This is a genomic window from Streptomyces toxytricini (assembly GCF_014649915.1).
Taxonomy (GTDB): Bacteria; Actinomycetota; Actinomycetes; order Streptomycetales; family Streptomycetaceae; genus Streptomyces; species Streptomyces toxytricini.
The window spans coordinates 1-54,070 of the sequence record NZ_BMTY01000011.1; the positions used below are offsets into that span (position 1 = coordinate 1).

Sequence of the window (54,070 nt, forward strand, 5' to 3'; positions counted from 1 at the left end):
CAGGGCGGCCCGCACCGGAAGGACAATGGGCTGCCGGGACACCCCCCGCACCCACCGACACCGACCCACCGACTCCCTCCCACCCCACACCCCCCGCACCCACCGACCCCGATTCACCCGCTCCCGCCCACCCCGCTCCCCCGGCCCCCGCCCCCGCCCCCGCCCCCGCCCCCGTCCAGCCGGTACACCGCGAACGCCCGCCCGATCACCGGCATCGCGACGTTCCGGACGCGGACTCCGCCCTCCGTCATGCCGTGTTCCGTGCCGTGGTGGGCGTGGCCGTGGACCGCCAGGTTCGCGCCCACCTCGTCGATGGCCTCCGCCAGCAGGTGGCTTCCGAGGAACGGGTAGATCTCCAGCGGCTCCCCCGCCAGGGTGTCGGGGACGGGGGCGAAGTGGGTGAGGGCGACCCGTACGTCGCAGCCGTCGGCGGCGAGTTCCGTCAGGGCGCCGTGCAGGGCGTCGGCGGCCTGGTGCGCCGTGCGGACGAACGCCTTCATCTCCGGCTCGCCGAACTCGCCCGCGCAGCGGCCCGCGAAACCGCCGCAGAACCCTTTGGCCCCGGCCACGCCGACCTGGGTGCCGCCCGCGTCGATGCGTACGGAGTCGCCTTCCAGGACCGTCACGCCCGCCTCGCGGAGTACGTCCGCGACCTCGTCCTGCCGGTCGCTCTGGTAGTCGTGGTTGCCGAGCACCGCGACCACCGGAACGGGGAGGCCCTTCACCTCGCCGGCGACCACGGCCGCCTCCTCGGGGGTGCCGTGCCGGGTCAGGTCGCCGGCCAGGAGCAGCAGGTCGGCCCGTTCCCCGAGGGTGTCGAAGGCGGGCCGCAGCAGTCCTTCGGAGCCGGGCGCGAGATGGATGTCGCCGACCGCGGCGATGCGCGTCATGGAAGGTCCTCCAGGTCGCCTTCGGGGGGTGGGAGCACTCCTGCGAGGCGGATGTCGTGCCGCCACTGGAGGCCGTCCAGCTCCTCGGCGGCGATGCTCAGCACCTGCTCGCGGCACGCGGCGGTGGTGACCGTTCCGGTCAGGACGGCGACGGGGCCGTGCAGGTCGATCTGGACGCCGAGTTCTGCGAGGTCGTCGCGGGCCAGGCGCTCGCGCAGGTGCTCGGCCCGGTACGCGACGGCTTCGCCGTGCCGGCGTGCGGATCCGGTCATGGGCGCGGCTCCTTCCCGGACGCCTCCGCCCGCTCGCCGGCCCCCTCCCCGCCCCGTTCCCCGCCCCCGTCGCGCAGCCGCACCCGGGGCTCGATGACGTCGAGGCGTTCGAGGAGGTACAGGAAGGCGTCGGCGAGCGGGATGTCGCGGTACTCGCGGTCGAGCCGGGCCCAGTCGATCCGCTCGCGCAGGACGCGGGCGATGGGCAGCAGGTCCCCGAAGTCGCAGTAGTGCTCGGTGAGGGCGGCGAGCCTGCCGGCCATCAGGTCCGTCGGAGCGAGGACGGGCATGTACACGGACGCCACGGAGCGGACCTCGGCGCGGGCCAGCAGGTCGGCGCCCACGGGCCGCCGGGCGAGTTCGAAGATCAGGTCGATCTGCTCGCCGTCGGCGGAGCCCTTGACCAGCCAGTCCTCGGACGACTCGCGCATTTCGATGCCGCCCTTGCGGAGTGCGGCGACGACTTCCTCGGCGTCCTCGGGGCGCACGCAGAAGTCCGTGTCGTGCTGGAACCGGGCGGGTGCTCCGTGGGCGAACGCGGCTACGCTGCCGGCGAGCGCGAAGGGTCTGCCGGTGGCCTTGAGCAGCGACGCGACGCGTTTGGTGACTTCCAGAATTGCGCCGGTGTGGTCTTGCGGCAGCTCACCGGTCTCGGTGGTTGGCGCAGGAACGTGATGGCTCATGGGTCGGCTCCCCGGTCGGCCGGTGGTCGTCAGCGCATGCCCGCCGGCGACCGCGTCAAACCGGCGCGGCCGTCGGCGAGGGGCCGTGCATGGAGCGGTGGCGGCGGGGCAAGCGCTGGTCTCCGGCGCAGGCCCCGCAGGGTGCCGGCGCCGTGTCCGGCCGCCGTCGGGTGGTGCTGCGCCCGCCGGGCCGGACGGCAGGGCAAGGACACGAGAGAGGAGCACGGCCATGGGACACGGCGGAGACGTCGTTCACGAGCTGACCGCCGACCACGACGAGGTGCGGGGCTTCTTCGCGGACCTCGCGAACGCCACCCCCGCCGAGGAGCGCCGCACCCTGTTGGACCTGCTGACGATCGAGCTGGTGCGGCACTCCGTGGCGGAGGAGGAGTACCTGTACCCGGCGGTGCGCAAGCACGTACCGGGCGGCGACGCGATCGCGGACCGGGAGATCGAGGACCATGCCCGCGTCGAGGTGGTGCTGAAGGAGCTGGAGGCGGTCGACGCGGCGGGCCCGGAGTTCGACCGGATGGTCACCGATCTGCGGAACGAGGTGCTGGAGCACATCCGCGACGAGGAGACGAACCTGTTCCCCGCGCTGCGGCGCGCCTGTGACAAGGAGGCCCTCGACGAGCTGGGGGACCGGATCCGGCTGGCGAAGAAGCTGGCGCCGACGCGGCCGCACCCGGGGAAGCCGTCGGAGCCGCCGGCGAACAAGCTGCTCGCGCCGGGGCTGGGCCTCGTCGACCGGGCGCGTGACTTCGTCACCGGGCGCGGCCGCACCGGTTCCTGATCGCGGACGCCCTCCCCGCCCCCAAGGGGCCCGGTCCTGACCGGGCCCCTTTCCCCTACCCTTCCTGTCTCACCATTCAAAACGATCTGTCTCGCATACCGACCACGTGCCTACAGTTCCAGGTGTGGACACGCCAAGGATGACGCGCAGTTGGGCCATGCTCGCCCTCGGGACCTGCGGACAGACCGCCAGTACGACGGCCCTGTACGGCCTCGCGTACCTGATCCCGGCGTTCCAGCGGGATCTGGGGGTCTCGCTCGCCGGGGCCGGCCTGCTGGTCTCGTGCCCGATCGCCGGGATCCTCCTCGGCCTGGTCGGCTGGGGGGCGGTCGCCGACCGGTGCGGGGAGCGGCTGGCGCTGACCGCCGGGCTGTTCACCGCCGCCGTGGCGATGGCGGCGGCCGCTGCTGTCGCGGCCGGCGGGACGACCGTGCTGGGCCTGCTGCTGGTGGCGGCGGGCGCCGGCGGGTCGTCCGTCAATTCGGCGTCGGGTCGGCTGGTCATCGGCTGGTTCCCGCCGGGCCGGCGCGGGATGGCGATGGGCGTGCGGCAGGCGTCGCAGCCGGTGGGTACGGCGGTGGCCGCGGCGGCGCTGCCGCCGCTGGCCGGCGGCGCGGGTGTGGGCGCGGCGTTCGGTCTGTGCGCGGTGCTGTGCGGGGTGGCGGGCGCGGCCATCGCCGTGTTCGCGGTGGACCCGCCGCGCCCGGGGGCTCCGGGCATTGCGGGGCGCGAGGAGCCGCCTGGCGGGGCGGCCGCGGCCCGGCCGCCGTCGCCGTACCGCCGCGGCGCCGGCGGCGGGCACCTGTGGCGGCTGCATGCCGTCGCGGCGGCGCTGTGCGTGCCGCAGTTCGTGGTGACCGGTTTCGCGCTGCTGTTCCTGACGCAGGAGCGGGGCTGGTCCGCCGCCGCGGCCGGGACCGCCCTGGCCGCGGTGAACCTGGCCGGCGCCGGGGTGCGGCTGCTGGCGGGGTGGTGGTCGGACGCGGCGGGCAGCCGGATCCGGCCGATGCGGTGGCTGGCCGTGGCGACGGCCGCGGACCTGGCGCTGCTGACGGCGGGCGCGGTGTGGCCCTCGGCGGCGGGTACGGCGGCCCTGCTGGCGGCGTCGGCGCTGACCGTCAGCACGAACGGCCTGCACAACACCGCGGTCGCGGAGTACGCGGGCCCGGACTGGGCGGGCCGGGCCCTGGGCGTGCACGGGACGGGCCAGCACGTGGCGATCGTGCTCGTGCCGCCGCTGGCGGGTGCCCTGATCACCGGCTTCGGTTTCGCTCCGGCGTTCGCGCTGGCCGCCCTGGCGGCCGTGCTGGCGGTGGCCGTGCTCCCGAGGGCCGACGGGGCTGCCCGCTGGGCGGGCCCGGGCGCAGCAGCCCCCGGCACCGCCCCCGCCCCGCTCACCGGTGGCGCTTCTCCCGCAGGAACCGGTGCAGCCGGCCCCACGGCCAGGCGTTGACGACGTCGTCCTTCGTCAGCCAGCCGCGCTGCGCCGTACCCACCCCGTAGCGCAGGTAGGGCAGGTGGACGGTGGCGTGGGCGTCGGTGTTGACGGCGAACTTCACACCGTGGCGCTTCGCCCGCAGGATGTCCTCGTCGGAGAGGTCGAGGCGCTCGGGGTGCGCGTTGACCTCCAGAGCGGTCCCGGTGCGGGCGCAGGCGGCGAACACGGCGTCGAAGTCGGCGTCGACGCCGGGCCGGACGCCGATCCGGCGGGTGGTGGGGTGTCCGAGGACGGCGACGTACGGGTTCTCGCAGGCGCGGATGATGCGGCTGGTCATGGCCTCCCGGCTCTGCCCGAAGTGGGAGTGGACGGAGGCGATGCACAGGTCGAAGCCGGCGAGGAAGTCGTCCGGCCAGTCCAGGCCGCCGTCCGGGCCGATGTTGAGCTCGGTGCCGTGCAGCAGCCGCATGCCGCGGACCGTGCGGTCGAGGGCGCGCAGCCGCTCCCGCTGGGCGAGGGCCTTCTCCTTCGTCATGCGCTGCATGGCGAGGTCCGGGGCGTGGTCGGTGACGGCGTAGTAGGCGTATCCGCGGGCGGCGGCCGCGGCGGCCATGTCCTCCAGGGAGGCGAGGCCGTCGGTGAGGTCGGTGTGGGTGTGCAGGTCTCCGCGGATGTCGCGCTCGGTGAGCAGTTCGGGCAGTTCGCCGCGGAGGGCGGCGGCGATCTCCCCGCGGTCCTCGCGGAGCGCCGGCGGGATCCAGGGCAGGCCGAGCCGGGCGTAGACGTCCTCTTCCGTCTCGGAGGCGAGGTTCTCGCCGGTTTCGGCGTCGAAGAGGCCGTATTCGGAGAGTTTCAGGCCGTGGCGGACGGCGAGTTCGCGGGTGCGGATGTTGTGGGCCTTGGAGCCGGTGAAGTACTGCAGGCCGGCGCCCCAGGAGGCGGGCGGCAGGACGCGCAGGTCGACCTGCATCCCGGAGGCTGTGCGGACGGAGGTCTTCTTGGCGCCGTGCGCGATGACCTCGGCGGTGGCGGGGAGGGCGGTGAGCGCCGCCATGAACGGTTCGGAGGTGTCGGCGGCGACGAGGACGTCGAGGTCGCCGATGGTCTCGCGCATGCGGCGCAGGCTGCCCGCGTACGTGCAGCGGACGCAGCCGGGGATGCGGGAGAGCTCGGCGACGATCTCCTCGGCGAGTTCGGTGGCGGCGTCGAGGAGGATGCGGTCGCCGGCCTGCCTGAGCAGGCCGATGCCGTGCCGGATGCTCTCCTCCGTCCGCTCGCCGAAGCCCTTGAGGTCGCGGAGCTTCTCGCCGCGCAGGGCCTCCTCCAGTTCCTCCACGGACGAGATGCCCAGTTCGCGGTGGAGGACGAGGGCCTTGCGGGGGCCGAGGCCGGGGATGCGGGTGAGTTCCCGCACGCCGGCCGGGACGGCCTCCCGGGAGGCCTCCACCTCGGGGATGCGGCCGGTGCGCAGGTACTCCAGCACCTTGTCGGCGATGGACCGGCCGACGTGCGGGATGTCCATGAGGCCCTTGGCGTCGAGTTGCGCGACGTCGACCGGGTGGCCGCCGATGGCGCGGGCCGCCTTCTCGTAGGCGCGGGCCTTGAAGGCGTCCTGACCGCTGATGGCGATCAGCTCGGCGTACTCCCGCAGCAGCGCCTCCACCCTGTCGTTGGCCCGGCTCATACCTCCAGGGTGCCCCCGCGGGGCGGGACGGCGCCCGCCGGGAGCCCGGCGGGCGTGCGGGGGCCGGGGGGTGCGGCGCGGAAGGTCTGCCGGTAGGCCAGCGGGGCGACGCCGATGGTGCGGGACATGTGGCGGCGCAGGGAGGCGCCGGTGCCGAGCCCGGCCTCCTCGGCTATCCGGTCGACGGGCAGGTCGGTCGCCTCGAGCAGGCGCCGGGCGTGCTCGATGCGCTGCCGGGTCAGCCACTGGCCGGGGGTGGTGCCGACCTCCTCGCGGAAGCGGCGCGTGAAGGTGCGCACGCTCATCCCGGCGTGCGCGGCGAGTTCCGCGAGGGAGAGGGGCCGGCCGAGCCGGTCCAGGGCCCAGGCGCGGGTGGCGGAGGTGCCGGCGCGCTCCTCGTGCGGGACGGGCCGTTCGATGAACTGCGCCTGGCCGCCCTCCCGCCAGGGCGGTACGACGCAGAGCCGGGCGACGCGGTTGGCGACCGTGCTGCCGTGGTCGCGGCGCAGCAGGTGCAGGCACAGGTCGACGCCGGCGGCGACCCCGGCCGCGGTGAGGACGCGGCCGCCGTCGACGAACAGGACGTCCGCGTCCACCTCGACGGCGGGAAAGGCGCGTTGGAAGTGCTCGGCCTCGTTCCAGTGGGTGGTGGCGCGGCGGCCGTCGAGCAGGCCGGCCGTGGCGAGCACGTAGGAGGCCGTGCACATGGAGACGATGCGGGCGTGCTCCGGCAGCAGGCGCAGTGCCTCGGCGAGTTCGGCGGAGAGCCAGTCCCGGTCAGCCGCGTCCTCGCCGACACCGCAGGTGAACGGGGGGATGACGAGGGTGTCGGCGGTGGCGACGGCCTCGGCGCCGTGCTCCACGGTGACTCCGAAGTCGGCGCTGGTGCGGACGGGGCGCCCGTCGAGGCTGCAGGTGAGGACCTCGTACAGGGGCTCGCCCGCCCGGCCCTCGGCCGTGCCGAAGATGCGTACGGGGATGGTCATTTCGAAGGGGTAGACACCGTCGAGGGCGAGGACGACGACGCGGTGCGGGCGCTCGGCTGTCATGGCCGGATCTTTGCAGATCGTGGCAGTCCGGCCACTCGATCGGCGGGCCACGGCCCGGCAGTCTTGATCACATGACGACGACACGATCAGCGCAGAAGCGGACGATGCGGGCGATCACCCAGGACGGGTTCGGCGGCCCGGAGGTCCTCCGCCTGGCCGTCGCCGAGCGGCCGGAGCCCGGACCGGCGGAGGTGCTCGTCCGGATCCGGGCGGCCTCGGTCAACCCGACCGACGTGTGGCACCGGGCGGTCGGCGGGCTGGCCGGCACCGGTGTCCCGCCGGTGCCGCTCGGTTGGGACCTGTCGGGGACGGTGGAGGCGGTCGGCATCGGCGTCACCCTCTTCCGCCCCGGCGACGAGGTGTTCGGGATGCCGCGGCATCCCGCCCCGGCGGGCACGTACGCCGAGTACGCCGCCTCCCCCGCCCGCCACCTGGTCCGCAAGCCGGCCGCCCTGAGCCATGCCGAGGCGGCCGCGCTCCCCCTGGCCGGGCTGACCGCGTGGCAGGCGCTCGTGGACACCGCGGAGCTGCGGCCGGGACAGCGGGTGCTGGTGCATGCCGCGGCCGGCGGGGTGGGCCACCTGGCCGTGCAGATCGCGAAGGCGCGCGGCGCGTACGTGATCGGCACGGCGAGCGCCGCCAAGCACTCCTTCGTCCGCTCCCTCGGAGCGGACGAGGTGGTCGACTACCGCGGCACCGACTTCGCCGCGGCCGTCTCGGACGCCGACGTCGTCCTCGACACCATCGGCGGGGACTACGGGCCGCGCTCCCTGCGGACCCTGCGCCCCGGCGGCATCGTGGTGTCCCTCGCCTCCCCCGCCGAGGCGGCCCTCGCCGAGGAGGCCGAACGGCTCGGCGTGCGGGCGGTGTTCATGGCCGTGGAGGCCGACCAGGGCGGCATGCGGGCCATAGCCGGGCTCGCCGAGCGCGGCGAGTTGCGCCCGCACGTCTCGGCGGTCCTGCCGCTGGCCGAGGCGGCCAAGGCACACGAGCTGTCCCAGTCGGGGCGCACCACCGGCAAGATCGTGCTGGTGACGGGGGCTCCGGCGGCGCAGGAGGCTCTGCGGTGACGACGTACGTGCTCGTCCCGGGCGCCTGGCACGGCGCCTGGGTCTTCGAACCGCTGGCCCGAGGGCTGCGCCGGGCCGGCCACGAGGCCTACCCGCTGTCCCTGACGGGCGTCGGCAGCCGCCGCCACCTCCTGACGCCGTCCGTCAACCTGGACACGCACATAGACGACGTCGCCAACCTGCTGCTGGACGAGGACGTCCGCGACGCCGTCCTGGTCGGGCACAGCTACGGCGGCATGGTCGTCACCGGCGCCGCCGACAGGCTCCCGGACCGGGTGGAGGGCCTCGTGTACGTGGACGCGCCCGTCCCCGAGGACGGCCAGTCCCTGTGGTCGCTGGTGACGGAGAACGAACGCGCCTGGTACCTCGGCGGCACCTCGGCGAACGGCTACACCAGCGCCCCGCTGCCCTTCTTCGACCCCCGCGCCACCCCGCACCCGCTGGCCTCGCTGCTCCAGGCGGTGCGGCTGGAGGGCGGTCTGGAGCGCTTCCGGGCGAAGTCCTACGTGTACGCCGCAGGCTGGCCCACGCCGTCGCCGTTCACGGAGGTGTACGAGCGGCTGGCCGCCCTGCCGGAGTGGCGCACGTACTCCCTGGACAGCGGGCACAACGTCATGCGGGACGCCCCGGAGGAGCTGCTGGAGGTGCTGCTGAGCCACGGGGAGCCGGCCTAGCCAGGTCGTCTCTTTCGGATCCTGCCGGCCTGGGGGCACCTCCCAGCGGAGCTGGGGGAGCAAGATCCGAAAGAGACGACCTAGCCTGGAGTCATGGCCGGCGGTCCGGTCACCGTGGCGCTGTGCGGTGACGTCATGCTGGGGCGCGGCATCGACCAGATCCTGCCGCATCCGGGCGATCCGGCCCTGCGCGAGGGCGGGATGGCGGACGCCCGCGGGTACGTGGCCCTGGCGGAGGCGGCGCACGGCCCGCTGCCGGCCCTGCCGGTCGGGTTCGACTGGCCGTGGGGCGAGGCGCTCACCGTGCTGGACGCGGCGGCGCCTGCAGCGCGGATCGTCAACCTGGAGACGGGCGTGACCCGCAGCGGGGACTTCGCGCCGGGCAAGGCCGTCCACTACCGGATGCACCCGCGGAACCTGCCCTGCCTGGCGGCGGCCCGCCCGGACGTGTGCGTCCTGGCGAACAACCACGTCATGGACTTCGGCCGGCGCGGGCTGCGCGAGACGCTCCGCGTCCTGGCCGGGGCCGGGCTGCGGACGGCGGGTGCGGGGCGGGACGCCGGGTCGGCGGGGCGGGCGGCGGCGGTCCCCCTGGGCGGCGGGCGGCGCCTGACGGTCCTCGCGTTCGGGATGCCGTCCAGCGGCATCCCGCCCGAGTGGGCGGCGACTGCCCGCCGGGCGGGAGTGGCGTACGTGGACACACCGGGCGGTCCGGCCGCGCGCGCCCTCGCCGAACGGGTCCGGGCGGAGAAGCGGCCCGGGGACGTCGCGGTGGTGTCGGTGCACTGGGGGTCCAACTGGGGGTACGGGGTCCCCTCCGACCGTGCCGCGTTCGCCCGGGCCCTCGTCGACGCCGGCGCGGACGTCGTGCACGGCCACTCCTCCCACCATGCGCGGCCGCCGGAGCTGTACCGGGGGAAGCTGATCCTGCACGGCTGCGGCGACTTCGTCGACGACTACGAGGGCATCGGCGGCTACGAGCGCTACCGCGACGACCTGCGTCCGCTGTACCTGGCCGCCCTGGACCCGGACACCGGGCGGCTGGAGAGCCTGCGCATCACCGTGTTCCGGCCGCTGGCTCTGCGGCTGCGCCGGGCCCCCGCCGAGGACGCCGCCTGGCTGCGGGAGCTGCTGGAGCGCACCGGCCGGGGACTGCGCACGGCGGGCGCAGGCGGGGACGGGGGCGGGGATCCGGCGTCCTGGACCTTCGTACCGGCGTGAGCACGCCCAAGTCGATTCCGGCCGACATGACTTGGCGGGCGTACGGTCCTCGGCCAGTCGGCCCCCGGGGCGGGCGGGCCTGCTGTCGTCGGAGGTGGCGGGCGGGCACACTGATCGCGACCGGCAGCGAATCCGAGGAGTGGCCGTGCCCGTGCGCCCCGTACCGATCATCATCGACTGCGATCCGGGGCACGACGACGCCCTCGCGATCATGCTGGCTGCGGGTGATCCGGGCGTCGACCTGCTCGCCGTCACGACGGTCGCGGGGAACCAGACCCTCGCCAAGACCACCCTGAACGCGTTGCGGGTGTGCACGGTCGCCGGGATCACCGGGGTGCCGGTCGCCGCGGGCTGCGACCGGCCGCTGGTGCAGCCGCTGGCGGTCGCGGCCGACGTGCACGGCGTGTCCGGCCTCGACGGGCCGGGCTTCCCCGCGCCCTCGGTGGACACCGTGCCCGAGCACGCCGTGGACCTCATCCACCGGATCCTCGCCGAGCACCCCGAGCCGGTGGTGCTCGTCCCGACGGGGCCGCTCACGAACATCGCGCTGCTGCTGGCCCGCCACCCCGAAGACGCGGACCGGATCGCGGAGATCGTCCTCATGGGCGGTTCGGCGGGGCGCGGCAACCGCACGCCGTCCGCGGAGTTCAACGTGCTGACCGATCCGGAGGCCGCGGACATCGTCTTCCGCAGCGGGGTGCCGCTGACGATGTGCGGGCTGGACGTGACGCACCAGGCGCTGGCGACGCCCGAGGTGGTGTCCCGCTTCGCGGGGATGGGGACGCCGCTCGGCGACGTCTGCGCGGAGCTGCTGACGTTCTTCGCGGGCACCTACCGCGAGCTGTACGGGTTCCCGCACCCGCCGCTGCACGATCCGGTGGCGGTTGCCCGGGTGATCGACCCGGGCATCGTCGGGTGCGTGGACGCGAACGTCGTGGTGGAGCTGTCCGGTCGGTACACGCGGGGCGCCACGGTGGTGGACCTGCTCGGGCAGACCGGCCGGCCGGTGAACGCGCAGGTGGCGACGACCCTGGACGCCGACCGGTTCTGGGACCGGGTCGTCGCCGCCGTCAGCGCGCTCGGAACCGCCGCCTAGGCCAGCGAGATGCTGTCCCCGTCGACGCTGATCTTGGCCGGGGCCAGCGGGCGGGTGGCGGGGCCGCTGGTGACCGAGCCGTCGGAGACCTTGAACAGGCTCTGGTGGCAGGGGCAGACGATGTTGCCGTCGGCGACCGAGGCGACGGAGCAGCCCTGGTGGGTGCAGGTCGCGGAGAACGCCTTGAACTGGCCGGCCGTGGGCTGGGTGACGACGACCTTGCGGTCCTTGAACACCTTGCCGCCGCCGACCGGTATGTCCGAGGTCCGGGCGAGCGTACGGCCGCTGCCGGCGCCGGCGCCGCCGGCCGCGGGGTCCGCGGCGGGCGGTGCGCCCTGGGCGCCGGAGGCGTCCGGGGCCTGGGAGCCGCCGTCGCCGCCGCAGGCCGTCAGTGCGGCGCCGGCGAGCGTGGCGGCGCCCGCCGCGAGGACCGTCCGCCGGCGTGTCGTGTCGCCCATGACCGTTCTCCTTCTCGTCCTGTGAGCAGGCCGGGGCATCGTCTGCCTCCCCGGTCTCAGCAGGTACACGCCCGGCGGGCGCGGGCGGTTCACCGGACGACAGGGGAACTTGTGGTCGAACGGCCTGGCGGTGGTCAGCCCGCCTCCTCCGGGAGCGTGTCATGGACGGTGAACAGCTTCCCCGCTCCGGTGATCTCGAACAGCCGGGCCACCGCGGGCCGGAACCCGGCGAGCTCCAGCGTGCTGCCGGCGGCGAGCGCCTCGAGCCGTCCCTGGAGCAGGGTGTTGAGCCCGGTGGAATCGCAGAAGTCCAGGTCCGTGCAGTCCACCAGGATGCGTTCGGCGCCCCCGGCGAGCGCCTGCCCGATCGCGTCCCGCAGCGGCTGGGGCCCGTCGTGGTCCAATTCCCCGGACAGGGCCACGACTGCGATCGGGCCCCTCCGGCTCAGCTCCGCGGTGAACCCCGGCCCGCCGCCCCCGCCCGTTCCGTGCGCGTGTGCTGCCATGCGGCCCTCAGGCCTCCCTCCGGGGCCGAGCAGGAACCCCTCCGGGCCCGTTTCCGCGGGCGTCGGCCCCTGTGGGCGACCATACGCCGCCGCGCCGCCGTCCGCGGCGCCACCGCGCGCCGCGTTGCGCCGGTGTGCCCCGCCGGGCAGGGTCGAGGCCTGCCCGCCGAAGCCTGCCTGCCCAGGCCGACGACCCGAGGAGCCGACATTGCCGATCGCCACGGTGAACCCCGCGACGGGTGAGACGGTGCGCACCTTCGAGCCGATGGGGGCGGAGGCCGTGGAGCGGTGTCTGGACGACGCCGTGCGCGCCTTCGCCGCCTACCGCACGACCGGCTTCGCCGAGCGGGCGGAGCTGCTGCTGCGGGCCGCGGACCTGCTGGAAGCGGACAACGAGGACATCGCCCGGACGATGACGGAGGAGATGGGCAAGCCGCTGGCGGCCGCCCGCGCGGAGGCTGCCAAGTGCGTGAAGGCGATGCGCTGGTACGCGGCGAACGCCGAGTCCCTCCTGGCGGACGAGGTGCCGGACGCCTCGGACGTCCGCGACAGCGGGGCCGCCTCCGTGCGGGCCCGCTACCGGCCGCTGGGGGTGGTGCTCGCGGTGATGCCGTGGAACTTCCCGCTGTGGCAGGTGGTGCGGTTCGCGGCGCCCGCGCTGATGGCCGGAAACACCGGCCTTCTCAAGCACGCCTCGAACGTCCCCCAGACGGCCCTCTACCTGGACGGGCTCTTCGATCGGGCCGGGTACCCGCGGGGCTGCTTCCAGACCCTGCTGATCGGCTCGGGCGACGTGGAGGCGGTGCTGCGCGACCCCCGCGTCGCGGCGGCGACGCTGACGGGCAGCGAGCCGGCCGGGCGGGCGGTGGCTGCGGCGGCCGGGGACGAGGTGAAGAAGACGGTCCTGGAGCTGGGCGGCAGCGACCCGTTCGTCGTCATGCCGTCCGCCGACCTCGAACGGGCCGTCAAGACGGCCGTGACGGCGCGGGTGCAGAACAACGGGCAGTCCTGCATCGCCGCCAAGAGGTTCATCGTGCACGCGGACGTGTACGACGAGTTCGCGGAGCGGTTCCGCGCCGCCATGGCCGCGCTCAGCGTCGGCGACCCGATGCTGGAGGGCACCGACGTGGGCCCGCTCGCCACCGAGAGGGGCCGGGCCGACCTGGAGGAGCTCGTCGACGACGCGGTGGCCGCCGGGGCGGAGGTCCTGTGCGGCGGGCGGCGGCCGCCCGGGCTGGAGCGCGGCTGGTACTACGAGCCGACGGTCCTCGCCGGGATCACCCCGGGCATGCGCATCGACCAGGAGGAGACGTTCGGGCCGGTGGCCACCCTGTACCGGGTGGCGGACCTCGACGAGGCGGTGGAGCGGGCCAACCACACGCCGTTCGGCCTCAGCTCGAACGTGTGGACGCGCAGCGAGGAGGACGTCGACCGTTTCGTCCGCGACCTGGAGGCGGGCGGGATCTACGTCAACGGCATGACCGCCTCGCACCCCGCCCTGCCGTTCGGCGGCGTGAAGCGCTCCGGCTACGGGCGGGAGCTGTCCGGGCACGGCATCCGCGAGTTCTGCAACGTCACCACGGTGTGGCAGGCGGCCGACTGACCCCGGGGCCCGGGTCCGGCCCCGCCCCCCTGTTCTGCCGATGTGCTGAACCCTGCCGTCCGCAGGCGTCGCCGGCCCGCCGAGGGGGGACGCAGCACGGGTGAGCCCTCTCGAACTGCGCCTGCGCGCGGCCCCCGGCCGGCCCTCCGGGTCCCGGCGGGCCGTGCTCGCCGGCTGCGTCGGCAACCTCGTCGAGTGGTACGAGTTCGGCGTCTACGGCTGCCTGGTCACGGTCATCGCGGAGATCTTCTTCGCGCCTGCCGGGGCCGGTGCGGGCGGCGCCGCGGCCCTCGTCACGACGTATGCCTCGTTCGCCCTCGCCTTCTTCTTCCGGCCGGTCGGCGCCCTGCTGTTCGGGCGGCTCGGCGACCGGGTCGGGCGCAGGCAGGCACTCATCGCGGCCGTCGGCCTGATGACGGCCGCGACCACGGCGATCGGGCTGCTGCCCACGCGTGCCGCGATCGGCGCCGCCGCCCCGCTGCTGCTGACGTTCCTGCGGGTCCTGCAGGGCCTTTCCGCGGGGGGCGAGTTCGGCGGGGCGGTGTCGCTGATGACGGAGCACGCCCCGCCGGGGCGCCGCGGCCTGGGCGGCGCCTGGCAGTCCTTCACCGTCGCCCTCGGCCTGCTGGCGGGAGCCTGCACCGCCGCCGGACTGGCCTGGGTGCTGCCCGCCGACGACCTGCGGGCGTGGGGGTGGCGGATCCCGTTCCTGCTGGCGCTGCCGCTGGGGGCGGTGGCGCTGTGGCTGCGGGCCGGGCTGGAGGAGCCGCCCCCGGCCGGCCGGCCCGGGGCGTACGGGGTGCCGGGGGCCGCGGCGCCGGTGCGCCGGGGTGAGGTGGCCCGCGCGGTCGTCCTGGGCATCGGGCGGATCATGGGCTGGTCGGCCGCCGGGTACGCGTTCCTCGTCGTCCTCCCGTCCCACCTGCAGGCGGTGCTGGGCGCCTCGGCCCGTGACGCCCTCCTCGCCACCGCGCTCGCCAACTTCGGCTTCGCCGCGTCGATCCTGCCCGCCGGCGTGCTGAGCGACCGGGTCGGGCGCCGGCCGGTGATGCTGTGCGGGGCCGTCTCGGTGGTGGTGCTCGCCCTGCCGCTGCTGCGGCTCGTCCAGTCGCCCGGCGCACCCACCGCGGCGAAGGCCGGGGCCGTGCTCCTCGCGGGGGCGCTGGTGGGGCTCCTGGCGGGGCCGGGACCGGCCATGCTCGCCGAGATGTTCCCGCGCCGGGTCCGCTGCACCGGCCTGGGGGTGGCGTACGCCCTGGCCAATGCGGTCTTCTCCGGCTGCGCCGGGCTCGTCATCACGGCCGTCGCCGCGGGGACGGGCAGCACGGCCGTGCCCGCGTACTACGCGGCGGGCGCCTGCGCCCTGAGCGTGCCCGCCCTGCTGACGCTGCGCGGCGGCGCGCACCGGGAGCCGCTGCGGTGAGGGTGGTCGGGCTGATGTCGGGGACCTCGTACGACGCGGTGGACGCGGCGGCCGCCGACCTCTCACTGTCCGCGGACGGCGGCACGCTGCGGCTGACGCCGCTGGGCATGGTCAGCGCCCCCTACCCGGAGGAGGTGCGGGGTGCGCTGGCCGCGGCGCTGCCGCCCGCGGCCACCACGCTCGCGGAGGTCTGCCGGCTGGACACCCGCATCGGGGAGGCCTTCGCGGCCGCGGCGGCCCGCGCGGACCGGCAGCTGTGCGGGGGCCGGGCGGAGCTGGTCGCCTCGCACGGGCAGACGGTGTTCCACTGGGCGCAGGACGGGCGGGTGCACGGGACGCTGCAGCTGGGCGAGCCGGCGTGGATCGCGGAGCGCACGGGCTGCCCGGTGGTGTCGGGCTTCCGGCCGAGGGACGTCGCCGCGGGCGGCCAGGGCGCGCCGCTGGTCAGCCTGGTGGACGTGATGCTGCTGCGGGGGCGGCCGGGGGTGCCGGCCGCGCTGAACATCGGGGGCATCGCGAACGTGACCGTGGTGCGGCCGGGCGGCGGGGCGGTGGCGTTCGACACGGGGCCGGGGAACGCCCTGATCGACGCGGCGGTGCGGGAGCTGACCGGCGGGCGGCTCGGCTACGACCGGGACGGGCTGCTCGCCGCGGCGGGGCGGGTCGACGAGGAGCTGCTGGGGCGGCTCGCGGCGGACCCGTACTACCGGCTGGCGCCGCCGCGGACGACGGGGAAGGAGCTGTTCCATGCGGGCTACCTGCGGGAGCACCTCGCCGCGGGCGGGGGCCGGGGTGCTCCGGCGGCGGAGGACCTGGCCGCGACGCTGACCCTGCTGACGGCGCGGACGGTGGCGGAGGCGCTGCGGCCGCTGGGCGCGACCGAGGTGTTCGCGTCGGGCGGCGGCGTGCGCAATCCGACGCTGATGGGGATGCTGCGCGCCGAGCTCGGGCCGTCCGGGGCGGCGGTGCGCGGGTCGGAGGAGCTGGGGCTTCCGGCGGCGGCGAAGGAGGCGTACGCGTTCGCCGTGCTCGGCTGGCTGACGCTGCACGGGCTGCCGGGGAACGCGCCGGACTGCACGGGGGCGGGCGGCCCGCGGGTGCTGGGGTCGCTGACGCCGGGGCGGCGCCCGCTGCGGCTCCCGGAGCGGCCGGAGCGGGCGCCGTACGCGCTCGCCGTGTGCGGGTAGCGGTTCAGGCGGGGGCGGGGTCGAGGAGGTGGGGGCCGTTGTTGCGGACGCTGTTGACGGCGGTGGAGACGGGCCGGACCTCCAGGCGGCCGCCGGCGGGCGTGTGCAGGAGGGCGCGCAGGGCGTCGACGTCCTGGTGGGCGGGGTCGAGCCAGGCGTCGTAGTCGTCCGGGTCGAGGGCGAGCGGCATGCGCGGGTGGATGCGGCCGGCCGCGTCGGCCGCCTCGGTGGTGATGACGGTGGCGGTGGCGAGCCAGGCGGCGGGGTCGTCCTCGTCGGTGACGGACGGGTCGCGCCAGAACTCGTACAGGCCGGCCATGGCCATGACGGAAAAGTCCTCGGGGGCGATGAAGTAGGGCTGCTTGTAGGCCTTCGCGGTGGCGGTCGCGGGAACGGCCTGCCATTCGTAGAAGCCGTCCGCCGGCAGGAGGCAGCGGCGCCGGGCGAAGGCGCGGCGGAAGGCGGGCTTCTCGTGGACCGTCTCCATGCGGGCGTTGATCATGCGGGCGGCGCCGCCGGGGTCCTTGGACCAGGAGGGGACGAGGCCCCAGCGCAGGGTGCGCAGGCGGCGGCCCGGCCGGCCGGTGTCGCGGTCGGGCCGCTCCAGCACGGCCCAGACGGGGTCCGTGGGGGCGACGTTCCAGCTGGGGGCGAGCTCCTCCCGGGGCTCCAGGCGGGCCTGGAACAGGCCGGCGAGGTCCTCGGGCGCCCGTGACGAGGCGTACCGTCCGCACATGGCATCCACTGTGCCATCCCGCGGCCGGCGCCGCGGGCGCGGGGAACAAGGAGGGGTACGTGCCCGCAGCCGCCGGGGCGACCGCCCGGGCCGCTCACCGCAGGCGGCCGCCGCTTCCAGCGTAGGCCGCCGGGCCGGGTGCCGACACCGGGCGACCGGCCCGGACCGCCGGGACCGGCGGTCGGCGGGCGGTCGGCGGGCCGGGCCGGCAGGTCAGGACGCCAGGGCGGTGGAGACGACCGCGCGGGCCTCCTCCTGTACGCGGGCCAGGTGGTCGGGCCCGCGGAAGGACTCGGCGTAGATCTTGTAGACGTCCTCGGTGCCCGACGGGCGCGCCGCGAACCAGGCGTTCTCGGTGGCGACCTTGATGCCGCCGATGGCGGCGCCGTTGCCGGGGGCGTGCGTGAGGACCGCGGTGACGGGTTCGCCCGCGAGGGTGTCGGCGGTGACCTGCTCGGGCGAGAGCCGGGCCAGTACCGCCTTCTCCTCGCGGCCGGCCGGCGCGTCGATGCGCGCGTACGCGGGCTCGCCGAACCGTTCCGCCAGTTCGGCGTAGCGCTCGCTGGGGGTGCGGCCGGTCACGGCGAGGATCTCGGAGGCGAGGAGGGCGAGGATGATGCCGTCCTTGTCGGTGGTCCACACGGATCCGTCGCGCCTCAGGAAGGAGGCGCCGGCGGACTCCTCGCCACCGAAGCCGAGGGTGCCGGCGGACAGCCCGTCCACGAACCACTTGAAACCGACGGGCACTTCGACGAGCTCGCGGCCGAGGTCGGCGGCGACCCGGTCGATCATCCCGGAGGAGACGAGGGTCTTGCCGACGGCCGCCGTGCCCGGCCAGTCGGTGCGGTGGCGGTACAGGTAGTCGATGGCGGTGGCCAGGTAGTGGTTGGGGTTCATCAGGCCGCCGTCGGGCGTGACGATGCCGTGCCGGTCGGCGTCGGCGTCGTTGCCGGTGGCGATCGCGAACCGGTCGCGGCCCTCGATCAGCGAGGCCATCGCGTACGGGGACGAGCAGTCCATGCGGATCTTCCCGTCCCAGTCGAGCGTCATGAACCGCCAGGCGGGATCGGTGTGGGGGTTGACGACGGTGAGGTCGAGGCGGTGCTCCTCGGCGATGCGCTGCCAGTACGCCACGGAGGCGCCGCCGAGGGGGTCGGCGCCGATGCGCACGCCCGCGGAGCGGATCGCGTCGAGGTCGAGGACGGAGGGCAGGTCGCGGACGTACGTGCCGAGGTAGTCGTACGTCGCGGTGGTGGAGGCGGCCCGGGCGCGGGTGTGGGGCATCCGCAGGACGTCCTTCATGCCGCCGGCGATGAGCTCGTTGGCGCGTTCCTGGATCCAGCCTGTGGCGTCGGAGCCGGCCGGCCCGCCGTGCGGCGGGTTGTACTTGAAGCCGCCGTCGGCGGGCGGGTTGTGGGAGGGGGTGACGACGACGCCGTCGGCGAGGCCGGAGGTCCGGCCGCGGTTGTGGGTGAGGACGGCGTGCGAGACGGCGGGCGTGGGGGTGTAGCCGTCGGCGGGGTCGACGAGGACGGTGACGCCGTTCGCGGCGAAGACCTCCAGGGCCGTCACCCGGGCGGGTTCGGAGAGGGCGTGGGTGTCGGCGCCGAGGAAAAGCGGCCCGTCGGTGCCCTGGCCGGCCCGGTACTCGCAGATCGCCTGGCTGGTGGCGGCGATGTGGTCCTCGTTGAAGGCGGTCGCCAGGGAGGACCCGCGGTGCCCGGAGGTGCCGAAGGCGACGCGCTGGGCGGGGTCCGCCGGGTCGGGGTGCAGGGTGTAGTAGGCGGTGACGAGCCGGGCGACGTCGATCAGGTCGTCCGGGCCCGCCATCTGCCCTGCTCGTTCGTTCGGCATGCGCCGGCTCCTCCGTACTGGTCCAACGGGAACAACACGGGCCATTGTCGCGTCGGCCGCACGCGCCCGCACAGGCGCCCCCCGGCCTTCCTGGGCTACATGGGACCGCGTTCGGCCGCGAGGGCGATGGAGCGGACCCAGGGGAGGTCGGCGAGCGCCTCGATGCCGTGCCGGGAGAGGGTCGCGGTGACGTCGGTGCGGTCGCCGCCGCCCTCGATGTCGAAGGCGAGGAGCCGTTCGCGCTGGTCGGGTGTGGGCGGCGCGCCGAGGTGGACGAGGACGTCGAGGTCGCGGGCGTGCGCGTCGCGGTCCTCCTCGTCGACCGCCCGGGCGAGTGCCGCGTCGAGTTTGCCGTAGTCCACGTCGTCCGCCTCCGCCGTCCTCGCAGGTGCCGCGCATTGCCGGGCGGCCCCCGGCCGGGGCCGGGGGCCGCCTCCAGGGTCGTCCCCTCCCGGGCGGCCCGCACGCGGGGCGGGCCGTACGGGCGGGCGGGGCGGTTGCTCCGCCTACTCGATGACGAGCTCGACGGGGATGTTGCCGCGGGTGGCCTTGGAGTAGGGGCAGACCTCGTGGGCCTGCTTGACCAGGAGGGCGCCGGTCTCGCCGGCCAGCGACTCGGGCAGCTCGATGCGCAGGGTGACGGCCAGGCCGAAGCCGGTGGCGTCCTTGCCGATGGAGGTCTCGGCCGTGACGGACACCTCGCCCGTGTCGACCTTGGCCTGGCGGCCGACGAGGCCGAGCGCGCTGGCGAAGCAGGCCGCGTAGCCCGCGGCGAAGAGCTGCTCGGGGTTGGTGCCCTCGCCGTTGCCGCCGAGCGCCGGGGGCATGGCGAGCGCGAGGTCGATCCGGCCGTCCGAGCTGACGGTGCGGCCCTCGCGGCCGTTGGCGGTGGCAACGGCGGTGTACAGCGCGTCCATCGGGGGGTTCCTCTCGCGTGGTGGTCCTGGCGGCCGGTGCGCCGCCTGACGACCACAACTAGAGCACACAATTAAGTTGTGCACAACTCAATCGCTCGCCGTCGACTCCGCAGCTACACTGGACGGCATGAGCGAGCAGCCCACCGACACCCCTCGCAACGAGGACTTCCTCCGCCTCGACCACCAGATCTGCTTCGCACTGAACGCGGCGAGCCGCGCCTTCGGGGGCGTCTACCGGGTCGCCCTGAAGGACCTCGGCCTGACCTACCCGCAGTACCTGGTGATGCTCGTGCTGTGGGAGGACGGCACCACGCCCGTCAAGCAGCTCGGCACCCGCCTCCGGCTGGACTCGGGCACCCTCTCCCCGCTCCTGAAGCGCCTGGAGGCCGCCGGGCTGATCCGCCGCGAGCGCAGCACGGAGGACGAGCGCTCCGTACACGCCGTCCTCACCGAGGCGGGCACCGCGCTGCGCGCCCGGGCAGCGGAGGTCCCGAGGCGGATCGCCGCCGCCACCGGCTGCGACCTCGCCGAGATCCGCGACCTCCAGACCCGCCTTCACCGCCTGACCGCCGCCCTCGACACCGCCGCCGCGCAGGTCTGACGGAGCTCCGGCGCGCCGCGGCGCCGGCGGCGTAGATTCGGCGGCATGGTGCACGTACTGGGCAGCAGGGTCCTGTTGACCCCCACGGATCCGGAGCGCTCGCGCGCCTTCTACGGCGGCGTGCTGGGGTTGGCGGTCTACCGCGAGTTCGGCACGGGGCCCGACCGGGGCACCGTCTACTTCCTCGGCGGCGGCTTCCTGGAGGTCTCCGGCCGGTCGGCCGCGCCTCAGGCTCCCGGCCTGCGGCTGTGGCTGCAGGTCGCCGACGCGCAGGCCGCGTACGAGGAGTTGCGGGAGCGGGGCGCCGAGGTGCTGCGGCCGCCCGTGCGGGAGCCGTGGGGGCTCGTCGAGATGTGGATCGCCGACCCGGACGGGGTCCGGATCGCGGTCGTCGAGGTCCCGGAGGACCATCCGCTGCGCCACCGCCCCTAGGGCCTCGCCGCACGAGCGCGGGAGGCCCCGTACGGCGGACGGTGCGGGCGCCCGCGGAGGCGCCGCGCGCCCCGCCGCAGGAGTGAACCCGGCCCCCACCCACAGGAAGGACATCCGGCCCGGCCGGTAGACGGCGCGTCAAGCTCGGGGGCCCGTGCGACCGCCGCAGTACGGGCCCGAGGGGCCCCGCATAGCAGCTCCACAGGACCCGAGAACTCTTTTTGTAAAGATCCACGCAGTGTGCTGCATTGATCACCGACAGTGCACCCCGGCTGCGCGGAAGGGTCTGCGATGCGCACGGTTCGCGAATCAGTTCTGGACGTTCTACGAGCGCGTGGCATCACCACCGTCTTCGGCAACCCCGGCTCGACGGAGCTGCCGATGCTGAAGCGCTTCCCGGACGACTTCCGCTACGTGCTGGGACTGCAGGAGGCCGTGGTCGTCGGCATGGCCGACGGCTTCGCCCTCGCCTCCGGCACCACGGCCCTGGTCAACCTGCACACCGGGCCCGGCACCGGCAACGCGATGGGCGCCGTCCTCAACGCCCGCGCCAACCGCACGCCCATGGTCGTCACCGCCGGGCAGCAGGTCCGCGCCATGCTCACCATGGAGGCCCTCCTCTCCAACCCGCAGGCGACGCTCCTCCCCCAGCCCGCCGTCAAGTGGGCGTACGAGCCGCCCCGGCCCGCCGACGTGGCGCCGGCGCTGGCGCGCGCCGTCCAGCTCGCCGAAACCCCGCCGCACGGCCCGGTGTTCCTGTCCCTGCCGATGGACGACTTCGACGCCGAGCTGTCCGAGGCCGAGGACCGGGCGGCCCAGACGGCCGCGGCCCGCCGCATCAGCCACGCCGCCGCCCCCGCCCCGGCCGCCGTGGGCGCCCTCGCCGACCGGATCGCCCGCGCCCGCTCCGCCGTCCTCGTCGTCGGGGACGACGTGGACGCCGCCGGCGCCTGGGACGACACCCTCGCCCTCGCCGAGCGCACCGCGCTGCCCGTGTGGGCGGCGCCCGTCTCCGCGCGGGTCTCCTTCCCCCGCAGCCACCCGCAGTTCCGCGGCGAACTCACCCCGGCCCTCGGCCCGCTGGCCCGAGAGCTCGCCGGGCACGACCTGGTCGTCGTCATCGGCGCCGCCGTGTTCCGCTACTACCCCTACATCCCCGGCCCGGTCCTGCCCGAGGGCACCGAGCTCGTCCTGCTCACCCGGGACGCGGAGGAGGCGGCCCGCGCGCCCGTCGGCGACGCCGTCGTCGCCGACCTCGCCCTCGCCGTACGGGCGCTCGCCGACCGGCTGCCGGCCGCGCCCGGCGCCGCGCCCGCCGCGCCGCACGCGCAGGTCCGCCGCCCCGAGGCCGGCGACGGCGTCCTCACCCCCCTCGCCGCGCTGCACGCGGTGGCGCAGGGCGCCCCCGACGACACCCTCTGGGTCAACGAATCGCCGTCCAACGTCCCGCAGTTCCACGAGGCGACCCGCATCTCCCGACCCCGCTCCTACCTGTTCTCCGCCGGCGGCGGCCTCGGCTTCGGCGCGGCCGCCGCCGTCGGCGCACAGCTCGGCGCCCCCGACCGGCCCGTGGTGTGCGTCATCGGCGACGGCTCGATCCACTACGCCGTCCAGGCGCTGTGGACCGCCGCCGCCCACCGGGTCCCCGTGACCTTCGTCGTCCTCAGCAACGCCCGCTACGCGATCCTCCAGTGGTTCGCACGGCTGGAGCACGCGCAGGGCGCCCCCGGGCTCGACATCCCCGGCCTCGACGTCACGGCCGTCGCCACGGGCTACGGCGTCCGCGCGCACCGCGCCCACAGCGCCGGCGAACTCACCAAGCTCGTCAGGGAGTCCGCGGCGCAGCAGGACGGCCCGGTCCTCATCGACGTGCCCGTCACCACGGAGCTCCCCTCCCTCTGAACCGCTCCACCGGCCACCCGCCCCGACCACCGGAAGGCCCCATGTCCCCCGAGACACCCCTCCTCTCACGCCTGCGCACCGTCCTGCCCGACCACGCCGACGTCCTGCACACCGACCCGGAGACGCTCGCCGCGCACTCCCGCGACGCCGCCCCGTTCTCCGAGGCCGGCACGCCCGCCGCCGTCGCCTTCCCGCGCACCGCCGAGCACGTCCAGCAGATCATGCGGACCGCGTACGAGCTGGGCGTCCCCGTCGTCCCGCAGGGCGCCCGCACCGGGCTCGCGGGCGCGGCGAACGCCGTCGACGGGTGCGTCGTGCTCAACACCGTCCGCATGGACCGCATCCTGGAGATCGACCCGGCCAACCGGCTGGTGCGGTGCGAGCCGGGCGTCGTCACGAAGGACCTCAACGACGCGGTCGCCGAGCACGGGCTGAGCTACCCGCCGGACCCGGCCTCGTGGGAGACGTGCACGATCGGCGGGAACATCGCGACCGGCGCGGGCGGCATCTGCTGCGTGAAGTACGGGGTGACCGCCGACTACGTCCTGGGCCTCGACGTGGTCCTCCCGGACGGCCGCAGGATGCGCACGGGCCGCGACACGGTCAAGGGCGTCGCCGGGTTCGACCTGACCCGGCTCCTGATCGGCTCCGAGGGCACCCTCGCCGTGACGGTCGGCGCCACGCTCGGGCTGCGGCCGGTCCGCCCGCCCGCCCTGTCGCTGCTGGCCCAGTTCCCCACGCTGGTCCAGGCCGGGGAGGCCGTCGCCGCGATCACCGCGGCCGGGCACGTCCCCTCCGCCCTCGAACTCCTCGACGGTGCCACCTCCCAGGCCGTCGCCGACCACGGCCACCCGCTGCTGGAGCCCGGGGCCGCCGCCACGCTGATCGTCGAGAGCGACAGCGCCGAACCGCACCGCGACCTGGCCGCCATGACCCTGCTCTGCAAGGGCGCCGGCGCGCAGCACGTGGTGACCGCGGCCACCGCCGAGGAGTCCCGGCGGATCATCGAGGCCCGCCGCCTGGTCACCCCGGCGCTCGGGGCGTTCGCGGCGACGCTCGGCGGGAAGCCGACCGCGTTCATCGAGGACGTGGCGGTGCCGCGCTCCGAACTGGCCAAGTTCATCGGCACGATCGAGGACATCGCCCGGCGGCACCGGCTGCGGATCTTCACGCTCGGGCACGCCGGCGACGGCAACCTCCACCCGACCGTCGTGTTCGACGAGTCCGACGCCGACGAGTTCCGCCGGGCGCAGCTCGCGTACGACGACATCATGGCGGCGGGGCTGGCGCTGGGCGGCACCACGACCGGCGAGCACGGCATCGGCACCCTCAAGCGCGAGTGGCTCGCCCGCGAGCTCGATCCGGTCAGCCTGGACCTCCAGCGCGGGATCAAGCGCCTGTTCGACCCGGAGAACCTGCTCAACCCCGGGAAGGTCGTGGAGGCATGACCGAGGACCCGAAGCCCGCGACCGCCGCCGGACCCGCCGGGTCCGCCGCCGCCTCGTCCGCCGCCGTCGCCCGGCCCGCGGCCGTCCCCGCGCCGGGCCGCCCGAAGGGCGGCGGTCCGGCAGGCGGTCCGCAGCAGCCGCGCCCCGCGCGCGCCGGGCGCGCCGAGACCGTCCGCTTCGCCGCCACCCACACCCTGCCCGCCTTCCTCCGGGGCGCCTTCCACGTCCGGCCCAAGGTCGTCGCCGCGTACGCGGCCCTCGGCCAGCAGGGCTGGTCGGCGGCCACCCTGCGGGCCATGCGGGCCCGGCACGGCGGGGCGCCGGTCGAGGTGCGCGGCCTGTCGGGGAACCTGCTGGTGCTGCTGGACCACGCCGACGTCCGGCAGTTCTACGAGCTCCCCGTGCGCACCCTCGCCCTCGACGCCCCCGACAAGTTCAGGGGGCTGTCGCTGCTGGAGCCGACCGGGGTGATCTGCTCGCACGGCGACACCCGCGAGGAGCGCCGCCGCATCAACGACGACGTCCTCGCCGCGGACCGGCCCGCGCACCCTTCGTGCGGGGAGTTCCGGGCCATCGTCGACGAGGAGGCCGCGGCCCTGGCCGGCCGCCCCGAGCTGGACTTCCCGCGGCTGCGCCGCGCCGTGGCCCGGATCGGCCGCCGCATGGTGCTGGGGGACGCGGCCCGCGGCGACGAGGAGCTCGCCCGCTGGCTCCTCGCGATCCGCGAGGAGGCCAACTGGATGCGGATCCGCAAGGGGCGGGCCGCGGCCGCCGAGGCGCTGTACGCGAAGGCCGCCGCCCGGGTCGAGGAGTACGCCGCCCGGGCCGAACCGCACACCCTCGCCGCCCTGGCCCGCCGCCACGGGGACGCCGAGGGGCCCGACGGGACCGCGCTGGACCCGGTCGGGCAGGCCCACCACTGGCTGCTGGCCCTGGACACGGTCGGCCCGACGGTGGCCCGGACCCTGCTGCTGCTCGCCGCGCACCCCGCCGAGCAGGAGGCGGTACGGGCCGAGGTGGACGGCGGCGGCGCGGAACTGCCGAGGCTGCGGGCCTGCGTGGAAGAGACGCTGCGGCTCTTCCCGCTCGTGCCGGACCTGGTGCGGGTCACCCGCGCCGAAACCGTGTGGCGGGGGGTGGCGTACCCGGCGGGGACCGCCGTGCTGGTGCCGGCCCTGTTCCACCAGCGGGATCCCGAGCACGTGCCGGCCGCGAACCAGTTCGTCCCGGCGCGCTGGCTGCGGCCCGACGCCGCGCAGGACATTCGGATGGCACCGTTCAGCCACGGCGGCGGCCGCTGCCCCGGCGAACACCTCGGGGTGCTGACCTCGGCCGCGCTGATCGCATCGGTGCTGCGGGAGCACCGGGTGGGCGGCGGGCGGCCCGCCCTGGAGCCGTCGCAGCCGCTGCCCGGCCTCCTCGGCGCGGCGGGCATCCGCGTCGCCCTGACCCGCCGCTGACCGGCCCCCGGCACTTCTCCCCCCTCGCCTGCGACCGCGCCAAGGAGCACCATGACCGACACCGCCTCCACCGGGCAGCCCGGTACGCCCGCACCGCCCTCCCCCGACGCCGTCCCCCGGCAGGCGCCGCCCGCGTCCGCACCGCCGGCCGCCGGCGGGTACGGCCCGCCCGGCCTCCTCGAACGCCTGGGCTCGGCCGCCTTCGGCCTGCTGAACGCGCACCGGGAGTGGCACGAGCTGCCGCTGCCGCTCGCCCTGCTGAACCTGCGGGTGCTCCGCGACGACCTGCGCCGCGAGAACCTCCACGACACGTACGGCGCCGGCGGCGAGCGGCCCCGCCGTCCCACCGCCGAGCTGCTGCCCCACCGCTCGTACGACGGGTCGGGCTACGACCCGTACGACGAGGACATGGGCCGCGTCGGCACCCGCCTCGACCGCAACGCCCCGCTCTCCCTGGCTTTCCCCGGCTCCGACGAGGAGCTGATGACTCCGAGCCCGCGCGAGATCAGCCGGCAGCTGCTGGCCCGCCGCTCGTTCGTGCCGGCGACGTCGCTGAACCTCCTGGCGGCGGCGTGGATCCAGTTCGAGAACCACGGCTGGGCCAATCACGGCGACAACGAGGAGGCCGAGCCGTTCACGGTGCCGCTCGCCGCCGACGACGACTGGGAGGCGCTCGGCGGGACCTGCCCCATGCGGATCAACCGCACCCGCCCCGACCCCGTCGCCCACACCTCCCCCGGGACCCCGCCCACGTACGAGAACACCGTCACCCACTGGTGGGACGGCTCCCAGGTCTACGGCTCGGACGAGGCCCGCTGCCGTTCCCTGCGCACCGGCGAGCACGGCAGGCTCACCGTCGAGGACGGCCGGCTGCCCGCGGACCCGCGCCCCGGCCGGGACTGCCTGGACCTGACGGGCATGAACAGCGACTACTGGGCGGGGCTGTCGCTGCTGCACACGCTCTTCGCAAAGGAGCACAACGCGATCTGCGACTTCCTGCGCGCCCACTACCCGACGTGGGGCGACGAGCGGCTCTTCCACACCGCGCGGCTGGTGAACACCGCGCTGATGGCGAAGATCCACACGGTGGAGTGGACGCCGGGCGTCCTCGACACCCCGGTCCTCAAGCGGGCCATGGACGCCAACTGGTACGGGGTCCTGCCGCGCTGGGTCGGCAGGACGTTCGGGCGGGTCGGCAGCGGGGAGATGCTGAGCGGGATCCCCGGCTCGCCGACCGACCACCACGCGGCCCCGTACTCGATGACGGAGGAGTTCGTCTCCGCGTACCGGCTGCACCCGCTGATCCCGGACGAGCTGGTGCTGCGCGACCACCGCGGCGGCGGCCCGCGCGAGACGATCGGCTTCGACGACATGCAGGGCGCCGCCACCCGCAAGTCCGTCGAGGCGTACGGGATGAGCGACCTGTTCTACTCCTTCGGCACGGCCCACCCGGGGGCCCTCGTCCTGCACAACCACCCGGACGCCCTGCGCAACCTGGTCCGGCTGTCCGGGGAGCACGTCGACCTCGGCACGGTGGACATCCTGCGCGACCGCGAGCGCGGGATCCCCCGGTACAACGACTACCGGCGGATGCTGCGCAAGCGGCCCGTACGGTCCTTCGAGGAGCTGACGGGCGGGCACCCGTCGGACACCCCGCTGCTGCGGGACGTCTACGAGGGGCGGCTCGACCGGGTCGACACCCTGGTGGGGAACCTCGCCGAGCCGCGGCCCGCCGGGTTCGGGTTCAGCGACTCCCTGTTCCGGATCTTCATCCTGATGGCGAGCCGGCGCCTGAAGAGCGACCGGTTCTTCACCACCGACTACCGGCCGGAGGTCTACACGGCGGAGGGCCTGGAGTGGGTGGACCGCAACAGCATGGTGACCGTGCTGCTGCGCCACCACCCGGAGCTGGGAGCGGCGCTGGAGGGCGTCACGAACGCGTTCGCGCCGTGGCGGACGCTGTAGGCGGGGCCGTGTTGGTGGCGTCGACGGCGTGGCGCAGGCCCCGCGCGAGGACGGCCGCGTCGTCCACGCCCCAGAAGTGGGTGTAGAAGAGGCGGGGCTCGTCCATCAGGCCGTGGTTGTGCAGCTCGATGACGGACAGGCCGCCGCGGCGCAGGGCCGGGAGGACGTGGTGGACTTCCTCGGCGGTCATGACGAAGTCGCCGTTCACGGCGGCCCGCCCGCCGCCGAGGGGCTGGAAGGCGAGGACGGTGGCCATGCCGGTCGCGGCGGGCACGATGCGGTGCTCGTCGGTGACGGTCTCGCGGCGGCCGAAGGTGTACTTGTAGATGCCGCCGTCGTTGGTGCCCACGGCGCCGAGGGCGGCGTCCATGGCGGCGGTGTCCAGGTCGAGGGGCGGTGCGGGGGCGGGCGGGGCCGCGGGCGGGGTGCCGGTGGCGGCGAGGACCGCCCGCAGTCCGCGGGCCGCCTCGACGGCGTCGTGCCCCATCGCGTGGAAGTGGGTCCACCACACGTCGGGTTCGTGGGCGAGCAGGTGCTTGTGGATCGCGGTCTGGCCGAATCCGTTCGCGTGCAGGGCGTCGGTGGCACGCTGGAGCTCGGCCTCGACGACGACGAGGTCGCCGCGCACCACGGTCATGCCGTCGGCGTACGGGGTGAAGGCGGCGTACGAGCTGAGGGCCAGCCCGGGGTGGATGGTGACGCCCTGGGAGACGACGGTGAGGTCGCGGCGCGGGAAGGCCACCCGGTAGACGAGGCCGGACATGAGGCGTCCGGGGCGTCCCAGGGCGGCTGCGACGCCCTGCCAGTCGGCGTCCGTGGTGGGCACCGGCTCGATCGGCGTCCGGGCGGCGGTCCGGGTGCCGGGCCCGGCGGCGGCTGCGGCGCCGGTGGCCGTCACGGCGCCGGTGAGTACGGGTGCGAGCGCCGCGGCGGTCAGCAGCCGGCGCCTGGATGTGCCGGCGGGGGCGTCCCCGCCGGGCCGTCGGTCTCGGGTCATGGTCAACGCCTCCGTCCGGTCCGTCGACAGGCGATGCAACCACGGCACACGGGCCGTCGGGCGCAGACCGGCGCCCGCTGCGGGCCGGACGGGGGAAAGGCTCACCCGTGCGGGGCGGGCGCGGGCCGGGACACTGACGGAAACCTGCGGGACTCGGGCGGGGCGGGGTGCGGGCGGTGCCGGCACGTCAGGAGAGAGCGGACACCTTGAAGACCGCGTGCGCCGTCTCGCTGTCGATCAGGCGGGAGAGGCGCCGCATCGGCGCCACGCCCTCGGCCAGGGTGCCGCGGGCGACGCTCGTGTCGATGTCCTGGCCGACCCGGTGCCACAGCGGGGGGTTCGCCGTGAGGACCCGCGGGTCGAGCTCGACGCGGTTGCCGTCGGTGTCGGTCAGGACGAGCCGCTGCGCCAGCCCGTCGTGCCAGACCACGGAGGCCAGCCGGTCGGTGCGGACCCGGCGCCGGCGGACAAGCCCGCGGGTGGTCAGCCGTCCGGGGGCGGCGCTGACCCGGGTGGGCCACAGGACGACGAACAGGACGGCGCCGAGCCCCGTCCAGACCGCCGTCCGCGGCCAGTCGGTGAAGCCGGCTGCGGCGTCGACCCCTAACAGGAGCGAGGTCAGCACGACGGCAGTGCCCGCCGAGGCTCTCGCGTCCGGGGCCCAGCCGCTGTCCTGGACAGCCTTCGGTTCGGCCACGGGAAACCCTCCCCACATCAACACATCCACGAAGATCAAGGTGTACAACGCATTCAACTACCCAGGGACACGGCGGGCAGTCCCTCCGGGGGCCCTGCGGCGGCAGGTTGGCGCATTCGGGGCGTTCGATGACGCTTTGGCGCACCCCCCGCGGCGCATGCGGGACCCGGCCGGGTGCGGGGCGCTGCGTACCCTTGCGGCATGACGATGCACAAGACCGGCCGTGTGAGTGTCGAAGCGATGCTCGAAGACCTCAGGACCCTCGTCGAAGTCGAGTCCCCGTCACGGGACGTGGAGGCGCTGGCCGCGTCGGCGAAGGCGGTTGCGGGGGTCTTGGAGGGCCGGCTCGGCGGGCAGGCCCTCCTGGTCGACAGCGAGGCCGGTCCGCACGTCCACTGGTCGGGCGGCGGGGAGCCGCGCGTGCTGGTCCTCGGCCACCACGACACGGTGTTCCCGCTGGGCACGCTGGAGCGCCGGCCGTTCGCCGTCGAGGGCGGGCGGGTGACGGGGCCGGGCGTGTTCGACATGCTCGGCGGGCTCGTCCAGGCCGTGCACGGCATCGCGGGCCTCGGCGACCCGTCGGGCGTGGAGATCCTGGTGACCGCCGACGAGGAGGTCGGCTCGCACACGTCGCGGGCGCTGATCGAGGAGCGGGCGCTGGCCTGCGGCGCCGTGCTCGTCGTGGAGGGCGCCGCCGACGGCGGGGCGCTGAAGACCGGCCGGAAGGGCTGCGGGTCCTTCCACGTCTCCATCACCGGCCGCGCCTCTCACGCCGGGCTCGAACCGGCCGCCGGGGTCAACGCCCTCGTGGAGGCGGCGCACCAGGTGCTGGACATCGCCGCGCTCGGCCGTCCGGAGGCCGGCACCACCGTCACCCCGACCGTCGCGTCCGCGGGCACGCTGGACAACGTCGTCCCGGCGGAGGCGGACATCGTGGTGGACGTCCGGGTGGAGACGGAGGGCGAGAAGGAGCGCATCGAGTCCGCATTCGCGTCCCTCGCCCCGCACCTGGCCGAGGCGCAGATCACGGTGAGCGGCGCCGTCGGCCGGCCCCCGATGCCCGAGTCGGCGTCGGCCGAGCTGTTCGCCCTGGCGAAGGAGCTGCTGCCGTCACTGGAGGGCAGGGCCGTGGGCGGCGGCAGCGACGGCAACTTCACCGCCGCGCTCGGCGTGCCCACCCTCGACGGGCTCGGCGCGGTCGGCGGCGGCGCCCACGCCGACCACGAGTACGTGCTGGTCGACACCATGGCCGAGCGCGCGGAGCTGGTCGCGGGCCTCGTACGGGCGATCCGCGAGCGCCCGCGGTCTGCGGACCGCTAGGAGCGGGGCCTGCGGCGGCTCATACGAGGGCTTCGTGGACGAAGCACCAGCGCCAGTCCTCGCCGCGCTCGAAGGAGCGGACCACGGCGTGTCCCGTGTCCGTCGCGTGCGCGCGGGCGTGCCGCATCGGCGAGGAGTCGCAGCAGCCCACGCGGCCGCAGACCAGGCACAGCCGCAGGTGCACCCAGGGGGAGCCGAGGCTCAGGCAGTCCTCGCACCCCTCGGGGGTTCGGGGCGTGACGGGGCGGACCATGGCGAGGTGCGGGTCCGGATGCGTGCTCATCGCCGCCTCCCTGGTGTCGCGGTCGGTCGGATGCGGGGCCGGCGTGGCCGGCGGGGCGGCAGCCGGTGGCGGCCCCTCTCCAGCATGCGCCCGGCGGCCCGCGGGGGCTGCCGGGCGCGGGACCGGGCCGCAGCGGCAGGGGGGCGGCCGATCGCGTAGGCTCGGCGGATGGCGAAGTACTTCGACGTCCACCCCGACAACCCGCAGCAGCGCACGATCAGCGGCGTCGCGGACGGCATCCGCTCCGGGGCCCTGGTGGCGTACCCCACCGACTCCTGCTACGCGCTGGGCTGCCAGCTGGGCAACCGGGAGGGCCTGGCCCGGATCCGGTCCATCCGCCGCCTGGACGACCGGCACCACTTCACGCTGGTGTGCCGGGACTTCGCGCAGCTGGGGCAGCTCGTCAACATCGGCAACGACGTCTTCCGCGCCATCAAGGCGGCGACGCCCGGCAGTTACACCTTCATCCTGCCGGCGACGCGGGAGGTGCCGCGGCAGCTCCTGCACCCGAAGAAGAAGACCGTCGGCGTGCGCATCCCCGACCACACCGTCACCCAGGCGCTCCTCGCCGAGCTGGGTGAGCCTCTGCTGTCCAGCACCCTGCTGCTGCCCGACGAGAGCGAACCGCTCACCATCGGGTGGGAGATCAAGGAGCGGCTGGAGCACTCCGTGGACATCGTCGTCGACTCGGGCGACTGCGGGACGGAGCCGACGACGGTCGTCGACTTCTCCGGCGGCGCCCCCGAGGTCGTCCGCCGCGGCGCCGGGGACCCGTCCCGGTTCGAGTGAGGCGGCCTGCGTCTTCGGGCCGGATCCGGCAAGCGCACGGCCTGCCGGGTCCGGTGCCGGCCGGGGCGGGGCGGCCGCGGGCGGCCACCCGCGGCGCCGGCCGTCCCTGCGCCCCCACCCGTCGTGATCGACGCGTCGGCCGGGGTGCGATGCGGCTCCGGCGGCGGGCGCGCATCATGGGAGGGAGACGCTCGGTTCGCTCGGCGGAGGAGGGCGCGGATGAGTTCCCAGCGCTTCGAGCTGGTGTTTTCCGAGGATCCTGACGGCCGCGAGGACGTCGTGGTCGTCACCGAGACCGGCGTGTCGGGCCCCGGCGGGCACCCTGTGTACGAGGACCCGACCGGCATCGTGCGCGCCGAGATCAGCGACCGCGGGGAGGTCCGCGTCCTGGCGTCGGGCGGCGGGCAGAGCCCGGCCCGCGTGGTCCGCGCCCGACCGGTGGAGTGACCGCCGGTCCCCCGTGACGCCCTGCCGGGCCGCGGCCGGGCCCGCGACTCCCGGTCCGCGGTGTCCCGTTCGGCTGCCCTTCAGGCCAACGATCCTTGCCAGTAAGGCACTTGACAGGCGGATGTGCGGGGTACGATCTCCGCCGTGACGGGGTCGGGGGTATTCGGACGTCCGGGCGGGCTGCGCGCCCGCGGCTGCGCGACGGCGGCCGCGGCCCTGCTGGCCCTGGCCGGGTGCGCCGCGGACGGGACACCGGACGCGAGGGGCGGTCCGGAGGAGTCCCCGCGTCCGTCGGCGGCTTCGGGCGGAGCCACCGCCGGGGCGCCGGCCCCGTCCGGCGACCCGGGCGGCGGGGCACCCGCCCCGTCCGCGGTCCCCGCGTTCGACCCGGCCAAGCAGCCCGCCGACGCCGCAGCGGCCCGTGCCCTGCTCGACCGGGTCCTAATCGACCAGGAGGCGTTCGGCCCGGACGTGCGGCGCAGCTCCCCCTTCGAGAGCCGGTCCGGCCACTGGCCGGTCCTCGACGCGGACTGCGTGTGGCAGACCGCCGGCCTGCCGCCCGGCGTGCTCGCCACCAGGACCCGCTACTTCCACGTTCCGGCCGGCGACGGCCGCGGCCGGGTGCGGATCAGCGCCACGGTCACCGTCCACCGCGACCCGTCCGGATCCGGCTGGGAGACGGCGCAGGCCATGGAGGAGGTGCTGCGCTGCCCGCAGCAGGTGCTGGGCGCCGGCGAGCGGCTGCAGAACCTGTGGGGCGCCTCGCTCTATCTGGGCGAGCAGCTGAACGGCTGGACGGAGGACGCCTTCAGCGAGTCCGGCGAGTACGTCGGCGAGAAGGACGGCGGGCCGCACCCCTACGTGTGGTCGCAGGGGCAGTTCGGCCCGGTCACGATGGCGGTCGCCGGCCGGGGAGCGGCGGGGGTCACCGCGCAGGCCGTCCGGGCGCTGGTCGTGCAGGGGACCAGCCGGATGATGCTCCAGGCGCACGGCGCGCTCGCGAAGGAGGGCTGATGGAGCGGCTCCATCCTGCGGACCCCTCCCGGATCGGCGGGCACCGCCTGCTGGGGCGGCTCGGCGCGGGAGGCATGGGCGTCGTCTACCTCGGCCGCACCGACGACGGGGCGCTCGCCGCGGTCAAGGTGATCCGCGCCGAATACGCGGACGAGGACGACTTCCGCGCCCGGTTCCGGCGTGAGGCGGCCATCGCGGCCCGCGTGGACAGCCCGTGGGCGGTGCGCGTCACCGGCGCCGACCCGGACGCGGCCGAGCCGTGGCTGGCCACCGCGTTCGTTCCCGGGCCCTCGCTGGCGGAGGCCGTCGCCGCGCACGGCCCGCTGCCGCTGCGCGCCGTACGGCTCCTGGGGAAGGCGCTGGCCGGGGCGCTCGGGGTGATGCACGGGCAGGGCCTGGTCCACCGGGACGTGAAGCCGGCGAACGTGCTGCTCGGCATGGACGGCCCGCGGCTGATCGACTTCGGGATCGCGCGCGGCGGCGAGCACACCGCCCTGACCTCCACGGACGTCGTCATCGGCACTCCCGGGTTCCTCTCCCCCGAGCAGGCCCGGGGACTGCCCGCCGAGCCCGCCGGGGACGTGTTCTCGCTGGGCTGCCTGCTCGCGTACGCGGCCACGGGGCGGCTGCCGTTCGGGACGGGCGCGGCGGAGGCGGTGCTGTACCGCACCGTCCACGACGAGCCGGAGTTCGGGCCGGAGGTCCTCGCCGACCCGGAGCTGGCCGCGCTGCTGCGCAGGGCCCTCGCCAAGCACCCCGGGGAGCGGCCCACGGCCCGCGAGGTGGACGGGGCGCTGACCGAGGACGCTCCGGGGCCGGGCACCGGGTGGCTGCCCGACCCGGTCGTGGCGGTGATCGCCGAGCGGGCGGCCGCGCTGCTGGCGCTGCCGGGGATCGAGGAGACCGTCGCCGATGCGGCTGCCGGCGGCTCGGAGGCCGGCACCGCGGCGGCCGGCGGGCGCGGTCCGACGCGGCGGCGGCTGCTGGCCCTCGGCGCGGCGGGCGCCCTGGCCGCGGCCGGCGGCGGGGCCGCCGCCTGGCTGTCGCTGCGGGGCGGCACAGGCGCCGGCTCCTCCGGTGCGGCGGGCGGGCGGCGGTGGCTCCTCGGGGTGCACGCGGACCTGTCGGGGCCGTACAGGGCGGCCGGGCTGGCCCAGGAGCGCGGGGTGCGGCTGGCCGTCGCCGACTTCAACTCCCGCGCCCGGCGGCCGTTCACGCTGGGGGTGGTCACCGCCGACGACGGCGGCGCCGCCGACCGGAGCGCCGCCGCCGCGGCCGGGCTGGTCGGCAACCGGGACGTCCTCGCGGTGGTCGGCCCGACCGCCAACGCCTCCGTGATGCCCTGCCTGGAGCCCTACGGGGAGGCCGCGCTGCCCCTGCTGACCGTGTCGGCGCTCGGCACGGTGTTCGGCGTGGCGGACCGGCGGAGCTTCTTCCAGAACTCCGCGCGGTCCCTCGGCCAGGGCTCCGCCGTCGGCCTGCAGCTCGTACGGGGGCAGGGGGCGCGGCGCCTGGGACTGCTGTGCGACCGCGACGGCGACTCCGAGGGGTGGCAGGCCGTGCTGCTGCTCAGCCGGACCCTGGGCTCCGCCGACCCGGCGGCGACGGCGTACGCCCGGGTGGTGCCGCGCGGGGCGCAGGCGCTTCCGCAGGTCGTCGCCGACATGCTCGCGCACGGCGTCGACGGGTTCTTCTACACGGGCACCCCGGCCGGGGCGGCGAAGACGGCCGGGCTGCTGGCCGAGGCCGGGTTCCGCGGGCCGCGCGCCGCCGACTACGGGACCGCCGGCCCGGAGTTCCTGGCGCAGGCGGGGGCGGCCGCCGAGGGCTGGCAGTTCCTCACCCCGTACACCGGCCCGGAGGCGCCGCGGGCCGCGCAGCTCGCCAAGGCGCACCGGGACGCGTACGGGGAGGCGCCGGGCATTTGGACGGTCGAGGCGTACGACACGGCAGCCCAGGTCATCGACCGGTTGGCCGCGGCCGCGCGGGACGGTGCCCGCCCGACCCGGGCGGAGCTGCTGGCGGCCCTGCCCGTGGGCACCTACCAGGGCCTTGCGAAGGAGTACGCGTACGACGCGCAGCGGCAGGTGAAGGGGAACATCCACTTCCTGCACCGGGTGGAGGGCGGCCGGATCCGGTTCGTGGGGCCCGCCGTCGGCGAGTCGGCCGGGTAGCGGGTGCGCCCGCTCCTGCCCGCCGATCCGGCGTCGGTCGGCGGGCACCGGCTCCTCGGACGGCTCGGTTCGGGCGGCATGGGCACCGTGTACCTGGGCCGGTCCCCGGCGGGCGTCCTGCTCGCGGTGAAGGTGATCCGGGCCGACCATGCCGCGGATCCGGCGTTCCGGGCCCGGTTCCGGCGGGAGGCGCAGGCCGCGGCGGGGCTGTCCGGGCGGTGGGTGGTGCCGGTGGTCGCCGCCGATCCGGAGGCCCGCGAGCCGTGGCTGGCCACGCCGTTCGTCCCCGGGCCGTCGCTGTCCGAGGCGGTGGGCGGGTACGGCCCCCTGCCGGCGGGGAGCGTGCGGACGCTGGGGGTGCGGCTGGCCGAGGCCCTCCAGCAGGTGCACGCGGCGGGGCTGGTGCACCGTGACGTGAAGCCGGGGAACATCCTGCTCGCGCCGGACGGGCCGAGGCTGATCGACTTCGGGATCGCTCGGGCGGTCGGGGCGACGACGCTGACGGCGGCCGACGCGGTCGTCGGGACGCCGGGCGACCTGCCGCCGGAACAGGCGCGGGCGGGCGCGCGGTCCCCGGGGCCGGCGGGGGACGTGTTCTCCCTCGGCTGCGTGCTGGTGTTCGCGGCGACCGGGCGGGGGCCGTTCGGCGGCGGTCACGCCGCCGCCGTCGTCTTCCGCACGGTGCACGACGAACCGGTGCTGGACGGACTCCCCGCGGAGCTGCGGGAGGCCGTCGGGGCGTGCCTGGCGAAGGACCCGGCCGGGCGGCCGCTCCCGCAGCGGCTGCGAGAAGTCCTCGGCGGCGGGGAGCCGGCCGACGGGGACGGCGGGGACGGCGGCGGGGACTGGCTGCCGCCGCCGCTGCCGCGGCTGATCGCCGAGCGCTCCACCCGCGCCCTGGAGCTGCCCGCCCCGGAGCCCACCCGCCTCGACGCACCGCGGACGCCGCCCGGGGCGCCGGGGCCGGGCGGCGGCCGGCTGACCCGGCGGCGCCTCCTCGCGGTCGGCGGTGCGGTGGCCGCGGCGGCGGTTCCGCCCGCCTGGCTGGCCTCGCGCGACCGTGTACGAGGCGGGGCCGGCGGCCCGCGCGGGACGGCGGCCGGGCCGGTGTTCACCGTCGCCCTCCAGGCCGACCTGTCGGGGCCGGGCAGGGCCGAGGGGCAGGCGCACGAGAGGGGCCTGCGGCTGGCCGCGGAGCAGCACAACGCGCGCGGCGGGGTGCCGTTCCGGCTGGCCGTCCGCGCTGCGGACGACGGCGGCGACCCCGCGCGGGCCGCGCAGGTGATCGCGCAGCTGGTGGCGGACCCGTCGGTGGTCGCGGTCGTCGGCCCCACCGCGCAGGCCGCCGTACCCGCCCTGGCCGAGGCCTGCCTGGCCGCCGACCTGCTCCTGCTGCCGGTGTCCGTCCACAGCGGGGCGGCGGCGCAGTCCCACTGGCGGACGGTGTGCGACACGCGCGGCAAGCCGGAGGAGATCTCCCTGCCGGTGCTGCACTACCTGTCTCGGGTGCGTCCCGTCTCGCACACCGCGGTCGTGGAGCAGGAGGGCGCGGCGGAGACGGACCGGGAGCTCACCCGCATGCTCCGGCACACGCCACCGTCGCAGGGCACCGTGAGCGTCCACCGGATCCCGGCCGCGGCGGGCGGCGCCGACCTGGCCTCGGTCGTGGACGGGATCCTGCGGGCGGGGGCGCAGGCCGCGGTCTTCGCGGGGACGTCCGCGGCGGTCGCCGGCCGGTTCGCGCGTGCGCTGGACGGCGCCGGGTTCGCGGGCCCGCGGATGGCGACGGGCCGGGTGATGGCCCCCACCTTCCTGGAGGCGGCGGGCGGGGCGGCGGAGGACTGGCTGTTCGGCGCGTTCTTCACGGAGCCGTCGGCGGTACCCGCCGCGGCCGGCTTCACCGCCGCGCACCGGGCCGCGTACGGGGAGCCGCCGGCCCGGTGGGCCGCCGAGGCCCACGACGCACTCGGCTTGGCCGCGGCCGCCCTGGCCGCGCTCGGCGAGGAGGGCCGCGACCGGCCGGGGCTGTCGCGGCGGGTCTTCCGCACGTCCTACGAGGGGCTGGCCAAGCCGCTGGCCTTCGACGCCACCACGCGGACGCTGGCCGGGCTGCGCGTCGCGCACCTGTACCGGGTCCGGTCGGGCGCCTTCGCGTACCTCGGCCCGTACGCGGACGTGACGGCCGCGACGTGACGGCCGCGACGTGACGGCCGCGACGTGACGGCCGCGACGTGACGGCGCCGGCCCTCGCGGCCGGGGCGGCCGGTCCGGTGCCGGGCGCCTGCTCCGTGCGGGTGTTCTTCGGCTCCCGTTCGGCCGCACCCCCCGAGCGCATGATCATCCTTTCGGCCCGCGGTCGTCTTTGATGCTGCCATCCGGCCATGGGCGATCTGGGAGGGCCGCATCCCGATGTCTCCGACACACCGCGCACCGCACGCACCACGGGAACCACTGGCTGCGCAACCGCAGCAGGATGCACCCGAACGGCGGTCGCCCCGCCCCTCCCGGTCCCGGCGGAGCCGGGCCTGGAGCGTCGCTGCCGCCGTGACGGGGGCCGCGCTGCTCGTCGCCGCCGCGCCGGGCAGCGCACCGCCGCAGCCCGCGGACGGCTCCGCCCCCGTGTCGGCCGGCGTGGTGCTGCTGGTGGGCAGGGCCCTGGCGGAGGGCGGCGTATCCGCGGCGGGCTGCGCCGCCGAGGGGTTCCGGGAAGGGCTGTGCACGGGCTGGCGGCAGCAGCGGGTCCGGGCCACCGCCGACGGCGCGGGCGCGGTGCTGCGCGAGCCGCGCGGGCGCGGCGCCGTGCGCGGCGCGGCGCGCACGGTGGTGCTGCCGACGGATCCGGGGGGCCCGCTGGAGATCGGGCTGGCCGGCCCCGGGCTGCTGACCGACGTCACCGTGCAGGACGCGCACGGCCGGCACGTCGGCGGCGTCCTCTCCCCGAAGGGCCGGCACTGGAACAACACCGAGCCTCTGCGGGCCGGCGAGCTGTACACGGTGCACGTGGGGGCGCAGGACGCGGCCGGCACCCCGGTCGGGGCGACCATGGCGTTCCGGACGGCGCCGGCCCCGAAGGGCGGCCGGGTCACGGCCGGTTTCGGGCCGCGGCCGGGGACGTACGGGGCGGGGCAGATCGTGACGGCCTCGCTGAGCCGGCCGGTCCCGGCGGCCGACCGGGAGGCACGGGCGCGGGTCGAGCGGTCCCTGGAGGTCACGTCGGAGCCGGCGGTGCAGGGGGCGTGGCACTGGGTGGACGCCTCGACGCTGCACTACCGGCCGCGCACGTACTGGCCCGCCCGCGCGGTGGTGCGGGTGCGCAGCGGGTTGGACGGGGTGGACCTGGGCGAGCACGGCCACGGCGGGCCGTCGGATCCGGTGGAGTTCACCGTCGGGGACCGGATCGAGGCGCTGACGGACTCCGCCGCGCACGTGATGACGGTGCGGCGCAACGGCCGGGTGCTGCGGACGATCCCGGTGACCACCGGCAAGGAGGGCTTCCGCACCCGCAGCGGCATCAAGGTGGTGCTGGGGCAGGAGGCGAGGGTCCGCATGCGCGGGGACACGGTCGGCATCCAGCGCGGAACCAGCGAGTTCTACGACTTGTCGGTGCGGTACGCGACGCGGGTGACGTGGAGCGGGGAGTACGTGCACGCGGCGCCCTGGTCGGTGGACGCGCAGGGGCGGGAGAACGTCAGCCACGGCTGCACGGGGATGAGCACGGCGGACGCGGCCTGGTTCTTCGACACGGTGCGGATCGGGGACATCGTGGAGGTGGTCAACAGCGGCGGTGAGCCGATGGAGCCGTTCGCGAACGGCTTCGGCGACTGGAACCTGGACTGGAAGGCCTGGCTGGCGGGCAGTGCGCTCGCCCCGGAGGCCGCGGAGGCGGCCCCTGCGGCGGCGGTGTCCGCGGCGGCGCCGCGCACGCCGGCGCGCCTGCTGCCGCTCGTCTGACGCGGACGCGGGTGGGCGCTGCACCCGCGGCGTCGCGCGGGTGCAGCGCCCGTTACCGCGCCGGGCGGGCCGTCTACCGGGGGGCGGGGCAGGCCTGCCAGGCGAGGTGGTACAGGGTGCTGACACTGGCGTCGGTGGAGTCCATCGCCATGAAGCTGGTCGCCGCTTGCGGGTTGGAGGTGCCCGCATTCACCCGCAGTTCGGTGTTGATGTTGAAATTGCGCTTTTCACCGCAGGGCGCCCAGACGAGGTCCGCGTATTCGGTCCGGTCGGTCGCCTGCCAGTTGTCGTTGAAGGGTCCGTTGAACTGGTGGGTGCGCTGCGTCGTCTGCGGCATTCCCTGGAAGTAGTAGTTCGCCCGTTCCTGGCCCCATGCGCCGGGCTGGAGGAATGCGAATCCGCGGTAGTCGGCCTGGACGATCGCGTAGGTGAATCCGGAGGGAACGTGCACCCGCAGGTTCAGCTGGCAGTTCTTGCGGAACGCGGTCGGCGGCGCGCCGGGGCCGACCTGCGCGAGGTAGTCACTGTAGGTGACGGTGAAGGCGGTGTTGTCGGGGGCCACGGCCACCTCGGCGGTGCCCTCGCGGCATCCGGATCCGTTGACCGTGGCGAGCTCGATCACGATCTTGTCGGGGGGCGCGGTGATCTGCGGGGTGTGGCCGGCGGCGCCTGCCGGGGTGGTCGCCGTGGCGGCGAGGACGGCGGCCGCGGCGCCGGTGAGCAGGGTGCGGGACAGGGAAGGGGACATCGTCGTCGCTCCTGACCGTGATTCGGGTGGGCCGGTGCTCACGCCGGGTCAGGACCCGGGACAGGTCTTCCAGGCGAAGTGGTAGACCGTGCTGACGCTGCCGTCGGTGGAGTCCATGCTCATGAAGCTCAGGGACTGCGGGTTCGAGGTGCCGGGGTAGACGCGCAGCTCGCTGTTGACGTTGAGGTTGCGCTCCTCGCCGCACGGTGCCCAGACCAGGTCGGCGTAGTCGGTCTGGTCGGTGGCCTGCCAGTTGTCGGAGTACGGGCCTTGGAACTGGTGGAGGGTGCGGGCGGTCTGCGCCATGCCCTGGAAGTAGTAGTTGGCGCGCTCCTGCCCGTAGGCGCCGCGCTGGAGGTGGGCGAAGCCGCGGTAGTCGGCGCGGGCGATGGCGTAGGTGAAGCCGTGCGGGACGTGGATGCGCAGGGCGAGCTGGCAGTTCTTGCGGAAGTCGGTGCCGCCGGAGCCGGCTCCGGTCTGGGCGAGGTAGTCGCTGTACGTGACCGTGAAGGAGGTGTTGTCGGGGGCGGCGGCGACGGAGGCGGTGCCCTGGGGGCATCCGGATCCGTTGACGCCGACGACGTCGACGGTGATTCTCCCGGGAGGCGGCGTTTCGGTGGCGGCGTGGGCCGGTGCAGCCAGGGCGGTCAGCGCCGCCAGTGCCGCGGCGGCGGTCAATCTGCGGATCACCATCTGGTTTTCCCCATTCCTCCGGAGCCGGTTTTCCGGATTTCGGCATGGACATGCCACCACGGCTTTACCGGCCCGGAAAGGTGCCGATACGGCCAACCGCCTCCGGCCACTCCCGCTGGCCGAATTCCGCGCCCGCCCCCGCCGCCCCGCACCCCGCCCATCAGCCCCGCTCCCCCGGCCGCCGCCGTCCGGGCCGCGGGCGCCGCCCGCGCACTCTGACCGGAACCCCGCGGACCCGCCCGGCCGGGCCGGGCCGTACTCCGCCCGCCCGTCCGCACGGCGCACACCGCGCCGTGCCGCGTTAGGCTCGGACGGGGTGCAGGAGAGGGATGATGCGCATGTGTCGATGGTTGGCCTATTCCGGCTCGCCGCTGCTGTTGGACGCGGTTCTCTACCAGCCGGAACACTCACTGATCAACCAGAGCCTGCATGCTCGGATGGGAGTGGAGACGACCAACGGCGACGGCTTCGGGATCGGCTGGTACAGCACCGACGCGGCCGCGAACGGCACCCCCGCGGTGTTCCGCGACATCGGGCCGGCCTGGAGCAACCGCAACCTGCGGGAGCTCGCCGCCCACATCCGCTCCCCGCTGTTCTTCGCCCACGTACGGGCTTCGACGGGCTCCGCCATCCAGCAGACGAACTGCCACCCGTTCCGGCACGGCCGCTGGCTGTGGATGCACAACGGGGCCATCACCGACTTCCAGCGCCTCCAGCGCGACCTGTGCATGGCCGTCGACCCGGCCCTCTTCCCCTGCATCGAGGGGTCGACGGACTCCGAGGTGATGTTCTACCTGGCCGTCACCTTCGGCCTCGACCAGGACGTGCCCGGGGCGGTCGCCCGCATGGCGGGGCTGGTCGAGCGGGTGGGCAAGGAGCACGGCGTCGCCGACCCGCTCCAGATGACGGTCGCCGTCAGCGACGGGGACCGCGTGTGGGCGTTCCGCTACTCCAGCTCCGGCAGGTCGCGCTCGCTGTTCTTCAGCAGCCGGGCCGACACCGTCCGGGAGCTGTACCCGGAGCTGCCCTACCTGCGCGAGGTCTCCGACGACACCCGGCTGGTGGTCTCGGAGCCGCTGGGAGACCTGCCGGGGCTGTGGAACGAGCTGCCCGAGGCGAGCTACGTGGTGGTGCCGGCGGAGGGCCACGAGGACTGCCTGCCGTTCATCCCCGAACTCCCCTGACGGCGGGCCCGCCGCGGCCGGCCGCCGGCCTGCCGCGCCCCGGGAAGGGCCGCGGCGGGCCGGCGCGGCCGTCAGCAGATCCGGGGCAGCTGCTCCCCCAGTGGCAGGTCCAGTACGCGCGTCCCGCCCAGCCCGGTCCGCGCCACGACCATGCCGGGGTGCTCATCCACGGCCCGGCCCACGATCGCCGCGCGCCGGCCCAGCGGGTGGGCGCGCATCGCGTCCAGGACGGCCTCCGCGTGCCCGGGCGGCACGAACGCCACCAGCTTGCCCTCGTTGGCGACGTAGAAGGGGTCCAGTCCGAGGACCGCGCAGGCGTTGCGGACGGGCTCGGGCACCGGCACCCGCCCCTCGTCGACGACGATGCCCGTGCCCGATGCGGCGGCGATCTCCCCGAGCGCGGCCGCCAGCCCGCCGCGCGTGGGGTCCCGCAGCACGTGCAGGTCGGGCGTCACGGCGAGCATCGCCTCGACGAGCCCGACGAGCGGGGCGCAGTCGCTGACGGTCTCCACGTCGAAGCCGAGGCCCTCGCGGCAGCTCATGACGGCCACCCCGTGCGCGCCGATCTCGCCGCTGACGATGACCGCGTCTCCGGGCCGCACGCGCTGCGGGCGCAGGTCCACGCCGTCGGGGACGAGTCCGATGCCGGCCGTGGTGATGTAGATGCCGTCGCCGTGGCCGGCCTCGACGACCTTGGTGTCGCCGGTGGCGACCTCGACGCCCGCGGCCCGGGCGGCGGCGCCGAGGGCCTCGGCGACCCGGGCCACCGTGGCGGTCTCGACGCCCTCCTCCAGGATGAAGGCGCAGGACAGGTAGGCGGCGCGGGCGCCGCTCATCGCGAGGTCGTTGACGGTGCCGTTGACCGCGAGGTCGCCGATGCTGCCGCCGGGGAAGAACAGCGGCCGCACCACGTAGGAGTCGGTGGAGAACGCGAGCCGGGCACCGCCCAGCGTGACGGCTGCGCTGTCGCCCATCCCGGCCAGCACCTCGCCGCCGTACGCGGGGGCGAAGACGTGCCGGACCAGCTCGGCGGAGAGCGCGCCCCCGCCGCCGTGGCCCATGACGACGCGGGGGTGGTCGCGCAGGGGTGCCGGGCAGGTCCACCCGGTGACGTCGAGGACGGTGTCAGACAACGGGGCTCGCCTCCAGCGGGGGCTGCGGTGCGGGCTGCGGGGTGCGGGCTGCCGGGGCCGTGCCCAGGCGCCGGTAGAGGTAGTACGCGGCGCAGGCGCCCTCGCTGGAGACCATCGTGGCGCCGAGCGGGGTGCGCGGGGTGCAGGCGGTGCCGAACGCCTCGCACTGGTGCGGCTTGAGCAGCCCCTGGAGCACCTCGCCGCTGCGGCAGGCCGCGGGCTCGCGGGTGGTGATGCCGGACACCGGGAAGCGGTGCTCGGCGTCGTACTCGCGGTAGCGCTCCGAGAGCCGCCAGCCGCTGTCGGGGATGGTGCCGATGCCGCGCCAGGCCCGGTCGGTGACCTCGAAGACGTCTTCGATCATCGCGAGGGCGGCCGGGTTGCCCTCGGGGCGCACCGCCCGCGGGTAGGCGTTCTCGACGGTGTGCTCGCCGCGCTCCAACTGGCGCACGGCCCGGCGGACGCCTTCGAGGATGTCGAGGGGTTCGAAGCCGGTGACGACGACGGGCACCCGGTGGCGGTCGGCCAGCTCGGGGTACTCGGCGGTGCCCATGACGCTGCACACGTGCCCGGCGGCCAGGAAGCCCTGTACGCGGCAGCTCGGCGACCGCATGATCGCCTCGATCGCCGGGGGGACCCGGACGTGGGAGACGAGCAGGCTGAAATTGCGGATGCCGAGCCTGCGCGCCTGGTACACCGTCATGGCGTTGGGCGGGGCGGTGGTCTCGAAGCCGATGCCGAAGAACACGACCTGCCGGTCGGGGTTCTCGCGGGCGATGCGCAGGGCGTCGAGCGGGGAGTAGACCACGCGGACGTCGCCGCCCTCGCTGCGGACCCGGAAGAGGTCCTTGCCGGTCCCGGGGACGCGGAGCATGTCGCCGAAGGAGCAGAAGACCACCTCGGGGCGTGCGGCGATGGCGAGGGCCTTGTCGATGACCTCCAGCGGCGTCACGCACACCGGGCAGCCGGGGCCGTGGATCAGCTCGACGGCCTCCGGCAGGAGCTGGTCGATGCCGTGCCGGATGATCGTGTGGGTCTGGCCGCCACAGACCTCCATCAGCGCCCACGGCCGCGTCACGGAGGCCCGGATGTCGTCCAGGAGCCGGCGGGCCAGCCCGGGGTCCTGGAACTCGTCGATGTACTTCACCGCTGCCGCGCCTCCCGCGCCGTCCCCTCGGCCTCCGGCCGTGCGCCGGAGGTGCCTTCCTCTGCGCCCGCCTCGGCCGCCGCCCGCTCCCACGGGTCGCCGAACTCCTCCTGGAGCATGCCGAGCTCCTCGAAGAGCTCCAGGGTGCGCCGGGCGGACTCCTCGTCGAGCCGCTGGAGCGCGAACCCGACGTGGACGACGGCGTACTCGCCCACCCGCAGGTCGGGCAGGTACTCCAGGCACACCTCCTTGACGACGCCGCCGAAGTCGACGCTCGCCATGCGGGTGCCGTCCCGCTCCGCGATCTCAAGCACTCTGCCGGGTACCGCCAGGCACATGGCCTCCTCCTTGCTGTGGGTGGTGCCGGTTTCCGGCCGCCGCGACCATCAGCTGGCCGAGGGCCAGCCCGCCGTCGTTCGGCGGGACGCGGTGGTGGCGCAGGACGGTGAAGCCGCGGCCGCGCAGCAGGCGGGCGCAGGCGGAGGAGAGCACGGTGTTGGCGAACACCCCGCCGGTCAGGGCGGCGGTGTCGAGGCCGTGCCGGTCACGGGCCAGGACGGCGAGATCGGCGACGAGTTCGGCGACCGCGGTGTGGAAGCGGGCCGCGATCAGCGGCGGCGGCGTTGCGGCGCGCAGGTCCGCGACCACGGCGGCCAGCAGGGGTGCCGGGTCGGCGGTGACCGGCGTGTCCGCGGCCGCCGCGGCACGGAGCGCGAACGCGTATCCGGCGGCGGAGCCCGGAGGGGCGGGGGCCGCGAGGGCGGCGGCCTCCAGCTCGACCGCCGCCTGTGCCTCGTACCCGGCGTGGTGGCAGACCCCGGCGAGCGAGGAGACGGCGTCGAAGAGCCGGCCCATGCTGGAGGTGGGGACGCAGTGCAGGCCGCGCTCCAACTGGCGCTCCAGGACGCGTAGTTCCTCGGTGGGGCAGGCGCCGGTGCAGGGGAGGTCCGGCGACCAGGGCAGGCCGGCGGCCAGCAGGTGGGACAGGGCCATGCGGTAGGGGCGCCGGACCGCGGCGTCGCCGCCCGGCAGCGGGACGTACGCCAGGTGTGCGAAGCGGTGGTGGCCCGCGTAGTCGGCCAGGAGCACCTCGCCGCCCCACACGGCGCCGTCGTCCCCGTGCCCGGTGCCGTCGAAGGCGAAGCCGATGACGCTCTTGCGGCCGTCGAGGCCGTGCTCGGCCATGGCGGAGGCGACGTGCGCGTGGTGGTGCTGCACGCCGGCGACGGGGCGGGCCCCGGCGGCGCGCCGGGCCCAGGCGGTGGAGCGGTACCCGGGGTGGCGGTCGGCGGCGAGGAGGGCGGGGCGGACGCCGGTGATGGACTCCAGCTGCCCTTCGGCCCGTTCGAAGGCGGTCTGCGTGGCGAGGTCGTCCATGTCGCCGATGTGCGCGGACAGCCAGGCCCTGCGCCCCTCGCCGAGGCAGAAGGCGTTCTTCAGGTCGCCCCCGACGGCGAGGACGGGCGGCACGGGCAGCGGCAGGTCCAGCGGCAGCGGGGCGTGGCCCCGGGCGCGGCGCAGGACGAGGGGCTCGCCGTCGCAGACGCGGACCACGGAGTCGTCGCACGGCACGTGGATGGGCCGGTCGTGCGTGAGCCAGGCGTCGGCGAGGCCGGCGAGGCGCTCCACGGCCTCGGCGTCGTCGGTGACGATGGGCTCGCCGGACAGGTTGCCGCTGGTCATGACGAGCAGGCGGGGGCCGGGCGGATCGCCGGGCAGGCCGAGCAGCAGGTGGTGCACGGGCGTGTACGGGAGCATCACGCCGAGGTCGGGGCAGCGGGGGGCGACGGCATCGGCGACGCGCACCCCTGCGGGGTCCGCGGCCGCGGCGGGGAGGCGGCGCAGCAGCACGATGGGCCGGACCGGGCCGGTCAGCAGGGCGTGTTCGGCGGGGCCGATCCGTACGAGGCCGGCCAGGTCGGCGGTGTCCCGGGCCATCAGTGCGAACGGCTTGTCGCCGCGCTCCTTGCGGCGGCGCAGCCCGGCGACGGCCGCGGGATTGGCGGCGTCGCAGGCGAGGTGGTAGCCGCCGAGGCCCTTGACGGCGAGGACGGCGCCCTCGGCGAGCAGGCGGCGGGCCTGCGCCACGGGGTCGACGGCTCCGGCGGCCTCCCGCGGCGGGGTCCCGGCGAGGAGCCGCAGCCGCGGCCCGCAGGCCGGGCAGGCCACGGGCTGGGCGTGGAAGCGGCGGTCGGCGGGGTCGGCGTACTCGCGGGCGCAGTCGGGGCACATGGGGAAGCGGGCCATGGTGGTGTGCGCCCGGTCGTACGGCAGCCCGGTCACGATGGTGAAGCGGGGGCCGCAGTGCGTGCAGGTGATGAAGGGGTGCCGGTGGCGCCGGTCGGCGGGGTCCGCGAGCTCGGCCAGGCAGGCGGCGCAGGTGGCCGTGTCCGGGGAGACGAGGGTACGGGCGGGGCCGCCGGTGCGTGAAGGGGTGATGGTGAAACCGGCGCCGCCTGCGACGGGGACCTCGCAGTGGTCGACTGCGTCGACGACGGCCAGCGGCGGGGCGTCGGCGGCGAGCCGCTCGCAGAAGGCCGACACGGCGTCGGGCGCGCCCTCGACCTCGGCGACGACGCCGTCGGGGGTGTTGGTGACGTGCCCGGCGAGGCCGAGCCCGGTCGCGCGGGTGTACACGTAGGGCCGGAAGCCGACGCCCTGGACGACACCGCGCACGACGACCCGGCGGCGCTGCACGGCCTCCATCAGCGGGTGGGCGCGGTGGCGGACCGCGGGCGTCCGGTGTCCGCGCCCGCTGCGCCGCCGGTGTGGCCGTGCTCGTGCCCGCCGTGGCCGTGCGCGTGCGCGGGCTGCCGGCCGGCCATGACCGGCACGTGAACGGGCGCCCCTTCCGCCACCGCCACGGCGCGGTCCAGCAGCGCGCCGACGCCCTCGCCGGTGCGCGCGGACGTCAGCAGCACCTCCACGCCGGGGTTGACCTGGCGCACGTTCGCCCGGAAGGCGGCCTCGTCGAACGCGGCCGCCCCCGCGATGTCGGTCTTCGTCACGACGACCAGGTGGGCGAGGCCGAACGCGGTCGGGTACTTCAGCGGCTTGTCCTCGCCCTCGGTGACGGAGGCGAGGACGATGCGCAGCGACTCGCCGAGGTCGTAGGAGGCGGGGCAGACGAGGTTGCCGACGTTCTCGACGAACAGCAGGCGGGTGCCGTCGGGGAGCCAGCCGTCGAGGTGGCGGCCGAGCATGTGCGCCTCCAGGTGGCACAGCCCGTCGGTGAGCACCTGCTTGACGGGGACGCCCGAACGGGCCAGCCGCGTCGCGTCGTTCTCGGTGGCGAGGTCGGCGGTGAGGGCGGCGACGGGCACCCCGCGCTCGCGGGCGAGGCCGAGTTCCCGTTCCAGAAGGGCGGTCTTGCCGCTGCCGGGGCTGGACAGCAGGTTGACGACGGCGGTTCCGCGGGCGGCGAGTGCGGTGCGCAGGGTCTGCGCGGCGGAGGTGTTCTTGGCGAGGACCGCCTGCTGGAGGTCGACCACACGGCACATGCTTCAGTGCTCCTCGACGATCGGTTCGCGGGTGGGGGCGGGGTCCTGCCCCGGTGGGTCCTCGAAGCGGGCGCCGGCGATCTCCAGCTCCCGCCCGGCGAGCAGGGCGACGTCGCCGGCCCGGTCGCAGTCGGGGCAGACCAGCAGGGGCGGCATGCCGGTCGGCCACTCGGCGGTGCAGGCGCCGCAGCGGGCGCGGCCGGGGACGGGCTCGGCGGCCAGGGCGGCGCCCGCCAGGAGGGTGTCGGCGCAGGCGAGTTCGAAGCAGAAGGCGAGGGCGTCGGGCACCACGCCGGCCAGCTCCCCCACCCGCAGGCGGACTTCGGTGACGGCGGCCGCCCCCGCGGAAGCGGCGGCCTCCTCGACCTGGGCCACCACGGCCACGGCGATCGACATCTCGTGCATGGGACTCCGTCCTGCCGGGCCCCATTAGACGGCGGGCGCGCCGGCACGGGGGCCGGGCGCGCCGGTGCGCCGCGCCCGGCGTCCTCCGTTCGGCGGCCGGGACGGCGCACCCGTGGCGGGCCGTGCGGCCCGCGGCGGCAGTCCGCCGGTCACATCCTGCGGATGTGGAGGTAGCGCCGGACGTCGGGCAGGAACGCCTTCAGCAGGGCGGCGGCGAGGGTGGTGACGACCGTGGCCGCACCGCAGATGATGGCCTTCTTCACGTGGTCCTCCTCGGTTCGCGGCGGATCCCGGTGCCGGTCAGGGCACCAGGTCGCTGTCGGGGGTCTGCTCGTGCGTGCGGTGGACGAGGTCGAGCACCGTCCGTACGGCCTCCGGGACGGCGGCGGCCGCCTGCGGGCTCAGGCCGATGCCCTCGTCCAGGCAGGCGGGTTCGCAGCCGACGACCCAGATGCGGCGGGGCGGGGCGGCGCCGGTGCCGGCGCAGAGGGTGCCCAGCAGGGCGAGGACGGTGTCCGGGGTCATCCGGTGCGCGTCCAGGACGGTGCCGGGCGGGGCGGCGTCGCCGGTGGCGGTGGCGTCGATGAGGTAGAGGGTGCCGGGCTCGCCGCCGCGGGCGGTGGCGTCCATCAGGACGAGGGTGTCGTACCCGTCGAGGAGCCGGTAGGCGAGGTGGACGCCGCGGACGCCGACGTCGGCGGTCTCGACGCCCTCGGGGAGGTCCGCGGCGTGTTCGGCGAGCCGCCGGACGGCCTCGACGCCGAAGCCGTCGTCGCCGAGGAAGACGTTGCCGATCCCGGCGACCAGGGTGCGGCCGCTCACGCGTCCTCCAGGGGGGTCACTTCGTCGGGCTGGAAGTACAGGAAGCGGCCCTGGGCGCGGCGGACGTCCGCCCCGGGGTCGCCGTCGACGGTGACGGCGAGGTGGACGGCTCCGTCGACGTCGTGCAGGACGGCCTCGACGAGGGCGGTGCTGCCCAGGAGGAAGAGGTCCTGGGCGTCGGTGCGGCGCAGGCCCGGCCGCAGGACGACGCGGCTGCCGGGGCCGACGGGGACGCCGCCGACCACCACCCGCTCGGGCGCCGGGGCGGCGGTGTCTGCGGCGGGGTCCCACCAGGGGGTGTCGGGCCGGGCCGCCCCGCGGGGCGGCTGCTCCGGCCCGCCGGCGGGCGGCGCGGCGGGCGAGGTGGCCTCCCGGAAGGCGCGGACGGCGCCGTGGAGGCGGTCGAGCACCTCGGGGGGCATGGTGTCGGCGAGGTCGATCACGGCGGCCGCCCGCGGGTCGGTGCCGCGCGCCTCGCGCTTCTCCTCGTCGGTGAGGGCCGCGGTGCGCAGGGCGAGGATCTCGTCGATCTCGGTGGCGTCGTACATGGCGCCGGCGCTCTCGGGGGCGATGCGCGGGTGGTCCTCCAGGATGATCGGGGAGGACAGGACGACGTCGGCGCGGCCGCCGTCGCCGGCGAGGACCGGCCAGGTGTGCCGGTTCGTGCAGTCCGCGGCGACCGCCCGGGCCCATTCCGGCGGGTCGGTCAGGGACAGGAACGATCCGGCGCTCAGGCCGAGCAGCAGGTGGGCGGCGACGAGGGAGCGGGCCAGGGCGTCCTCGCGGCCGGCGCCCGGGGGCGGTTCCCAGCCACTGGTGTTGTGGACGGTGGCCGTCAGCTTCAGCGCCCGGTAGGGCAGGTCGAGCTGCTCGGCGCGCAGCCGCAGGACGCCGTCGAGGCGTTCGGCGCGCCGGACGAGCCGGCCGGCCTGCCGGCCGTCGGCGTCCGTGACGGGTTCGGCCTCCTCGGCGGCGGGCCGGGCGAACGGCAGCTCGACCACGCCGGCCTCCAGGTCGGCGACGGGGACGGCCATCCGGACCGTCTCCTCGGTCCCCTCGTCCCAGGGGACGAGGACCCGGTCGGGCAGGCGCAGTTCCGGTACGGGGGCGAACGAGCCGTCGCCGCGGGCCTCCTCGACGGTGCGGCGGCGGGCGTGCAGGAAGCGCAGTTCGACGGCGAGTTCGGCGTCGCCCCGGGGCTCCATGACGAGTTCGGTGCGCTGTGCGGAGGGTTCGCCGCCGGCCGGGCCCCAGGCGGGCGGGACGAGGACGCCGAACTGCCAGCGCATGCGGTTCTTCGCGGCGGACGCCCGGTAGGGGTAGAGGACGTAGCCCTCGAAGAGGACGGCGTCGGCGACCTGCCGGGCGTGGCCGAAGCGGGAGGCGGTCGGGGCGGGCGCGGTCACGGCGCCGTCCTTTCTCCGGTGCGGGGCAGGACTGCGCCCGCCCAGGTGGGCCCGGCCGGCTCCGGGTCGGCGGCGCCGGCGGCGTCGAGCAGGGCCCGTACGGTCTCCTCCCAGGAGGGCAGGGCCCGGTGGGAGCGGAAGGCGAGGAGTTCGGCGATCGTGTCGCGGCGCAGGCGCAGCCAGCCGCAGCCGGGGAAGTGCTGCTCGATCATCTCCCGCCAGACGGCGACGGGCAGCGGGCAGCGGGCCTCGCGGTCCCAGGGAACCGGTTCGACGCGGAAGCCGCCCGCTCCGGTGAACGCGGTGCCGGAGAACAGCATCAGCAGCGGTACGTCGCCGTCGTCGAGGGCGGCCAGGTAGCGGGAGGCCGCGACGTCGGTGTCGTAGGTGCAGGGGACGGGCACGTCGGTCTCGGTCTCGCCTGTGAAGCCGGGCACCATGACGGCGACCTGGGCGAACTGGATGGGTTGCAGGGTGCTGCCCCAGCGGGAGCGGTCGCCGAACAGGTCGTGCAGCGCTTCGGCCTCGCCGCTGCCGTACGCGCGGCGGGCCGGCTCGATGCGCAGCTGGCAGCGGAGGGCGAGGGCGTGGACGGGGGCGCCGCCGGAGGCGGTGATGCGCAGCCGGAAGACGAGCGTGGGGCCTGCGGCGTACGGGTCGCTGCGGACGCCGGTGCAGGTGAAGGCGAGTCCGGTCACGGCCGCCCCCCGCCGGGGGCGGGGTCGGGCAGGGGCGTGGCGCGGCGCTCGACGTGCCGGAAGAAGGCGTCCAGGGCGGCGCGGGCTTCGGGGCCGCCGTCGAAGCCCTGCCACAGCAGGCGCATGCGGCCGACGAGTTCGTAGCAGATGTCGATGGGGACGAGGTGGCACTCGGTGCGGTCCGGGGTGTGGCGCAGCAGGAGCGCCTCCACGTCGGGTTCGAGGAGTGCGGCGAGGCGGCCGGGGCCGAGTACGGCCTGCCAGGTGTCGGGGTCGAGTTCGCTCTCGGTGGCGCCGGCGGGGCTCGGGTAGAGGGCGACGAGCCGGTCGAGGGCGGCGTTGCGGAAGAAGAACGCGACGCCGACGGGGATGCGCAGGGCTTCCCAGGCGGTGTCGTCGAGCCGGTGGGCGGGGTCGGTGAGGTAGCGGTCGGGGACGGTGCGGTAGCGGCCGGCGCCGGAGCCCGGCCGGTCGAAGAGGAGGGCGCAGGGGGTGCAGGCGCACACCAGGGTCCGCTTCTCGGCCTCGACCAGGTGGCGGTGGCGGTCCTCGGCGACGGGGGTGCCGCACAGCTCGCAGACCTCGGGGCGCGGCGCGCGGGAGCGGGTGAAGCGGCGCAGGCCGCGGGCGGCCGGGCGGCCGGCCCCGGGTGCGGGGGCCGGCCGGGCCTGGGTGCGGGCGGCGGTCACGGGACGCGCGCCGGGGCGTGCGGGCGGCGGCCGATCTGGAGGAGGGCGGGCTGCGGGGGCGCCGGCTCCACTTCGACGGCGGTCACCTCGGGGGCGATGCCGGCGAGGGCCTCCTCGGCGGCGCGCCGTAGGGCGTCGGTGCCGCCGCAGCCGCAGCCGCTCCCGGTGGAGGCCGCACGGAGCCGGAGGACGCCGGTTGCGGTGTCGAAGCCGAGGGGCTCGACCGGTTCGTGCAGCGTCGCGAGCGCGCGGGCGATGCGGGAGTCCACGTCTTCGGGGTGCAGGTCGTGCAGGGCGAGCAGGCTCGCCACGAGGTCGTCGCCGAGCATGCGGGAGACGGGGCCCGCGCCGAGCCGCTCGGTGATCCGGGCGAGGCCGGCGCCGTAGAAGTCCATGAGGACGCGGACGAGTTCCTCGGCGGCCTCGCAGGCCTTGCGGTCCCCGTCGGCGGCGAGGCGGTCGAGGACGGCGTCGACGCGGCGGCCCGCCTCGCGGGCGTCCATGGCGGCGCTCATCCGCCCAGTCCGCTCAGGCCGGTGGGGACGTGCATCGACTTCACGGTCCGGCCGCCGCCGACGTACATGTGGACGCCGCAGGGCAGGCAGGGGTCGAAGCTGCGCACGGCGCGCATGATGTCGATGCCCTTGAAGTTCTCCGGGGTGTTCTCCTCGAAGATCGGGGTGTTCTGGACGGCGTCCTCGTACGGGCCGGGGGTGCCGTAGGAGTCGCGGACGCTGGCGTTCCAGGGGGTCGGCGGGTACGGGTGGTAGTTGGCGATCTTCCCGTCGCGGATGACCATGTGGTGGGAGAGGACGCCGCGGACGGCCTCGGTGAAGCCGACGCCGATCGACTCGTCCGGCACCTCGAACTTCTCCCACGTCTGGGTGCGTCCGGCGCGGACCTCCTCGAGGCCCTTCTCGGCGCAGTGCAGGGCGACGGCGGCCGCGTACGCCTGGAAGTACGTGCGGGCGCGGTTGCGCTCCAGCGCGTTGCTCCACTGCGGGATCTTCCACTCGAAGGTGGTCTCGGGCTTGGTCATGGTGCGGGGCAGGTTGATGACGACGCTGTGGCCGGTGGCCTTGACGTAGCCGATGTCGACGAGCCCGGACAGGGCGGTGGACCACAGGCGGGCGATGGGGCCGCCGCCGGTGTCGAGGGCGAGGTGGTCCTTGCCGTCGAACCAGCGCGGTGACATCACCCAGCTGTACTTGTCGCCGAAGTCCCGCTTCTGCGGGGCGGGGATGGTGTGCTGGTTCCAGGGGTGGCGGGGGTCGACCGGGTTGCCGAGGGGGTCCTGTCGGACGAACGGCTCCTGGCCCTCCCAGTCGTCGTAGTAGGAGCTGCCGAGCAGGATGCGGATGCCGAGGTTGATCTGCGTGAGGTCGTTGGTGACCAGTTTGCCGTCGACGACGACGCCCGGGGTGACGAACATACGCCGTCCCCAGTCGGTCATGTTGGCGTAGGTGAAGTCGCAGTACTCGGGGTCGTTGAGGGCGCCCCAGCAGCCGAGGAGGACGCGGCGGCGGCCGACCTCCTCGTAGCCGGGCAGGGCGTCGTAGAAGAAGTCGAAGAGGTCGTCGTGGAGGGGGACGACGCGCTTCATGAACTCGACGTAGCGCATGAGGCGCGACATGTAGTCCGTGAAGAGCTGGACGGAGGCGATGGTGCCGACGCCGCCCGGGTAGAGCGTGGAGGGGTGCACGTGGCGGCCCTCCATCAGGCAGAACATCTCGCGGGTGTAGCGGCTGACCTGGAGGGCCTCGCGGTAGAACTCGCCCTCGATGGGGTTGAGGGAGCGCATGATGTCCGCGATGGTGCGGTAGCCGTGCTCGGCGGCGTGCGGGGCCTCGGTGCGCTCGGCGCGGTCGAGGACTCCGGGGTTGGTCTCGCGGACCATCTTCTCGCAGTAGTCGACCCCGACCAGGTTCTCCTGGAAGATGTTGTGGTCGAACATGTACTCCGCGGACTCGCCGAGGTTGATGATCCATTCGGCGAGGTGGGGCGGCTTCACCCCGTAGGCCATGTTCTGGGTGTAGACGGAGCAGGTGGCGTGGTTGTCGCCGCAGATCCCGCAGATGCGGCTGGTGATGAAGTGCGCGTCGCGGGGGTCCTTGCCGCGCATGAAGACGCTGTAGCCGCGGAAGACGGACGAGGTGCTGTAGCACTCGGCGACCCGCTTCTGCTTGAAGTCGATCTTCGTGTGGATGCCGAGGCTGCCGACGATCCGGGTGATCGGATCCCAGGCCATCTCCACGAGGCCGCTGCCGTCGCCGGCGGTGTTCGTCTTCGGTGTCATCGTCTTGGCCGTGGCCCTTCTTGGAACCGGGTGCGGGGGGTGGGGGCGTGCGGGGGCCCGGCCGGCGGGCGGGGCCGCCGGCCGGGGCGGTGGGTCACCAGGGCCTGCGGTAGCCGGTGGTCAGCTCTCGGCCGGTGTGGCGCCACTTGGGCTCCTGGTCGACGGTGTGCAGGGTCATGGAGCGGAGCCTGCGGACGACCGCGCCGTAGATGCCGCTGGCCCGGGTGGAGACGTGGGCGCCGGGGGGCTCGTCCATGAACGGCATGAACTTGTCCGGGAAGCCGGGCATCGTGCAGGCGATGCAGATGCCCCCGA

Annotated in this window: 52 protein-coding genes and 1 pseudogene; 23 read left to right on the forward strand and 30 right to left on the reverse strand. The window is 75.5% G+C overall.

Going from position 1 to position 54,070, the window contains the following annotated elements; all coding sequences use genetic code 11:
• Window positions 1–113: 113 nt before the first annotated feature.
• Genes IE170_RS15395 through IE170_RS15405 form a run of 3 tightly spaced genes read right to left on the reverse strand, consistent with a single transcriptional unit; the run spans window position 114 to window position 1,845 of the window.
• Window positions 114–890: a metallophosphoesterase family protein gene (locus tag IE170_RS15395; RefSeq protein WP_189809946.1), complete on the reverse strand. Its 777-nt coding sequence runs from the start codon at window positions 888–890 to the stop codon at window positions 114–116.
• Window positions 887–1,162, reverse strand: a complete 276-nt coding sequence (locus IE170_RS15400) for a BON domain-containing protein (RefSeq protein WP_189809947.1) — start codon at window positions 1,160–1,162, stop codon at window positions 887–889. Before IE170_RS15400 ends, IE170_RS15395 begins: the two co-directional genes overlap by 4 nt.
• Window positions 1,159–1,845 (reverse strand): nucleotidyltransferase family protein, encoded by a 687-nt coding sequence (locus IE170_RS15405; RefSeq protein ID WP_223856121.1) that lies wholly within the window; start codon window positions 1,843–1,845, stop codon window positions 1,159–1,161. The genes IE170_RS15400 and IE170_RS15405 overlap by 4 nt, the downstream gene beginning before the upstream one ends.
• 229 nt (window positions 1,846–2,074) lie before the next feature.
• On the opposite strand from IE170_RS15405, the gene IE170_RS15410 reads away from it, so the two are divergent.
• Complete coding sequence (locus tag IE170_RS15410) at window positions 2,075–2,638, forward strand: hemerythrin domain-containing protein (RefSeq protein ID WP_189809949.1); 564 nt, start codon at window positions 2,075–2,077, stop codon at window positions 2,636–2,638.
• A 124-nt stretch (window positions 2,639–2,762) separates the two neighbouring features.
• Entirely contained in the window at window positions 2,763–4,091 is a 1,329-nt protein-coding gene (locus IE170_RS15415; RefSeq protein WP_229884814.1) for an MFS transporter, read from the forward strand.
• Here IE170_RS15415 and polX read toward each other — a convergent pair.
• Window positions 4,033–5,760 (reverse strand): DNA polymerase/3'-5' exonuclease PolX, encoded by a 1,728-nt coding sequence (gene polX, locus IE170_RS15420; protein WP_189809950.1) that lies wholly within the window; start codon window positions 5,758–5,760, stop codon window positions 4,033–4,035. The two genes, IE170_RS15415 and polX, sit on opposite strands and share 59 nt — an antisense overlap.
• Window positions 5,757–6,809 (reverse strand): GlxA family transcriptional regulator, encoded by a 1,053-nt coding sequence (locus IE170_RS15425; RefSeq protein ID WP_189809951.1) that lies wholly within the window; start codon window positions 6,807–6,809, stop codon window positions 5,757–5,759. The genes polX and IE170_RS15425 overlap by 4 nt, the downstream gene beginning before the upstream one ends.
• Window positions 6,810–6,880: 71 nt before the next feature.
• Here IE170_RS15425 and IE170_RS15430 point away from each other — a divergent pair, with 71 nt between their 5' ends.
• The 4 genes from IE170_RS15430 to IE170_RS15445 all read left to right on the forward strand — a co-directional run bounded on the left by IE170_RS15430 (window position 6,881) and on the right by IE170_RS15445 (window position 10,870).
• A complete protein-coding gene (locus tag IE170_RS15430; RefSeq protein ID WP_223856120.1) occupies window positions 6,881–7,879 on the forward strand; it encodes an NADP-dependent oxidoreductase in 999 nt (332 codons plus the stop codon).
• On the forward strand, window positions 7,876–8,553 hold the full coding sequence (locus IE170_RS15435) for an alpha/beta fold hydrolase (RefSeq protein WP_189809952.1): 678 nt from the start codon (window positions 7,876–7,878) through the stop codon (window positions 8,551–8,553). The genes IE170_RS15430 and IE170_RS15435 overlap by 4 nt, the downstream gene beginning before the upstream one ends.
• 93 nt (window positions 8,554–8,646) lie before the next feature.
• Entirely contained in the window at window positions 8,647–9,774 is a 1,128-nt protein-coding gene (locus IE170_RS15440; protein WP_189809953.1) for a CapA family protein, read from the forward strand.
• Between the two features lie 151 nt (window positions 9,775–9,925).
• Window positions 9,926–10,870 (forward strand): nucleoside hydrolase, encoded by a 945-nt coding sequence (locus IE170_RS15445; RefSeq protein WP_268255654.1) that lies wholly within the window; start codon window positions 9,926–9,928, stop codon window positions 10,868–10,870.
• Here the strand turns inward: IE170_RS15445 and IE170_RS15450 are convergent.
• Both IE170_RS15450 and IE170_RS15455 read right to left on the reverse strand, forming a co-directional pair.
• Window positions 10,867–11,328 carry a Rieske (2Fe-2S) protein gene (locus IE170_RS15450; protein WP_189809954.1) on the reverse strand — a complete coding sequence of 154 codons (462 nt, stop codon included), beginning with the start codon at window positions 11,326–11,328 and terminating at the stop codon, window positions 10,867–10,869. The genes IE170_RS15445 and IE170_RS15450 overlap by 4 nt on opposite strands.
• 134 nt (window positions 11,329–11,462) lie before the next feature.
• Entirely contained in the window at window positions 11,463–11,834 is a 372-nt protein-coding gene (locus IE170_RS15455; RefSeq protein WP_189809955.1) for an STAS domain-containing protein, read from the reverse strand.
• A gap of 208 nt (window positions 11,835–12,042) precedes the next feature.
• Between IE170_RS15455 and IE170_RS15460 the strand changes: the two genes are divergently transcribed.
• From IE170_RS15460 to IE170_RS15470, 3 genes are all read left to right on the forward strand, one after another.
• Window positions 12,043–13,437 carry an NADP-dependent succinic semialdehyde dehydrogenase gene (locus tag IE170_RS15460; RefSeq protein ID WP_189809956.1) on the forward strand — a complete coding sequence of 465 codons (1,395 nt, stop codon included), beginning with the start codon at window positions 12,043–12,045 and terminating at the stop codon, window positions 13,435–13,437.
• A gap of 100 nt (window positions 13,438–13,537) precedes the next feature.
• The gene (locus IE170_RS15465; RefSeq protein WP_189809957.1) at window positions 13,538–14,860 is read left to right on the forward strand and encodes an MFS transporter; all 1,323 of its coding nucleotides are present in this window, start codon (window positions 13,538–13,540) and stop codon (window positions 14,858–14,860) included.
• The gene (locus IE170_RS15470; RefSeq protein WP_189809958.1) at window positions 14,857–16,047 is read left to right on the forward strand and encodes an anhydro-N-acetylmuramic acid kinase; all 1,191 of its coding nucleotides are present in this window, start codon (window positions 14,857–14,859) and stop codon (window positions 16,045–16,047) included. Before IE170_RS15465 ends, IE170_RS15470 begins: the two co-directional genes overlap by 4 nt.
• A 4-nt stretch (window positions 16,048–16,051) precedes the next feature.
• Here the strand turns inward: IE170_RS15470 and IE170_RS15475 are convergent, their stop codons facing one another.
• From IE170_RS15475 to IE170_RS15490, 4 genes are all read right to left on the reverse strand, one after another.
• Window positions 16,052–16,783 (reverse strand): SOS response-associated peptidase, encoded by a 732-nt coding sequence (locus IE170_RS15475; RefSeq protein ID WP_189809959.1) that lies wholly within the window; start codon window positions 16,781–16,783, stop codon window positions 16,052–16,054.
• 213 nt (window positions 16,784–16,996) lie between these two features.
• Window positions 16,997–18,637 carry a phosphoglucomutase (alpha-D-glucose-1,6-bisphosphate-dependent) gene (gene pgm, locus IE170_RS15480; protein ID WP_189809960.1) on the reverse strand — a complete coding sequence of 547 codons (1,641 nt, stop codon included), beginning with the start codon at window positions 18,635–18,637 and terminating at the stop codon, window positions 16,997–16,999.
• Window positions 18,638–18,732: 95 nt separating this feature from the next.
• Window positions 18,733–18,999: a hypothetical protein gene (locus IE170_RS15485; RefSeq protein ID WP_189809961.1), complete on the reverse strand. Its 267-nt coding sequence runs from the start codon at window positions 18,997–18,999 to the stop codon at window positions 18,733–18,735.
• A 144-nt stretch (window positions 19,000–19,143) separates the two neighbouring features.
• Window positions 19,144–19,554 carry an organic hydroperoxide resistance protein gene (locus tag IE170_RS15490; RefSeq protein ID WP_189809962.1) on the reverse strand — a complete coding sequence of 137 codons (411 nt, stop codon included), beginning with the start codon at window positions 19,552–19,554 and terminating at the stop codon, window positions 19,144–19,146.
• 127 nt (window positions 19,555–19,681) lie between these two features.
• On the opposite strand from IE170_RS15490, the gene IE170_RS15495 reads away from it, so the two are divergent.
• From IE170_RS15495 to IE170_RS15520, 6 genes are all read left to right on the forward strand, one after another.
• A complete protein-coding gene (locus IE170_RS15495; protein ID WP_189809963.1) occupies window positions 19,682–20,155 on the forward strand; it encodes a MarR family winged helix-turn-helix transcriptional regulator in 474 nt (157 codons plus the stop codon).
• Window positions 20,156–20,200: 45 nt separating this feature from the next.
• Entirely contained in the window at window positions 20,201–20,587 is a 387-nt protein-coding gene (locus tag IE170_RS15500) for a VOC family protein (protein WP_189809964.1), read from the forward strand.
• A gap of 291 nt (window positions 20,588–20,878) precedes the next feature.
• Complete coding sequence (gene mdlC / locus IE170_RS15505) at window positions 20,879–22,489, forward strand: benzoylformate decarboxylase (RefSeq protein ID WP_189809965.1); 1,611 nt, start codon at window positions 20,879–20,881, stop codon at window positions 22,487–22,489.
• A 41-nt stretch (window positions 22,490–22,530) separates the two neighbouring features.
• The gene (locus tag IE170_RS15510) at window positions 22,531–23,937 is read left to right on the forward strand and encodes an FAD-binding oxidoreductase (protein WP_189809966.1); all 1,407 of its coding nucleotides are present in this window, start codon (window positions 22,531–22,533) and stop codon (window positions 23,935–23,937) included.
• Window positions 23,934–25,397, forward strand: a complete 1,464-nt coding sequence (locus tag IE170_RS15515; RefSeq protein WP_189809967.1) for a cytochrome P450 — start codon at window positions 23,934–23,936, stop codon at window positions 25,395–25,397. The genes IE170_RS15510 and IE170_RS15515 overlap by 4 nt, the downstream gene beginning before the upstream one ends.
• A 51-nt stretch (window positions 25,398–25,448) precedes the next feature.
• Window positions 25,449–27,362, forward strand: a complete 1,914-nt coding sequence (locus IE170_RS15520; protein ID WP_189809968.1) for a peroxidase family protein — start codon at window positions 25,449–25,451, stop codon at window positions 27,360–27,362.
• On the opposite strand, the gene IE170_RS15525 is transcribed toward IE170_RS15520, so the two are convergent.
• A complete protein-coding gene (locus IE170_RS15525; RefSeq protein WP_189809969.1) occupies window positions 27,328–28,359 on the reverse strand; it encodes a DUF1259 domain-containing protein in 1,032 nt (343 codons plus the stop codon). The two genes, IE170_RS15520 and IE170_RS15525, sit on opposite strands and share 35 nt — an antisense overlap.
• Window positions 28,360–28,546: 187 nt before the next feature.
• Window positions 28,547–29,056 carry a hypothetical protein gene (locus IE170_RS15530; protein ID WP_229884815.1) on the reverse strand — a complete coding sequence of 170 codons (510 nt, stop codon included), beginning with the start codon at window positions 29,054–29,056 and terminating at the stop codon, window positions 28,547–28,549.
• Window positions 29,057–29,257: 201 nt separating this feature from the next.
• On the opposite strand from IE170_RS15530, the gene IE170_RS15535 reads away from it, so the two are divergent.
• Complete coding sequence (locus tag IE170_RS15535) at window positions 29,258–30,376, forward strand: M20 family metallopeptidase (RefSeq protein WP_189809970.1); 1,119 nt, start codon at window positions 29,258–29,260, stop codon at window positions 30,374–30,376.
• A gap of 19 nt (window positions 30,377–30,395) precedes the next feature.
• On the opposite strand, the gene IE170_RS15540 is transcribed toward IE170_RS15535, so the two are convergent.
• On the reverse strand, window positions 30,396–30,659 hold the full coding sequence (locus IE170_RS15540; RefSeq protein ID WP_189809971.1) for a UBP-type zinc finger domain-containing protein: 264 nt from the start codon (window positions 30,657–30,659) through the stop codon (window positions 30,396–30,398).
• A 168-nt stretch (window positions 30,660–30,827) separates the two neighbouring features.
• Here IE170_RS15540 and IE170_RS15545 point away from each other — a divergent pair, with 168 nt between their 5' ends.
• The 6 genes from IE170_RS15545 to IE170_RS15570 all read left to right on the forward strand — a co-directional run bounded on the left by IE170_RS15545 (window position 30,828) and on the right by IE170_RS15570 (window position 39,034).
• Entirely contained in the window at window positions 30,828–31,448 is a 621-nt protein-coding gene (locus tag IE170_RS15545) for an L-threonylcarbamoyladenylate synthase (protein ID WP_189809972.1), read from the forward strand.
• Between the two features lie 219 nt (window positions 31,449–31,667).
• Window positions 31,668–31,895, forward strand: coding sequence for a DUF6296 family protein (locus tag IE170_RS15550; RefSeq protein WP_189809973.1), 228 nt, complete (start codon window positions 31,668–31,670; stop codon window positions 31,893–31,895).
• 144 nt (window positions 31,896–32,039) lie between these two features.
• Window positions 32,040–32,909, forward strand: a complete 870-nt coding sequence (locus tag IE170_RS15555) for a hypothetical protein (protein WP_189809974.1) — start codon at window positions 32,040–32,042, stop codon at window positions 32,907–32,909.
• The gene (locus IE170_RS15560; protein ID WP_189809975.1) at window positions 32,909–35,083 is read left to right on the forward strand and encodes a bifunctional serine/threonine-protein kinase/ABC transporter substrate-binding protein; all 2,175 of its coding nucleotides are present in this window, start codon (window positions 32,909–32,911) and stop codon (window positions 35,081–35,083) included. Before IE170_RS15555 ends, IE170_RS15560 begins: the two co-directional genes overlap by 1 nt.
• A 3-nt stretch (window positions 35,084–35,086) precedes the next feature.
• Window positions 35,087–37,276, forward strand: coding sequence for a bifunctional serine/threonine-protein kinase/ABC transporter substrate-binding protein (locus tag IE170_RS15565; RefSeq protein WP_189809976.1), 2,190 nt, complete (start codon window positions 35,087–35,089; stop codon window positions 37,274–37,276).
• Between the two features lie 351 nt (window positions 37,277–37,627).
• Window positions 37,628–39,034, forward strand: coding sequence for a L,D-transpeptidase (locus IE170_RS15570; RefSeq protein WP_229884817.1), 1,407 nt, complete (start codon window positions 37,628–37,630; stop codon window positions 39,032–39,034).
• A gap of 73 nt (window positions 39,035–39,107) precedes the next feature.
• Here the strand turns inward: IE170_RS15570 and IE170_RS15575 are convergent, their stop codons facing one another.
• Both IE170_RS15575 and IE170_RS15580 read right to left on the reverse strand, forming a co-directional pair.
• The gene (locus IE170_RS15575) at window positions 39,108–39,770 is read right to left on the reverse strand and encodes a DUF4360 domain-containing protein (RefSeq protein ID WP_189810137.1); all 663 of its coding nucleotides are present in this window, start codon (window positions 39,768–39,770) and stop codon (window positions 39,108–39,110) included.
• 60 nt (window positions 39,771–39,830) lie between these two features.
• Entirely contained in the window at window positions 39,831–40,475 is a 645-nt protein-coding gene (locus IE170_RS15580; RefSeq protein ID WP_189809978.1) for a DUF4360 domain-containing protein, read from the reverse strand.
• Between the two features lie 338 nt (window positions 40,476–40,813).
• Between IE170_RS15580 and IE170_RS15585 the strand changes: the two genes are divergently transcribed.
• Window positions 40,814–41,659, forward strand: a complete 846-nt coding sequence (locus tag IE170_RS15585) for a class II glutamine amidotransferase (protein ID WP_189809979.1) — start codon at window positions 40,814–40,816, stop codon at window positions 41,657–41,659.
• A 71-nt stretch (window positions 41,660–41,730) separates the two neighbouring features.
• Here the strand turns inward: IE170_RS15585 and hypE are convergent, their stop codons facing one another.
• The 14 genes and pseudogenes from hypE to IE170_RS32660 form a co-directional block, all read right to left on the reverse strand.
• Window positions 41,731–42,792 carry a hydrogenase expression/formation protein HypE gene (gene hypE / locus IE170_RS15590; RefSeq protein ID WP_308428403.1) on the reverse strand — a complete coding sequence of 354 codons (1,062 nt, stop codon included), beginning with the start codon at window positions 42,790–42,792 and terminating at the stop codon, window positions 41,731–41,733.
• Window positions 42,785–43,939 (reverse strand): hydrogenase formation protein HypD, encoded by a 1,155-nt coding sequence (gene hypD, locus IE170_RS15595; RefSeq protein WP_189809980.1) that lies wholly within the window; start codon window positions 43,937–43,939, stop codon window positions 42,785–42,787. The genes hypE and hypD overlap by 8 nt, the downstream gene beginning before the upstream one ends.
• Complete coding sequence (locus tag IE170_RS15600) at window positions 43,936–44,277, reverse strand: HypC/HybG/HupF family hydrogenase formation chaperone (RefSeq protein WP_189809981.1); 342 nt, start codon at window positions 44,275–44,277, stop codon at window positions 43,936–43,938. The genes hypD and IE170_RS15600 overlap by 4 nt, the downstream gene beginning before the upstream one ends.
• Entirely contained in the window at window positions 44,246–46,645 is a 2,400-nt protein-coding gene (gene hypF / locus IE170_RS15605) for a carbamoyltransferase HypF (RefSeq protein WP_189809982.1), read from the reverse strand. Before hypF ends, IE170_RS15600 begins: the two co-directional genes overlap by 32 nt.
• Window positions 46,645–47,439 (reverse strand): hydrogenase nickel incorporation protein HypB, encoded by a 795-nt coding sequence (gene hypB / locus IE170_RS15610; protein WP_189809983.1) that lies wholly within the window; start codon window positions 47,437–47,439, stop codon window positions 46,645–46,647. The genes hypF and hypB overlap by 1 nt, the downstream gene beginning before the upstream one ends.
• Window positions 47,440–47,442: 3 nt before the next feature.
• Window positions 47,443–47,844: a hydrogenase maturation nickel metallochaperone HypA gene (locus IE170_RS15615; protein WP_189809984.1), complete on the reverse strand. Its 402-nt coding sequence runs from the start codon at window positions 47,842–47,844 to the stop codon at window positions 47,443–47,445.
• A 149-nt stretch (window positions 47,845–47,993) separates the two neighbouring features.
• Entirely contained in the window at window positions 47,994–48,107 is a 114-nt protein-coding gene (locus tag IE170_RS33495) for a DUF6893 family small protein (protein ID WP_373298997.1), read from the reverse strand.
• 37 nt (window positions 48,108–48,144) lie between these two features.
• A complete protein-coding gene (locus tag IE170_RS15620) occupies window positions 48,145–48,666 on the reverse strand; it encodes a hydrogenase maturation protease (RefSeq protein WP_189809985.1) in 522 nt (173 codons plus the stop codon).
• The gene (locus IE170_RS15625) at window positions 48,663–50,072 is read right to left on the reverse strand and encodes a hypothetical protein (RefSeq protein WP_189809986.1); all 1,410 of its coding nucleotides are present in this window, start codon (window positions 50,070–50,072) and stop codon (window positions 48,663–48,665) included. The genes IE170_RS15620 and IE170_RS15625 overlap by 4 nt, the downstream gene beginning before the upstream one ends.
• A complete protein-coding gene (locus IE170_RS15630; protein ID WP_189809987.1) occupies window positions 50,069–50,770 on the reverse strand; it encodes a DUF6084 family protein in 702 nt (233 codons plus the stop codon). The genes IE170_RS15625 and IE170_RS15630 overlap by 4 nt, the downstream gene beginning before the upstream one ends.
• Window positions 50,767–51,459 carry a DUF5947 family protein gene (locus IE170_RS15635; protein WP_229884821.1) on the reverse strand — a complete coding sequence of 231 codons (693 nt, stop codon included), beginning with the start codon at window positions 51,457–51,459 and terminating at the stop codon, window positions 50,767–50,769. The genes IE170_RS15630 and IE170_RS15635 overlap by 4 nt, the downstream gene beginning before the upstream one ends.
• Window positions 51,456–51,974: a NifU-related iron-sulfur-binding protein gene (locus tag IE170_RS15640; RefSeq protein WP_189809988.1), complete on the reverse strand. Its 519-nt coding sequence runs from the start codon at window positions 51,972–51,974 to the stop codon at window positions 51,456–51,458. The genes IE170_RS15635 and IE170_RS15640 overlap by 4 nt, the downstream gene beginning before the upstream one ends.
• Window positions 51,971–53,755, reverse strand: a complete 1,785-nt coding sequence (locus IE170_RS15645; RefSeq protein ID WP_189809989.1) for a nickel-dependent hydrogenase large subunit — start codon at window positions 53,753–53,755, stop codon at window positions 51,971–51,973. Before IE170_RS15645 ends, IE170_RS15640 begins: the two co-directional genes overlap by 4 nt.
• Before the next feature lie 94 nt (window positions 53,756–53,849).
• Window positions 53,850–54,070: pseudogene (locus IE170_RS32660) on the reverse strand (hydrogenase expression protein HypE); the annotation flags it as partial.

What these genes read in the sequence shown, in the direction of transcription:
- IE170_RS15395 (WP_189809946.1), bottom strand. Translation starts at nt 890, where the DNA reads ATGACGCGCATCGCCGCGGTCGGCGACATCCATCTCGCGCCCGGCTCC.
- IE170_RS15400 (WP_189809947.1), bottom strand. Translation starts at nt 1,162, where the DNA reads ATGACCGGATCCGCACGCCGGCACGGCGAAGCCGTCGCGTACCGGGCC.
- IE170_RS15405 (WP_223856121.1), bottom strand. Translation starts at nt 1,845, where the DNA reads ATGAGCCATCACGTTCCTGCGCCAACCACCGAGACCGGTGAGCTGCCG.
- IE170_RS15410 (WP_189809949.1), top strand. Translation starts at nt 2,075, where the DNA reads ATGGGACACGGCGGAGACGTCGTTCACGAGCTGACCGCCGACCACGAC.
- polX (WP_189809950.1), bottom strand. Translation starts at nt 5,760, where the DNA reads ATGAGCCGGGCCAACGACAGGGTGGAGGCGCTGCTGCGGGAGTACGCC.
- IE170_RS15425 (WP_189809951.1), bottom strand. Translation starts at nt 6,809, where the DNA reads ATGACAGCCGAGCGCCCGCACCGCGTCGTCGTCCTCGCCCTCGACGGT.
- IE170_RS15430 (WP_223856120.1), top strand. Translation starts at nt 6,881, where the DNA reads ATGACGACGACACGATCAGCGCAGAAGCGGACGATGCGGGCGATCACC.
- IE170_RS15440 (WP_189809953.1), top strand. Translation starts at nt 8,647, where the DNA reads ATGGCCGGCGGTCCGGTCACCGTGGCGCTGTGCGGTGACGTCATGCTG.
- IE170_RS15450 (WP_189809954.1), bottom strand. Translation starts at nt 11,328, where the DNA reads ATGGGCGACACGACACGCCGGCGGACGGTCCTCGCGGCGGGCGCCGCC.
- IE170_RS15455 (WP_189809955.1), bottom strand. Translation starts at nt 11,834, where the DNA reads ATGGCAGCACACGCGCACGGAACGGGCGGGGGCGGCGGGCCGGGGTTC.
- IE170_RS15475 (WP_189809959.1), bottom strand. Translation starts at nt 16,783, where the DNA reads ATGTGCGGACGGTACGCCTCGTCACGGGCGCCCGAGGACCTCGCCGGC.
- pgm (WP_189809960.1), bottom strand. Translation starts at nt 18,637, where the DNA reads ATGCCGAACGAACGAGCAGGGCAGATGGCGGGCCCGGACGACCTGATC.
- IE170_RS15490 (WP_189809962.1), bottom strand. Translation starts at nt 19,554, where the DNA reads ATGGACGCGCTGTACACCGCCGTTGCCACCGCCAACGGCCGCGAGGGC.
- IE170_RS15495 (WP_189809963.1), top strand. Translation starts at nt 19,682, where the DNA reads ATGAGCGAGCAGCCCACCGACACCCCTCGCAACGAGGACTTCCTCCGC.
- IE170_RS15500 (WP_189809964.1), top strand. Translation starts at nt 20,201, where the DNA reads ATGGTGCACGTACTGGGCAGCAGGGTCCTGTTGACCCCCACGGATCCG.
- mdlC (WP_189809965.1), top strand. Translation starts at nt 20,879, where the DNA reads ATGCGCACGGTTCGCGAATCAGTTCTGGACGTTCTACGAGCGCGTGGC.
- IE170_RS15510 (WP_189809966.1), top strand. Translation starts at nt 22,531, where the DNA reads ATGTCCCCCGAGACACCCCTCCTCTCACGCCTGCGCACCGTCCTGCCC.
- IE170_RS15515 (WP_189809967.1), top strand. Translation starts at nt 23,934, where the DNA reads ATGACCGAGGACCCGAAGCCCGCGACCGCCGCCGGACCCGCCGGGTCC.
- IE170_RS15520 (WP_189809968.1), top strand. Translation starts at nt 25,449, where the DNA reads ATGACCGACACCGCCTCCACCGGGCAGCCCGGTACGCCCGCACCGCCC.
- IE170_RS15525 (WP_189809969.1), bottom strand. Translation starts at nt 28,359, where the DNA reads ATGACCCGAGACCGACGGCCCGGCGGGGACGCCCCCGCCGGCACATCC.
- IE170_RS15535 (WP_189809970.1), top strand. Translation starts at nt 29,258, where the DNA reads ATGACGATGCACAAGACCGGCCGTGTGAGTGTCGAAGCGATGCTCGAA.
- IE170_RS15540 (WP_189809971.1), bottom strand. Translation starts at nt 30,659, where the DNA reads ATGAGCACGCATCCGGACCCGCACCTCGCCATGGTCCGCCCCGTCACG.
- IE170_RS15545 (WP_189809972.1), top strand. Translation starts at nt 30,828, where the DNA reads ATGGCGAAGTACTTCGACGTCCACCCCGACAACCCGCAGCAGCGCACG.
- IE170_RS15550 (WP_189809973.1), top strand. Translation starts at nt 31,668, where the DNA reads ATGAGTTCCCAGCGCTTCGAGCTGGTGTTTTCCGAGGATCCTGACGGC.
- IE170_RS15560 (WP_189809975.1), top strand. Translation starts at nt 32,909, where the DNA reads ATGGAGCGGCTCCATCCTGCGGACCCCTCCCGGATCGGCGGGCACCGC.
- IE170_RS15580 (WP_189809978.1), bottom strand. Translation starts at nt 40,475, where the DNA reads ATGGTGATCCGCAGATTGACCGCCGCCGCGGCACTGGCGGCGCTGACC.
- IE170_RS15585 (WP_189809979.1), top strand. Translation starts at nt 40,814, where the DNA reads ATGTGTCGATGGTTGGCCTATTCCGGCTCGCCGCTGCTGTTGGACGCG.
- IE170_RS15600 (WP_189809981.1), bottom strand. Translation starts at nt 44,277, where the DNA reads ATGTGCCTGGCGGTACCCGGCAGAGTGCTTGAGATCGCGGAGCGGGAC.
- hypF (WP_189809982.1), bottom strand. Translation starts at nt 46,645, where the DNA reads ATGGAGGCCGTGCAGCGCCGCCGGGTCGTCGTGCGCGGTGTCGTCCAG.
- hypB (WP_189809983.1), bottom strand. Translation starts at nt 47,439, where the DNA reads ATGTGCCGTGTGGTCGACCTCCAGCAGGCGGTCCTCGCCAAGAACACC.
- IE170_RS15615 (WP_189809984.1), bottom strand. Translation starts at nt 47,844, where the DNA reads ATGCACGAGATGTCGATCGCCGTGGCCGTGGTGGCCCAGGTCGAGGAG.
- IE170_RS15640 (WP_189809988.1), bottom strand. Translation starts at nt 51,974, where the DNA reads ATGAGCGCCGCCATGGACGCCCGCGAGGCGGGCCGCCGCGTCGACGCC.
- IE170_RS15645 (WP_189809989.1), bottom strand. Translation starts at nt 53,755, where the DNA reads ATGACACCGAAGACGAACACCGCCGGCGACGGCAGCGGCCTCGTGGAG.